This window comes from Burkholderia sp. BC1 (assembly GCF_052683555.1).
Genome location: NZ_JBQYLP010000045.1, coordinates 1 through 48,338, shown reverse-complemented (window position 1 = coordinate 48,338; position 48,338 = coordinate 1). Strand labels below are relative to the sequence as shown.

Below are 48,338 nucleotides of genomic sequence, written 5' to 3'. Positions count from 1 at the left end.
CCATGATCACGATCCGCCGAAATGCGTGATCACGTTCGCCGGAATACGCACCTCCATGCGCAACTCGTGCTTTCGGGCTTCGTCGACGAAGCCCGAAAGCACAACCAGCTGCAGTAGGACAGCCAGTCCGTGCGCCGAGCCGCGGCCCATGCGCAGCGCCTGGAATGCCGCGTGATACTGCAATGCGAGTTCCTCTGCTTTCTGCCGAGGCATCGGCAGCAACAAGGTACGGGCGAGTTTCGCATGCGCGGACGGCTGGTGTCGTCGTGATGAAGGTGCGCGTCGATTCGACATGGGGATCTCTCGTCAAGCCTCTCAATGGGCCTTACGGGCTGCTCCGAAGACACGGAGCGCGCGTAGACACCAGCGGAGCCACGTCGAGCGCTGGCCCCCCTGAGCGTTGAGATGCCGAGTGGGGATCTGCGTGCGACCTTTGTCTTCGACGATACGGTGTGGATGCATGGTGGTTTTCCTGGAGGGGAGCGAGCTCACTGTTCAGCCAGCTGCTCGAGCTCGTCTAGGTCGCCGAAGAAGTCTTGCTGCCCGGGTATCGGCGCCGGCGGCCGCCGCGCTGCGCGCGGTCGCGGGTGGCCGGCGCGCCTCAACGTTCGCGCGATCGCCTGCAGTTGCGACCACAGGTGGTCTGCCTCGGCAACCGACAACGTATCGGCCGCCAGCTCGAGTGCGCTGACGAGCGACTCGAGGTGCGCAGGCGCGGCGGCCAGTGTCGTGCGCGCATCCGTGCGCCGCTGGCCCTCTCGGTAGACCTCGAGCCAGCGCGCGAGCGCTTTGCGCTCGTCGCGGCTCAGCGCATCGAGCAGCTGGGCCGGTATCGGCCCGTCGGCGCGAAACGTGCCGAGCACGTGTTCGCGCCGACGTCCCCTGGTCGGGGGCTGTGTGGGAGGCGCGACGCGCAGCACCTTGATGAGGCGTCCCTGTTCTCGAATGAGCATCGACTCGTCTCTGATTTCACACGATCACGCCAAAGCATAGCGCAACCGCGTGTCGCGTTGATGCCGCGACACGCGGACCTGCCTATCCAGTCTCGCGGCCTTGGGGCCGCGAGAAGGGGCGCTCGCCGCGCGGCGAGCTCGTGCTGCCTCGCGTATCCGCATACCTCCAGCCCCCTGAGCTCGTCGTCCCAAACGCGACCGTAGCCCTTCTCCGTTCCCTTTCAAGGATCCGCTTCGCCGGCCGCGGCACCCGTTCGGTGCTCGCCCTACGGGCTGCGCTCCGCGTGCGGCTTTGCGTCCGTCCTTGAACGTGCCCGGCTTCGGGCTCCTTTTGTCGCGGGACGGCGAACTCAGGGGACTGGCGGCAGCAGTTCTGCCGACGTCCAGGCACCAAAGCCCGAACCCCTACGCGGGGACAGGGAATCTTGGGGCCCGGTCAGCCTGACAGCCAACCCGTTCCAGCCGCGTCAACCCTTATAGGAGAAAGCTCGTGAACAAGTTCCAGCAACGCCAGCACGACCGTCGCACGCGTCTCGAGGCGCGCGCCAACAAGGCACGCTCCGCGTCCCGGATCGCCTATACCGCTGCCAAAGAGATGGCCTCGGTCATCCCGGCAGGCCAGCCCGTTCTGGCCGGCCACTACTCCGAATCGCGAGACAGGAACTACCGCGACCGCATCCACAAGACGTTCGGGAAGTCGTTCGCGCTCGACGACCGCGCTGATGAGCTGGAACGTCGGGCGGCTGCGGTGGGTAAAGGCGGGGTCTCCAGCGATGACCCGGACGCGGTGGCAAAGCTGCGTGCGCAGCTGGTCGCACTGGAGGATCGGCACGATCGCATGAAGCGCACGAACCAACTGGTGCGTCGCGATGACCGCGCCGGTCTTGCACGCATGGGATACCAGCCCGACGCCATCGACAAGCTCTTTACGCCGGATTTCGCCGGTCGTGTCGGCTTCGCGCCGTACGAGATCACGAATAGCAGCGCGAATATCCGCCGCATTCGTGATCGGATCGCCCAGCTCGAGAAAATCGCGGCGCGCACCTCGGTCGAGCAGCAGGGCGAAGGCTATGTGTACCGCGAGGATATCGAAGACAACCGCGCCGCATTCATCTTCGACGCGAAGCCGGCGAAGAACGTCCGTGAGCTCCTGCGCCGCAACGCGTTCCTGTTCAGCCCCACCAGATCTCCCAATGGTACGTCGGCATACGTTCGCAAGCTGACCCCGGCTGCGATCAGCACGGCGGCTTGGCTGCGCCCGCAGATCGATCAACTTCTCGCTGCTTGCTAACCCACGCTCGGCCCGCGCGAGCGGGCCACGCTATCCGGAGAAAAACCATGGATATGACCCGAACCTACAACGTATTCACGATGTGCAGTGGCTTGGGCGGTGGAGCCAAGGGCTTCCAAAAAGCCCAGTCTCGAGTGGGGGAGCTGATCGCGAATTGGCGCTGTATCGGCGGCATCGACAACGATCCCGCTGCATGTCGCGACTTTCGTACGATTGCCGGCGTCCCGTGCACGCTCATGGACCTCTTCACGCGCGAGCAGTACACCGCGTTCCACGGCGTCGAGCCGCCTGCCGGCTGGCGCGAGGCCACGCCCGAAGACGTGCGCCGCGCGGCCGGCTACCAGCATCCGCACTGCGTGTTCATTTCGTCGCCGTGCAAGGGCGCGTCCGGCCTGTTGTCGGAAACGCTCAGCCGCACGCCGAAATACCAGGCGCTCAACGAACTCACGCTGCGCTGCGTTTGGCTGATGTGTGAAGCGTGGAAGGACGACCCGGTCGAACTCATCGTGTTCGAAAACGTCCCCCGGCTCGCAACGCGCGGCCGCCACTTGCTGGATCAGATCGGGCAGATTCTGCAGCACTTCGGCTATGCGAAGAACGAGACGAGTCACGACTGCGGCCGCATCGCGAAGCGCGGGATGGCGCAGAGCCGGAAGCGCTTCCTGCTCGTCGCGCGGCATACCGAAAAGGTACCGGCGTTCCTGTACGAGCCGCCCCAGAATCGCCTTCAGGGCGTCGGTACGTTGCTCGGCCGCATGCCGCTGCCGGGCGACGTCGAGGCCGCCGGCCCGATGCATCGCGTGCCCTCGCTGCAGTGGAAAACATGGGTGCGCCTCGCCTTCGTCGAAGCCGGCAGCGACTGGCGCAGCCTGAACAAGCTCGCGGTCGAGAACGGTCAGCTGCGCGACTACTTGATCGTGCCGGACATGCACAACGGCGTGCTCGGCGTGAACCGCTGGGAAGAACCGTGCGGCGTCGTGGCCGGCGCGAGCCGTCCGGGCAACGGGAGCTTTTCGGTCGCCGACCCGCGCGGGCCGGCCGACGCCGCGCAATACCAGCAGTACGGCGTGCTCGACTGGAACGACCACGCCGGCACGATCACCGGTCAGAAGTCGCCCGGGCAAGGCACTTTCAGCGTCGCGGACCCGCGCCACCAGGGCCCGGCGAAGCACAACAACGAATTCCGAATCGTGCCCTGGAGAGAAGCCGCCGGCGCGGTCACCAGCGCACACGGTACCGGCCAGTGCGTTCAAGATCCTCGGCCACCGGCCGGCCCCCTGTTCAGCAAGTACAAGGTGACCGAATGGACCGGCCACGCCGGCACTGTTATCGGTGGCGACGATCAGGGCGCGTATGCGGTTGCCGACCCGCGCTCGAGCACCGGCTTCGAAGGCGCCGGCAAGTACAAGGTGACAGCCTTCGACGAGCCGGCCGGCACGGTCATCGCGCGCAGCGACAGCGGACAAGGGGCGTTCGCCGTAGCTGACCCACGACCGGGCATGCGCCGCGAGCGGGGCGACGCCTACCTCACCGGCGGCCACTACGGCGTGGTCGGCTGGGATCAGCACAGCGGAGCCGTATCGGCCGCCGCCGGCCACGACAACGGCCGCTGGTCCGTCGCCGATCCTCGTATGCCAGCGGCGACCGAGAAGACCGTCGCGGTGATCCGCGCACTTGATGGCACGTGGCACCGCCCGTTCACCACCCTCGAGCTGGCGGTACTGCAGTCCCTAGTTGATCCCGAGCAGACCTGGATCGATGCCGAAGAACGCGACTGGCACCGCAAGCAGATTGCGGCGACCGGCAATGTGTTCGCTGGCCACTTCAAGCTGGATGGCGACAGCGATCAGGCATGGCGCGAGCGTATCGGCAACGCGGTGCCGCCTGATGCCGCGGAAGCGATCGCCGAGGTGATGGGCACCACACTGCTGCTCGCCGAATCCGGCGAGACGTTCCAGCTGTCGTCGACGCCGGTTTGGGTGCGTCCGGTTGCGATCGCGCTGACCCTGCCCGGCAGTCTGTAGCGGCCTGTGACCTACGAGCGGCCCGCCGCGGCGGGCCGCATTCTCCGAGGATTCGAGATGAAACAGCACTGCATTCTGTCCCGAGACGAAGTCGAAGCGGTCGCATGGTGGTCGAACAAGGAAGTCAAGGTCTGGGCGGTCGACATCGCGGCCGGGCGCGAACGGCGCCCGGCGTATCGACATACCTATTACGCTCGCGCCCGCACGGCCGACCAGGCGTTCGAGTGTGTGAAGCAAAACCTGCACATCCGGGTGCCTGGTGCGCGGTATCGCGCACGCCTTGCCGGCCCGCGCGAGCTCGGCTGTCACGAAGTGGCAGCCGGGCCCACGCCGCTGGTGCGACACACGATGGCAGTCGGGTTCGATCATGTTGGGTCGTGACGGGCGTTAGCCGGGCGAAGGATGTGCTATTCCAGTCACGCGGCCTTGAGACCGCGAGAGGGGCGCTTGCCGCTGATGAGCCCGCCCTGCTTCGCGTATCCACATGCCTTCGGCCGCTGTGCTCCTCCGTTCCACACGTTCGTGTGGGATTTGCGGCCGACCCTGGGCGCCTCCCTTCGCTTCGCTACGGGCCGGGCTTTCGCGCTGCGCGTCGAGCCTCGCTGCGCGAGTCTCGCCCCCTTCGGGCTTCAATCCCTGACGCAAACGCGACACCCCCTATACAGCCGGGGCTCCGCCCCGATTGGGCGCTCGCCGCGCGGCGAGCCGGTGCTGTCTCAACTTTCCGCATACCGCCAGTCCCCTGCGCTCGCCGTCCCAAACGCGACCGTAGCCCACCGTCGTTCGCATTCAAGGGTGCGCTTCGCCGGCCGCGGCACCCGTTCGGTGCTCGCCCCTCGGGCTGCGCTCCGCATGCGGCTTTGCGACCGCCCTTGAACGCGCCCGCCGGCAGGCTCCTTCAGTCGCGGGACGACGAACTCAGGGGACTGGCGGCAGCAGTTCTGCCGAAGTCCAGGCAGCACCGGCACAACCCCTACGTGGGGACTCGGAATCTTGGGTCCCGGTCGGCCTGAAATGCAACCCAACAGATGTCGGAGGTCACGATGGAAGCGAACCGACTGCACCATTGGATAGTAGTCCTGCAGTGTGCGTACATGGAATACACGTACACGCCATGGGATGGACGCAACTACTACCGACGCACGGTCGACTACCGCCACGTCGTCTGGTGTTGACGGACACCGTCGATTTCCATCTGCCTCGCATCTGAATTTTCAACGGAGAAAGCCATGAAACTCGCAACGACGTTCAGCCGCACTGCCCCAGTCCTTCGTTCGAACACGCCGCTGGATGACGATCAAATCCGGCAGGTCGCACCATCGATCTTCGCGGCCGACAAGCACGACTCCCGGTCGGAGCGTTACACGTACATCCCGACTATCGAGATCCTGACGAAGCTGCGTGAGGAAGGGTTTCAGCCCTTCATGGTCTGCCAAACGCGCGTGCGCGACAGCGGCAAGCGCGAGCACGCGAAGCACATGCTCCGCCTGCGTCATGCCACGCAGGTCACGCAAGCCGACTCACCGGAAATCATTCTCCTCAATTCTCACGATGGTTCGAGCAGCTATCAAATGCTGGGTGGGTACTTTCGCTTCGTCTGCGAAAACGGCCTCGTGCTCGGCGACACGACGCACGACGTGCGCGTCCCGCACAAGGGCAACGTAGTCGACGACGTCGTCGCGGGCGCTTACGACGTACTCGACGGCTTCGACTTGATCCGCGAGGTCAAGGAAGGGATGACTGAAGTGCAGCTCGATGAGCACGAGCAGCACGCTTTTGCCCGAGCCGCCCTCGCCTACCGCTACGACACCACGATTGCGCCGGCGCCGATCACGGAAGAACAGGTACTCCGTCCGCGCCGTACCGCGGATGCCGGTAACGACTTGTGGACGACCTTCAACCGCGTGCAGGAATCCTTGATTCGAGGTGGGCAACCCGGCCGGACCGCGACTGGCCGCCGCACTCGCACGCGGGCGGTCACCGGCATCGACCAGGACGTCAAGTTGAACCGTGCGCTTTGGGTTCTCGCCGACGCGCTGCGCACCCGTAAGAGCTAAGCCCCACGCGCCGGCGATTTCCGTCGGCGCCTCTCCGAACGTTGTCGTGTTCCATTTCTATCGAGGTCGATCATGATGCTTGCCACCGGAAACAACCTCTCCCGCTCTACCGAATCGGTGCGTGCCCGCACCAGCTTTGGCGACGCGACGCCGCCGAAGGTCATCGCCGATACGCTCAACCTCATCGAAACGGCTCAGCTGGTACAGACGATTCTTGGGGAGGCATTTCCCACGACGTCGTTTGCGATCGCCGTCACGAAGAAAGCGATCGGCTCGCACCTGACCGTCGATTGGACCGACGGCCCGCGTGACCTGCAGGTGGCTCGGCTCGTGTTGCCGCTGCAAGCCACACGCGTGGTCGACGGGGGGAAGGTCAAGCGGGTCGAGCACTTCATGCTGACGTCGGCCGGCCGGTTGACGGTTCACTTGGCTGCGGACCGCATCATCCTGTCGAGACAGTTCAGCGATCACGCAATTGCACATGCAATCGAGCGCCTCGCGGTGCGCTACGCAGACTTTTTGGCACCCGACGTCCGGGCGGCTATGACGGTTGAGGATTATCGCGCGGGCCGGCTGCAGCTGCTCGAGATCGTCGGCGTGCACCGGGCCGGCAGCCGTCGATCGGGAGCCAACGTACAGATGGACGTCGACGCGATGCTTGCGGAAACCACAGACGCGCACGGGTTTCCCCGGTCGGTCACGGGCGCACGGCTGTTTGTGCGGCGCGACACCCACTGACCACGGAAGCCGAGCGCTATGGAAACGGTCGAAATGTTCCTGCAGGCGGAACTGCGCCCCACCGTCGATCAGCGCGTCGAACGCGCGCTCGAGGCGCTCGGGGCGCTGTTTTCCGCGAATCGGATGGTGATTTGCCAGTTCAGCGCGGGCAAGGATAGTGGAGTCGTAACGAGCCTCGCGCTGGACGCAGCACGCCAGCATGTTGCCGGCGGTGGCCAGCCGCTTGTCTGCGTGATTACGGCCGACACCCTGGTCGAGTCGCCCGAGATGGTTGAGCACGCGCGTCGGGAGCTGGGGAAGATGGAGGCCTATGGCCGGTCGCACGGATTCGAGGTACGCGTGCTGGTTGTTGCACCGTCACTCGCGACGTCCTGGCAACTGTCGGTCCTCACGGGCCGGGCCCTGCCGAGCTACGCCGGCACGAATTCGGACTGCTCAGTCTCGTTGAAGATCGAGCCCAGCCGCGTCGGTCGCAATCAGTTATATCGCGAGGCACGGAAGGCCGGCTATGCAGAACCCGTGGTCCTGCTCGGCACCCGCTTCAACGAAAGTGAGCGCCGCAAGGCGAAGATGACCGCCCGTGGCGATCGCGCCGATACGCCGGTCCGCAACAGCGACGGCGAACTCACCCTCTGCCCCATCGCCGACTGGTCGACTGAAGATGTCTGGGAGTTTATCGGCGAAGTCTCGTCCGGGCTGCGCCTGACCTACACGGACTTCGAAGAGACGAAGCGGATCTACGCGCATGCCGGCAACAGCAGCTGCGCGATCGTGTCCGATCTCACGTTCGAGGAGGCGTCCGCCGGCAAGCGTGTGCGACGCGGAAACTGCGATGCGCGCACCGGCTGCTGGACCTGCCAGCAAGCCGATGATCGTTCGCTCGCCGAGATGATCCGCTTCGATGGAGATCGGTACGCCTACGCGCGCGGCCTGCAGCAGCTGAACCGCTTCATCCGCGCGATCCGTTACGACTGGTCGCGTCGAAATTGGGTCGGTCGCACAATCCGTGCAGGGTACATCTGCCTCGAACCGGATACGTTTGGTGCGGCTACCGTACGGGAGCTCGTCCGGTATATGCTGACAATCGATCGTGACGAGAGGATCCGCGCTCGACGCGCTGGAACGCAACCGAAATTCCAGACCTTGCCCCTGCCGATGATGATTGCCGTTGACGCAATGCAGTCGCTGCAGGGACTCGCGGCCCCCTTCGCGATCTGGGCCGACTACCGGGACATCTGCGAGCGTGGCGTGAGTAATCCCGTACCGGAAATCGCACCGGCCGCGCCGGCACCGTTGCCCGAGCCGCTTTTTCTGAAGGTCGGCACCGAGTGGGACGATACGGCGGATCAGTGGACCGGGTTTCGAGATCCGCTGATGGAGGCTTTGACGGAGCGCTCGCCGTGCGCGCCGACAGTGTTGGACCTGGGTGATGGAAAGAGCACTTGGCGCGTCCGCACCGGCGATCGCTTCGACGTCGACCTCGAGTCGGCCGAGATGATCCTGGAGTTCGAAGCGGATCGCCTCGCGGCTATGCACGACCGCGGCTTTCATCCCGGCGGGATCACGACCGGCTATCGGTGGTACCTGAACTACGGCGCGCTCACCCTCTCCCATAAGCAGCAACTGAAGCACGATGAAGTGGCCCGTCGCACCGACTTCAAGGATCGGCTCGGACTGAACCTCGGGCACGACGTCGAGCAGCTCCTTGCCTACGGTGTGCGCTTTAGCGAACTTCCCGAGGAAGCGCGGCGGGCTTGGGCGCATAAGGCCACGACGGATGGTGCACAGACTTCCTTGGCGTTCGAGCTCGAGGCGTAGTAGCTGACGCTGATTGGTGATCAACCAACTCGGTTCTCCCATTTCCACGATCCCAATTTTGCGCGGCGGCCGCTTCGCGGCCGCGACACGGAAATCGCGATCGCGCTCGGCGATCTGCGTCCGCCGTCGCGCTCATGTCCGTGACGCAACACCACTCCCGCGCCCGGCGCCTACGCGCTAGCCAAGCGCCTCGCATTCCTTCCGCAGTCGACCTTTGAACCCGGAGCCCACGTTCGCCCGCCGTAGCCTGGCGGCCGGACCATTGCGCCGCGCGCGACGAGTGTCGCACGGCGCCCTGCTCCTGCAAGGGGCTTTCGCGGCATATCCTCGCGCGCTTCGCGCACTCCGGTATTCCACGGTCCCCTTGCCCGCCATTCTCCCGCGGGCGCTCGCCAGCTCCGGGTAGCACGGTTTGCGAGCCGCATCGCTCCGGCTGCCCTTATCTCAACTCTATGGAGCTGACCGTGAGCTATTTGTACAACGGCGACTGCCTGGTCGCCATGCCCAAACTCGCCCCTGAATCCGTCGACTGTATCGTCACGGACCCGCCCTACCTCGTCAATTTCCGCGACCGGAGCGGCCGCTCGATCGCGAACGACGTAAACGGCGACTGGCTGGCGCCGGCGTTCGCCGAAATGTTCCGTGTGTTGAAGCGCGACGCCGTGTGCATTTCGTTCTACGGCTGGAACAAGGTCGACCTGTTTTTCGATGCCTGGAAGGCGGCCGGCTTTCGCGTGGCCGGCCACTTCGTCTTCACGAAGTCCTACGCGTCCAAGGCCGGCCTGGTGAAGTACCAGCACGAATCGGCCTACCTGCTCGCCAAGGGGCGGCCCGCGGCGCCGGCCGCGCCGATCGCCGACGTCATGCCGTTTCCGTACAGCGGCAACCGCCACCATCCGACCGAAAAGCCGGTCGCCGCGCTGCGCACACTCATTTCCGCTTTTACGCAGCCCGGCGACGTCGTACTGGATCCGTTCGCCGGCTCCGGCTCGACGTGCGTTGCCGCCCGCGAGCTCGGGCGCCGGTATATCGGCATCGAACTGGACGCGACCTACTTTGCGGCCGCCAAGGCGCGCCTGACGGCGCCTGTTGCCGGCGCCGCTTTGGCCGCCGCCTAAGACCCGAACAGAGGACTTTCACCATGCGACTGATCGTTTCAGCCTATTCCGGTCTCGAGCAGCTCGACCATCCCCGCACGAACGAGAACGGCGACCCCGTGGACGTGTTTTGTGTTCGCCTCGACGCCGCGGCGCGGTTCCCACACCGCGCCAGCGACCTGGACATGGCGCGTATCTACCGGTATCGCAATTCCTTCGAATTCAGCGCCGGCACCTACGTTATGCACGACATTTTCCGCGAGCGCCTGGCCGAGCTCGCCGATTACCCGGCGATCTCGATCGGCGCCACGCGAATCTGCCATACGAACGGCGCTATCGCAGCAAAGGACGGCCCGTTTAAGGAACTGATCGATTTCTCGATCACGTCGGGAACGATCGGGTCGCGGACTTCCGCGAAGCTGGCCGACGATTTCAGCCGGTTCATCGGAGCGATCGACGCTGACGTTGATCACCTGTTCGCCGAGCTGTACCGCAACTGGTATTTCGCATTCTGCCTAGCCGAAAACTGCGGCGCAGTGCAGCTTTCTTGACCACACGAGCGCCGGCCGCTCGCCGCGGCCGGCACACCAGGAGAACAGCATGCCCCGTTATTTGATTGACGCGATTTTGGCCGCGATCGCAGCAAACGCCTTCGGCCCGGAGATCTCGGACGTGTGGGAATCCAACACGGAAATTGAAGTGCTGCCGGCGTCGTTGCGTTACGCGATGCTGGAAGCGTTCCAGGCCGGCCAGTGCGCCCGGCGATAAATTCATCCGCCGACGCCGGCGCCGGCGTTGCCGGCAGCCGGCCGTTTGCGAGGCTCCCATGACGAAAAACGAAATCGAAATGTTGCTTTTCGCGATCGCACGCATGCATCTGCGCATCGACACACTCGAAACGCGCCACAGCGACCGGCTGGACTTTCACGATTGCGCGGTCTGGTGCATCCGCGACGCGCTCGCGGCGGCATTCGACGCCGGTGTTGTTCACGGCCGCGGTAATGCTGCGACCTGACGTGCGGCCGCCGGCGCGCGCCTGGTGCCGGCGGCGATCTCCAATCGATCATGTTCCACCTCCGGCCTGAACCCGCGGGCCCGGCCGGCGACTGGAACGCGGAAGGCCGTTTCCGTACCGCGAAATGTTCCACTGATACGGGGCGGCCCACCCCGTCCGCATCGAGCGGCCGGCGCGGGCGGGGGACCGCTCGCCCCAGCTGGCCGCGGCGGATCCGCGCCGTTCCGATTATCCAGCCGGCGCGCGGCACCTTGCGCGCCCGGCTTCGCCAGGCACGCAAGCCGCACGCACCCGCGCGCCAGAGATACGGGCTGTCCGCTCCTGGGGCTCGGCCGCCGCTGGCGTCCGGCCCCGGCGCTGGCCGCCCCGCCAGCCGCGCGGCGAGCCGCGCGGAGTTCGCGCTCGGGCCGCGCGTGCGGCCCGGCGCCGGCGACGTCCGGGCTTCGGCAGCCGTCCCCGCGTTCCAGTCTTCCACCGTCGGCGAATCAGCTGCCATCGGGCCGCCTCATCCCGACGCATAGTGCGGCCCGCCGTCACCGCAAGGGTTCGCGTTGCCGCGCGCGGCGCCCGGTCGCCCGGCCTGGCGGCCGAGGCGCTGCGGCCTTGCTCGCGCCCTTGCAGTGCCTGCGCGTCCGCACTCCCCATGCGTCGAGGCGGCTCCGAATGGCAGCTTTTTCCACCCCGACGTAAAGGAGGCTTGTATGAACGCAGTGACCACCGAGATCCCGGCCCTCGCCCACGACGCGGGCGTTCCCCCCGCACCCCCCGAGGCTCACCGAACGGCAGACGACCTGCGCGACATTCCGCTTAAACGGCTGGTCGCGTCCCCCTACAACGTGCGGCGCGTGCCCCCGACCGGCATCAAGGAACTCGCGCTCAATATCTGGAAAGTCGGCCTGCTTCAAAACCTGATCGTGCACCCGATGAAGGTCGGGGCGAGGAAGGCGCAGACGTTTGGCGTCGCTGCTGGCGGCCGCCGTCGCCTCGCGCTCGTCTACCTGCTCGAACACGACTACATCCCCGCCGACCACCCGGTGCGCTGCAAAGTGGTGCCGGTCGAGGATGCCGTGCTGCTGTCCGCGACCGAGAACGAAATGCGCGAGCCGATGCACCCCGCCGACGCGTGCGAGGCATACCGGATTCAGGTTGAAGCTGGCCGGTCGATCGAGGAAATCGCCGACCTGTACGGCGTGCACCCGAAAACCGTGCAGCGCCGCCTCAAGCTCGCGCGAGTGTCTCCGAAGCTGGTCGACCTGTTCCGCACCGGAGAGATCAAGCTCGACCAAATGCAGGCGGTTGCGCTGTCGGACAGTCACGACGAGCAAGAGGCCGCGTGGTTCGACGCCGAGCCGTACAACCGCGACGCGCACGCGATCCGCCGCCGCTTCGTGCGCGACGAACAGTCGTTCGTGAGCAACCGCGTCGCGAAATTCGTTGGCGTCGAGGCGTTCGAAGCGGCTGGCGGTGCAGTGCGACGCGACCTGTTCTCCGCAGCCGAGGATGCGTGGTATCGCGATCATGCGCTGATGCTGCGCCTCGCGACCGAGCAACTGGAAGCACTCGGCGCGTCGGTGCTGGCCGAAGGCTGGGCATGGGTGAAAGCCATGCCGGAACGGGACCATGCCGCGCGGTCGCAATTTCGCCCGGTGCTGCCGCGTCGAACGGAACCGACAGACGAGGTTGCGAAAGAACTGGCGGCGATCGATCAGCGGCTGGCCGAACTTGCTCAATTTTGGGATGCCGACGAGAGAGACGACGATGTCGCCGAGCGCGTCGAGGCGGAAGAAGAAGCGCTGACCGTGCGTCGCGACGAAATCGAAGAGTCACTGCTCGTCTACCATCCCGACGACATGGCGCAGGCTGGCGCGCTTCTCTCGCTCGATGCGAACGGCGAGCCCGTGATCGAGCGCGGACTCGTTGCGCGTGAGCCGGTTGCAGCCGCGACGACCGAAAGTGGCGAGAATGGTGACGACGATGACGACGACTCGTCAGATGGTCAGCCCGCGCGCGTCGGCGCGTCGGCTGTGAAGCCCGCGAAGGGGCCGCACTCCGAACGGCTGACGCTGCGCCTGAACGCGCATCGCACGGCGGCCGTTGCCGCCGCCCTCGAGCAGCAGCCGCACGTCGCGCTCGCCGCGCTCGTGCACCGGCTGCTGGCGGGCGAGTACGGCCACAGTACCGAAGGGAGCGCGCTGGACGTGACGTTCCGTGACCACTCCCACAACCTGACGAAGCATGCGCCGGAACTGGACGACGACCTTGCGTTCACGATGCGGCGAGAGCAACGCCGGGTTTGGGGAGGCGTCATCCCGAATGACAGTGACGCGCTGCTGCGCTGGCTGATCGAGCAGACCGACGAGCGCCTGCTGCTGATCCTCGCGCAGTACGTCGCGGCGAGCGTGGACAGCGTGCGCCCGGATGAGCGGCCGCACGCGATCAACGCACTGATCCCGGCGCTCGGGCTGAATCTCGCGGATGCGTGGCAACCGACGAAGGCGGGCTACTTCGACCACGTTTCGAAAGATCGGATCGTGGACGTCGTGAGCGCGGCCGCGTCACGTTCCGATGCGATGCGCGTGGCGAAGCTCAAGAAGGGGGACGCGGCGACCGAGGCCGAACGGCTGATCGCGGGGCGCGGTTGGTTGCCAGAGCATTTCGCGAAGACCGAAGTCGTGCGGATGAAGCTGTGGGACGTTCCGGCGAAGGCGTCGCATGCCGACGAAAGCGCCGAGGAAGCGGAGGCCGACGAGCCTGCGTTGGTTGCGTCGGCCGACGACGTGAGCGACGGCACGGTCGTAGCGGAAGGTGAAGGCATGCCGCCGCGTGATTGACCTAATCGACGCCAGCGGGTGCGCCGCGCCCGCTGGTGCGGTGTGCCGGTCAGTGTTCTTCGGCGGGCCGTCCGCAGCATGATGATCTACTCCCGAAAGTTCTCACTTTCCGATTCTCTGCCGCTCCCGTAAAGGATCACCTTTCCGATGCTGCGCATGCGCGCCCGTCGCTGTGGCGCATGCGCTGGCGGCACTTCCCTGACTTGCTGCTCGGGCGTCTCCCTCCGCTTCGCTCCGGGCCGGGCTTTCGCGCTGCGCGTCGAGCCTCGCTGCGCGAGTCTCGCCCCTACGGGCTTCAATCCCTGACGTCTGCGCGCCGTGCCGGCGCTGCGCGCTTCGCTTGCTCGTGGAGTACGTGCCCGCTACTCGCGGGCGGACAGCAGGTCTAGCGGCCGGCTACGCCGGCCGAGGGGGCGCGGGACCGGCTGCCCCGCGCCGTGTGCGCGATCCGGCCGGGGAAACCGCGTGGTTGCGCTCCATCCTTTTGCGCCGGGTTAAGCGCGTGGATCTGCCATTGGGAGCCGCCCCTTTTCGACGCATAGCGCGGGCAGGCACGGGCGCAAGGGTAAAGGCTGCGCTTCGCTCCGCCCACGTCCTCACCCGTTCGGTGCTCGGCTACGCCTGCGCTCCGCATGCGGCCTCCGGGCGCGCCCTTGCACCCGTGCCTGCCCGCGCTAAACCCGCGTCGAGGCGGCTCCCAATGGCAGATCCACAACCCGACACAAAAGGACGAAATCGTGAGCACAACCACCCCCGACCGAATCACGCACACACGCGCGGGCGTTCCCCCCGCACCCCCCGAGGCTCACCGCCAGGCAGGCATTCGACACACGAAAAATCGCCTGCGCGTGACCGCCGCGCACTGGCTCGGCTGCCCGGTTGATGCCCCGTTTCGAGTTTTGTACCGCTGGACCCGCCCTGATGACGACGCGCGCGCCGTGCGGCTCGAAACGAGCATCGACGGTCGCGCTCGGCGCATCACCCTGTTTCGCCTTTCGTCCGGCGCGTGGTCGCCGGTTTGGCAATGACCCGGAGATTCACGATGAGCTACGAGACTGACGAACTGATGATCGAAGGTATCACGGAAGGTTTTTTCGCGATTGCGCGCTGCGAAAGTGCTGCGCCCTCCATCGCGGTACATCATGGCGACGACGGCGAACTGGCATTTTCGCTGCCCACGATCGACTGGACCGCGTGGCAAATCAATGTCGCGATCAAGGTCTACGAAAAGGCGTACGCACGGGGCGAGCGCTACGGCGCTGCGAGCGCTCAACGCGTCATCCGTGAAGCACTCGGCATCTTCCATTGACCATTTTGCGGGCGCGCCGACGCTGGCGCGCCGATCGGAGCGAACCGTGAAATTTGATCGCACTCCCGTCGACAGTTTCGATTTTGCCCTCGAAGCGCGCGCGCAACTTACGCTGTTTCGCATCGCTGCAACTGCCGGCAACGAAGATAAGGCCGAGCAATACCTCTGGGATGCTGAAATCTGCGCCCGCGCGAGCGGAGCACGTGCATGCCTCGAAGGGGCCGACATGTCGCTCTTGCTGGCGGGCGAGCCCAGTCTGATTCCGCATTGGGATGACGGTTTCGAAGCCGAGGAACGCGGTCGAGTCGTTTGGTTCGGGGAATGGCTCAACGACATGGACGGGTTGAACGAAACGCGCCCGAGCGTAAGCCTTACCCGGGACGGCTATGTCCCTGCCCTCGAAGTCTCTCATCGGGGCGGCGATTGCGAGCCGAACGCCGGCCATCCGCGCGCGACACTTCAGGAGGCAATCGGTGCCGCCAAGGAAATGGAATCGCGCTGGCACTTCGACGAATGCATCGACTAACCTGCGTGCGTCGCGAACACGGCGCACGTCACGGAGCGAAAGCGATGAACATCACCACTGTTTTGCATATCGAGCAGATCCAGCGCGCGATCAACATTTGGCGCGCCCGCAAACCGAGCGTCGAAGGCGATCCGATCCTGTGTCGCGAAGCGCGGATTCTTGCCGAACCCTACGCGCTGATGATCGTGAACGGCGCTACACAGATCGACGCGACGCACCTGTCCGACACGCAACGCGCCGTGTTCGACGGCGCGTTTTCGCAATAACGCGTCATCGACGCAACCCGCGTCCGTTATAGCGGGACTTCACGAAGGAGATTTGACATGCGCGCTCAGTGGGCGATCACCTACAAGACAGCGACTGGATTCGACGTCGAGATCATCGACGCATGCAGTTACGAAGAGGCTTGGACCCGTGCGGAATCGCTCTTTGGCTCGCAGTTTGTAGAGGTCGAGCGCGTCGCGTGAAAACCGCGCCCGCTTCGACGCGCACTGATCGCGTCGCCGGCCGTCCGGCCGGTAGCCAGAATGCACCTTGAACTTTTGTATCCTATGGGATACTATATAGGCTATGAGAATCGAGCAGACAGACGACTTCGCGAAATGGCTGCGCGGCCTACGTGACCACATCGCGCGCGCGCAGATCGCCAAGCGGATTCAACGGCTCGCGCGCGGCCAGTACGGGGACGTGAAGTCGGTGGGTGACGGGGTGAGCGAAATGCGCGTGCACGTCGGCCCCGGCTATCGCGTCTACTTTGTCCAACGAGGCTCAACGCTCGTCATCCTGCTATGCGGTGGCGACAAGTCAACGCAGCAGCGCGACATTGAGCGCGCTATCGCGCTTTCGGCGCAATTGGGAGATTGACATGGGTATCAAGACAACGCCGTTTGACGCGGCCGAATACCTCGACACGCCCGAGGCGCAGGCCGAATATCTGCGGGTTTCGTTCGAGACTGGCGATTCTGCCGACATTCAGGAAGCCATCGGCACTGTGGCGCGTGCGCGCGGCATGACGCAGATTGCGCGCGACGCGGGCGTTGGCCGCGAAAGCCTCTACAAGGCGCTGGACGAGCACGGCAACCCGGAATTCGCGACGATCCTGCGTGTGGTGCGCGCGCTCGGCCTCACTTTGACGGTGACGACGCCTGTACACGAGCACGCCTGAGCCGGGATTTTTGCGCGGCGTCGCGGGCTGGCGGGCGCTCGCCGCTACGCCGCGACCACCCGCCAGCCCGCGACCAATGCGTTAGCCAGTTTGCGCGCTGCGCAAACGAATCGGGGCAATCCCGCTCCGCGCACACTTCGTGCGTCGCCGGATTGCCCCAACGATCACACCGACGCGCCGTCGGTGACAGCGGCGGGCGGCACGCCCTGGGCGGGTTTCGCCGGCACCGGGGTCTCGCCCGGTTTCGCGAGTGCGACTTTTACCGCCTCGAGCCGCTCTTTCCACTGTTCCGCCGGGATCTCGTCCAGCCCTTCCGCGCGCAGCAGCTCGAGCACCGCCTTATGATTCCGCTCGCGATCCTTGCGGATCATCTCGCGCTGTTGGTCCTGCAGCTTTTTCAGCTTCGCCGCCGCCCTCGCGATCTCGTCTTCGATCGATCGCGGCTTGCGCGCTGTCTTCCCTGCATCTGCCGTCATGGCCTCTATCACTCCATCTTGCCCCTCCCCCTTGCCGCGAAGTGTAACGGAATTCGGCCGCGCAACGTAAAGCACTGAGACCTGATACCCCGCTATCGCACCGCTGCCCCGCGCATCATCCGTCGCGGCGCAATTGCTCGGTGCGCAATTCGCGCGCAGCGGCCGGCACCGTCGCGGCGGCCGACGCAACCGCTCCGAGCGCTGATCCGGCGCCCCCGCATTTTTCCTGCTGTCGCCGCGCGGGGCGTCACCCGCGGTTTTGCGCGGCCGCCGCCCCGCGCGGACCACCTAGCCAGAGCGCAATGCTCGCATTGCGCAGCTCCAGCACGGCGGCCGCCACCGTCGCGGCCGCCGGCCCGAAGGACCGTGCACCGTGCCGGCGCTCCCGTGTTTTTCCTGCTGTCGCCGCGCCGGGCGTCGCCCGCGCCATTCCGCGGCCGCCGCCCGGCGCGGACCATCCACCCAGACGCAATGCACGCATTGCGTAGCTCGAGCACGGCGGCCGCGACCGTCGCGGCCGCCGACCCGACCAAGCCAGCGCGCCGAGCGCCCGCCCCGCGCTTTTTTCGCACAGTCGCCGCGCGGGGCGTCGCCCGCGCCGCTGCGCAGCCGCCGCCCCGCGCGGACCACCCATCCAGTGCGCAATCCTGAATTGCGCAGACCGTGATCGGCGGCCGCCAAGTCGCGCCCGCCGAATACCGCCAAACCGAACGTGATCACAGCGTTTTCTCTCTGGCTGTTGCTCGACACCCCATCGATCCACGACCTAAATCCGCGCACGCCGGCAGGTTTCCCACATATCCACCGGTCCCCGCGCTTCTCCCGTTTCCCACAACCAACACCGTTGTGGAAAACGGCGCGCGGCCGACGCTCTTGCGATGTTGATGCATCGCGACGTCGGTCCGGACCCGTGGATATGTGGAAAACCTGCGTGGCATAACCACCCTCGTCGCTCCGAATTTCTCCCTGTCCGCTCCCCGCCTCCGTTCGACCTCCCTTTTCCGTTTTTTCCCTGTGAGGAACGGATCGACGCTCGCCTCGCTTTTCTCTCTTTCGTGTCGATACTTCAATCTCCCGCTTTCTCCGAAATTTTCACTGTCCTCCACCCAGGCGAACGCCTCAAAGGAACGAAATCCTCGCTCTTGCTGGCTGCGATGCCGATCGCTACGCCTGCTGAAAAACCGGTGATACCCGGACCCGTCCGGGCATCACCATCCAGATACCGTCCGTCCGGGGGGCGACCCGTGGGGCAAGCCCCACCCCCCGACCAGACGGTCACACACCACTCAACTCCGTTGCGGGTGCTTAAAGCCTTGCTGCGCAAGCCTTTAAGCGGTAGGACGCCTAAATTAGAGCTATCGCTAATCGAGAGCCAAAACTCGAAGCCTGATAGAGCGTATGCCGGTATGACGCCCGTAAAACCCTTTTGTTACCGTTCGAACGTCGATCGGAAGCCACCCTGACAACAGATATAGGCGTAATACGCCATTGGCGTCACGGTAGTACACCTAAATTCAATGGAGATCAGTCTGTCCAGAAAACGACAATTAAATCAGTTATTTAAAGACGCGAGGCAGCTGCTGATGGAGAAAACAACGCGAGCAGCAGAGATCGTCGCTAGTATCGGAAAAACTCGTAGCCGTATGACGAAAAAGCGTAACCATGTGCTAACATCTTCACACGACGGAAGCGCGTATCTGCAGCGCAATCCGCACATAACCACGGCCACAAAAAGGTAAGGATCTCTCGCAACGAGGTCTTCATGCCGCGTCTCAAAACGCCGGGAAAAGGTGCGTCCAAACCCATCTCCTTCAAACTCGATCCCGAGTCGGAGCGCTTCTATCGACGCAAGGCTCAAGAGAACGGTGTTTCGCTGTCCGACTACATTCGCAAGCAACTTGCGCTCGGCGTCGTCACCGAAAATGTCTCGCTCATTGACCAGCGTCTCAAGGCGCTCATTCAGCAACTGAGTGGGCACACGCCGTCCGATGACGGGCCCCGAAAATCCGTCCAGGCGCTACCGTCCGAACTGGTTCAAGCGGTGTTCTTCAGCCGCGAAGTCCTGACCAGCATCATCAGCGACAGGAACATCCAGTTCTTCCACCAAGCACAGGATCGCGCCGAGGCCGCCACCAAGAAACTGCTGGGAGAGAGCAATGGCTGATCAACGCTCGCCCAACGGTCTTGCGACTTTTTCTCGGGGAACCGCCCTCTGGTGGCAGCAGGCAAAACTCCTCACCAGCGCGGTCGTGGCGGTGGTCATCGCGGGCATTCTCGTCGGCGCGCTGGCCGGCGGCGCATACCTGTATTTCGTCACGTCGACCGAAACACGCTATTTGGCGGCCAAGCACGTCGAGGCCGAAATCCTCACCGTCGTGCCCATGGCCAACCCGAACGTCTCATTCCACTTCGGCAGCAACGACACGGAATTGCCGCCAGCCGCCGCGCTGTCATTTACCGACGATGCCGCCGAAGAGTTTTTCGTCTATGCGCGAAATGCCGCCCTGTACGCTGTTCTTACCGCTATAGCCGTGACGTTTCTTTCAGTCCTGTTCTGGATGGAGTACGGTCGCGGAAAACTCGCCGAGAAGCAGGTTCGCGGTGCAAGGCTCGTTAAACCGAAAGCACTGGTCAAGGAACTGGAAAGCCGAGACGACGCCAGCCCGTATCGCATCGCCGGCGTGCCGATGCGCAAGAAGGCCGAAGTGCTCGGTACGCTCTTCGCCGGTGCCCAGGGTAGCGGCAAGTCTCAGCAGTTTTTCGCGCTGATGGAGCAGGTCCGCGCCAACAAAAAGCGAGCGATCGTCTATGACCCGTCCGGCGAGTTCACGGCTACCTTTTTTCGGGAAGGCAAGGACATCATCCTGAATCCGCTCGATGCGCGCAGTCCCAACTGGAACGTGTGGCGCGAAATCCAGGGTGAAATCCATTACGATGGGCTGGCAGAGGGGCTTATCCCGATTCCGCCGAACGTTCCGGATCCGTTCTTCGCCATCGCCGGGCGCATGGTCTTCAAGGGCGCGGTCCGTGCGCTCGGTGACGACAATAAGCGAACCAACGCCGCGCTGTACAAGGCCATCGCTCACAGCAATCTGGACGAATTACACGCCATCCTCGCGAACGAGTCTGCTGCCACTTACGTTGATCCGATCACTGAGCGTACGGGCATGAGCCTCAAGATGACCGTGCAGAACCAGCTTGATTGCTTCCGCTACCTGCATGACGAAGGTGAACCGTTTTCGATCCGCGAGTGGATCCAGAATGAGGACGAAGACGACGATTCCTGGCTGTTCATTACCGTCAACGAAGAGCAGAAAACCGCCCTGCTTCCGCTAATCAGCCTCTGGTGTGACATCGCAATCCGCTCGCTTCTTGCGCTCAAGCCGATTCATCGCGAACGCCTCTGGTATTTCTACGACGAGCTCCCTACGCTGCAGAAACTGGAGATCATGAAGCTCGCCGTGACGAACATTCGCAAGTTTGGCGGTTGCTTTGTGATCGGCATCCAGGATTTCTCGCTACTCTTCTTGATCTATGGCGAGCACCTTGCGCGCACGATCATCTCCGGATGTCAGACCAAGCTCCTGTTGCGCGTGACCGACGGTGACGCCGCCAAGGCGTTGGCCAACGCGATCGGGCAGGCTGATCTGGACGAGAAAGAGGAAAGTCTCAATCTCGGGATCGATGAGCGTCGCGACGGTATGAGTGTTTTCGCGCGCCGTAACCTTCGGGATCTTGTCCTCTCTTCCGAGATCTTACGTCTGCCCGACATGGAGGGCTATCTGGTCACACCCAGCGATTACCCCGTCGCACGGGTGAGATACAAATATACGCATCGGCCCGAAATTGCCACACCGTTCATTCCCCGTCGGACTTTTGACACGTGGCTTACTGCACACGCCGCACCCGGTGGCCACGCGGCGCTGTCGCCGCCCGCACCCGGTTCCGCGGCGCCGGCAGAAACTGCACCATCGCCGTCACCCGCGCCAACCGACGCGACTGCGACGTCTTCGTCCGCGGAGCAATCGGTGCCATCCGCAGGCTCGTCTGCCGCGAACAAAATGCCGGCAGCTGCGGCGTCCCGTGCGGATGACGTTGCGGCCACGCCGACCGGCGCTGAATCGGACCCGGCCACTTCGAATCTGGTTGTGCTGGCGACGGGTGAAGTCGTGGACGGCGACACCGGCGAGGTTCACGGTGCGTCGACTCCCCGCGAACCAGGTGCCGGCCAACGGCCGACCGGCCGCGCCGGTCTCGGTGACTTGTTGGGGTGACGCGCGATGATGAGCATGCACAATGTCGGCAGCGCCGGCCAGGCACTCCACTATTTTTCGAAGGATAACTACTACACCACCGATCAGGGGCTCGAGCATTCCGCTTGGTTCGGCAAGGGTGCGGCCACCCTCGGTCTGAACGGGCAAGTCGATCGCAATGTGTTTTTCAAGCTGCTGTCTGGACAGGTCGGAGACCAGCAGCTTGGTCGAGTCGTCCTGGACGAGAATGGCGAGCCCGAGGTTGTACATCGGCCTGGGATCGACTTGACCTTTTCGGCACCGAAGAGCGTCAGTATCGCTGCCGAAGTTTTCGAAGATCGCGACGTCCGCCTCGCCCATGAAGAAGCCGTCAAGGAGGCGCTCGAGTACGTCGAGGCGTATGTCGCGCAGGCCCGCAAAACGGTCGATGGCGAGACGCTTGTCGAACCGACCGGCAACGTTGTAGCCGCCCTCTTTCGCCACAATACGAGCCGCGACCTCGACCCCGACACCCATACTCATGCGCTGGTCATGAACGCCACCCAGCGCTCAGACGGCGAATGGCGATCGCTGACCAATGACGAGCTGTACGTGCAGCAGAAGGTGATCGGCGCCGTCTATACTTCTTCGCTCGCACGCGGATTGCAGAAGCGTGGCTATGCCATTACTGCGCCGGACAAGAACGGAAACTTTGAGTTGGTCGGCATCACCCGAGAGCAGATCGAGCACTTCAGCCAGCGTTCGGCCGCGCGCGACCGATGGCTGCGTGCAAATGGGATCGATCCGACGAGCGCGACGCCGGCGGAGAAGGAGCGCGCGGTGTTGGCCACCCGTGAACGGAAGGTTGGTGTCGACCATGACGCCTTGTCAGTTCAATGGCGTGAGCGCGCACAGACAGTCGACCTCGACTACAGCGTCATCCAGCAGAAAGCACGCGAGGCGCGGGAAGCGGGAACGGATGCACGGGTCGTCAAGTTGTCCGGTATCGAGGCCTTGCGGTTTGCAGCGTCTCACCTTGGTGAGCGCGAAATCGTGCTGAACCAATATGACCTGGTCAAAACCGCGCTGGAGCACGCGGTCGGGCGAACGTCTCCAAATCAGATTCTCGATGCGTACAAGAAGCTGGTCGATCAGGGCAAGATTGTCGACCTTCCGGACGGCAACATCACCACCGAGAAGATGCTCAACACGGAGCGCTGGACGGTCGAAAATGCGCTCGCGCAGCGAGACGCGACGCCGGCGATAGCGCCAGCCGAACTGGTCCGGTCCAGGATCGAACAGGCCATCGCCGCCGCGCGCGTGGAGCGGAACGATCCCACCTTCGACTACACCCCCGGCCAGCGAGGTGCGATCGAGCATGCACTGACTAGCAAAGACCGGATCGTCACGGTTCAGGGTCTCGCCGGCGTGGGAAAAACCACGATGGTCAAGGGAACCGTCCAGGTTGCGCACGAGCAGGGCTGGCTCGTCCGAGGGATGGCGGCTACCGGCCAGGCTGCCAAGCAGCTCGAGAACGATTCGGGTATCAAGGCCGATACGGTGACGATGTTCGAGATCCATGAGCAGCGGCGCCAGGATGATCTGAAGCTGCTGCGCGAGTATGTACCGGACTTGTCGCGGGAGCGCGAGCTCTGGCTTGTCGACGAGTCGTCATTCCTCGCCCAACGGCAAATGGCGCGCCTATTTAAGATGGCGGAACGAGCAGATGCGAAGGTCATTCTCCTCGGAGACCGCCTCCAGCTGCAGGCCATCGAAGCAGGTAAACCGTTTGAGATCCTGCAGGACGAGGGCGTGGCCACCGCTCAGATGACCCAGATCCAGCGCCAGAAGAATCCCGAGCTGCAGCAGGCAGTCGCGATCACCGTGGGCACAGCCGACCTTGCGGTAGATGAGCCCCTCACCGACCTGAACCTCGCTCGCAACGCTCGCGCCTTTGACTTCCTCGAGCAAGCTGGGCGCGTGACAGAACACGACAATCCGCAAGACCTGATCGACCTGATGGCGCGCCAGTACGTCGACCGGGGACCGCGAAGAAATCAAACCATCATCATCACACCGTTTAACGAGGATCGCGTCGAGATCAACAATGCGGTTCGGGCTGAACTGCAAGCGCACGGCGAGCTGGATGTCAACGACTCGGAGCACACCATCCTCCGGTCCGACGGAGACATGACCCGGGCGAAGCAGAAGGAGGCGCAGTATTACACCAGGGATATGACCGTCCGGTTTGGTCGGGACTATCAGAAAATTCTCGCGTCCCGCGGCGAATACATGCGCGTTGAGGGTACTCGACCCGACGAGGGTATCGTCGTTCTCCGGAAGTCCGACGGCTCTCTAATGGAGTGGGAGCCGAAGAAGTACAACCGGGTGGAGGTGTATCTCTCGGAAACGAGGAGTCTTGCCGCGCGTGACGTCATTCGCTTTACCCGCGGCGACGAGCTCGTCAAGAATGGCCACGAGGCGACCGTCGTTTCTGTCCACGAGAACCAGGCGGTCCTACGGCTGGCGGATGGCAAGGAAATTCCCTGGGATCTAGACGCGCAGCGCCATTGGGATCATGCCTATGCGGCGACGGTCCACGCGGGCCAGGGCGCGACCCGCGAGCAAGCCATGCTGCATATCCCCGCACACAAAATGGAGCGTGATCCGGAAGATGCTCGGCGCCAGTCTGACGTCGCGATGACGGTGCGTCGTATTTTCGGTGACCGCAGCTTCTATGTCGGCCTCACGCGGGCCGTTGACGACCTCCAGATTTTTACGACCGACGCAATTCTTGCTCGGGCGGCCGTATCACGCCACCAAGATAAGTCGAGCGCCATCGAAACGCTGCGTGAGCATGAGTTGGCAGAGCAGACGAATGACCGGCCGCAGCGCCAGCGACGCCAGCAAGCTGCCCAGCAGATACAGATCGAGCCGGACTGACGTTGCAGCGCGCCCTGCAGGAACCCGGTTACTTTGCTGGGCTGAACCAGGTCGAGAGACGCCGATCAGTCGCCGGCTAGTTCTCAAACCGCAATAAATCGAATCGAAAGAACGCAGTGGGAGTCTCCAATACCCCTTTCGATCTGCTGACGGCTGATCGATGCAGAGATCGTCGAAAGACCAAGCGGTAAAGGATCCAAAATCGAGGCCGATATCATCGTGTAGGATCAGCAGCGGTACTATGGCCCTGGCGCCCGCGGTCTCACGATGTTGTATAAATTTCAACTAACACCACATCGTATGTTTGCAAAAAAGAATAAATTTATTAGTAGAGGGTCGGTGGCAGTGGTCGCACGAGTCACTGTCGTTTCGGTTTTTGTAACTTGCTTCATGATACCTGCAGGAAACGTAATGTCGAAGACGAAAAGCATCAGCAATCAGCAGTCTAGCGAATTCTGGAAGGAGAAGCTGGGTCTCGAACCTCACCCCGAAGGGGGGTATTTTCGATACGTTTTTGGCTCGGATATTTTTCGAAAAACGGCAAGTGGTACTGAGAGGAAAAATTACAGCGGAATATATTTCATGGTGACGCATGACAGCCCGTCACACTTTCACCAAATGGTATCCGATGAAATTTGGTACTACCACGCTGGCGATCCGCTGACGATGCACTTCATCGATGAGAAGGGTGCATATGGGACAGTTCGTCTCGGCCCTAACGTCGAACATGGCGAGGTACTCTCGACTGTAATGCATGGAGGATGGATTTTCGGGGCGTCGGTTGATTCAGGTGATTACACCCTCGTCAGTTGCGCTGTTGTGCCGGGCTTTGATGATGCTGACTATAGAATTCTTACTCAGGCCGAGTTGCTGGAAAAATATCCGAAATATCGAGATATTATCTTGAAGATGGCGTACCAGAACCTCCCAAAGTGACGCGAGCGCTCGTGTTTCGAGCGCGGCCGGCGGTTCTTTCGTTTGTTTGGCGGATCGATTTGGAAAGGCTTAGTTATGGTAATGGCAAATAGTATCCCGAGATGCCAAGTTGAGGCGATTCTCCCGAAGGATGGCGAAAAGCGATTTTCGGTCGCAAGAGTGCGAGTGAATGATACGGGCATTTCAATGAAACTCCCCGTTGGGAAACTTCTAGAGGCAGACTGGATCGGCAAATTCTCTGCCAATGATGTCGCATTGCTCGCTACCGTAAATGCTAGCGATGTCAATATCCAGAACATCACCGAGCGAGTGCCACACTTTCCATACGGGATTGTTTATCTTACGGCGCTTTTCAGCGTCATGTTGGTCACCACCAATTTAATCGGGGATAGTATTACCACCATCAACCTACCTTTCCTCCACGGGTACAGCGTTCTTTTTCCTACGGCGCTTGTCGTTTTTCCGTTGACATATTGTTTTGGGGCCTGCATCACGGAAACGTATGGCTTCGTCGTAAGCAGGCACGTGATCTGGGGTGCGTTTTTAGTGAACATACCGGTCATTTTGATTATTCTCTCGCTTGAGAAGGCCGGATGGCTAGGCGGCAGCGTTCTTGGGGTGTCCCATCAAATGATGCGAGCGCTTGGCGCGTCGGCAGTTGGATACTTCGCGGGCGAATTGTCTAATTCCCTGGTTGTATCTCGGTTGAAGATCGCACTAAAAGGTCGCGCCTTGATCCTTCGGTTCCTTGCTGCGAACGCCGTCGGAGCAGTTGTCGATAGCGTTTTGTTTGGAACACTCTTGTTTTACGGTGTAGTGCCGCTGATTGTGCTACTCAAGATAGTGCTTGCTCAAATTACGATAAAGATGCTGTACGAAATGGCGTTCTCTGTCTTGTTTTCAAGGATCGTGCTCTGGATAAAGTCGCGTGACGGTGTCGATTACTATGACTATAAAATCAATTTCGCTCGCGGCTAGCGGCCCATTATAATCTCCAGAACCTTTCCGATGATCGCTTGCTCATTTATCAATATCGGGCGGCGCTTAGACGTCGATTCAATGTCGTATCCGATGAGCCTTTCGCCATCTGTCAATTTGACGAAGGTATAAGTTTGTTCATCCACTTCAACAAGTGCCAAGTCGCCGGAATCTAGAGAAGCGTAATCTCCTATAACAAGGGTGGCGTTGGGCGGCAGCGGTTCAGTGCGGCTCTTGGGGGCGAGTGCAATCGCAAACCGGCTCGAATTTGCGTTCGATACCTTGATCCAGAGCTGATCGTGGCGGGGGGCTGCGGATGCTTTTCGAGCGTCGCGTAGACTCCGCTGCTCATAGACGGGCACGAACCCCCTGCTCTCCTCGCCGAAGAGGGACGACATCGGAACGGCGAAAAACCTGGCGATCGCCGAGATCGTGCTCAGTCGCGGATCGATAGTTTCACCAGATAAAAGGCGGCTTAGGGTCCCCCGGTCAAGTTCGATCGCACGCGACAGTTCCGAGTCGTTGACTCCGGCCTCCTGCTGCAGGTGCTTGACGGTTGCCACAAAAGTGGCCGCTAAGCTTGTAAGTTCTTCCTTTTTCTTCACGCGCTATACCCGACCCTATTTTTTGTTCAACGAAGGAGTTGAAAATTTTCAACATCCTGTTACAGTTCGTAACGTCATTTGCTGGTCGACTGATCGGCGCGGGTCTCGGTAGGAGGACAAGATCAAAGGCCTCCCAATGCGCCTTGCAAAATATGTTGTTTTGCAATGCAAGTCATGTTCTAATGCAATGCAATAAAGCGAATGTTGGTGGAAATTGACCCGAACCATCCGAATCGGTAGCTATCGCTTTACTATCCTCCAGTTGAGCACATTGGAGGGTGGGTTGAGCAAGATTACTGAGGCCGAATTTCGGGATGCGGCGAAGAACAACGCTATCAAGCACGCGTCGGTGTTGCGCACGGATAAAGGCTATCTCTTCGTCGTCGAACTGTCGTGGAAGGAGGGGCTGCACACGTTGTACACGTTCCGCAATGAACCGAGGACGTGGGCAAGCCTGGATAGCATGATGAAGTACTTTGAGAAGCACGAGTTGAACGTAAATGTGATCACCCTGCAGTGGAATCCGAAGGGGTGAGCGGTACGAACGAGACGGATCGGGATAAGGGTATTCGGCGTCGGTCTTACCAACACGAGCCAGACACGGCCACTGGGTCACTCGTTCGGAAGCGTAGTGAGTTCTTAGCGCTGCCCGCGTATGACTAGCCGTTTTGTAGTACGCGATCTTGGTCATTGACCGCCGTGGGTTTTGATGTAGACAACAAAGGATGTGCGGCGTTGCGGATCTCCTTACGTCGCAAATTCGGAAATGATCCGAACATTCATGTCTCTGTCGTGCAGTTGTAGTTAATTAAGACGGACATACAGGGTGCGCCAACACCCTATATGCCCTGACCACAAGCAAATAGCTGGGAAAGCTGAGAGAGACCACTCGTGGCTACAGATATTGTACGTCAATCCTTCGGGCTTGACGCGTTCGATGCGTCCCTTTTTCTTGGGACGACGATGCGCTTCTTACCCCTCGCCGGAATGCCACCGGTGAAGAGGGCTTTCCTTCGCTGCGCATGCTCAGACTTCGTTCGCAGCCACGTATTTCGCCCTGCGGGTCCGGTGCCACGCTTCTATTCAGAAGCGCATGCCTTTTGCTCAATGTTGCTCTTTCGGTACGAGTCGCCTTGGCTCGTATCCCGCCTGTCGCTTCCTTCTCTCAGTGCCTCGACTGCAGGCGGTCTCGTAGCGTCTCGGGCCAACCCGGTTCGCTACGTTTTTTATTCCATGCGTCGCCGCCCACTGCGTGCGATGCGCACCTTCTGCGGGGCGCTTGCCGCCGCGATTGCCCTGCTCGCCGCGCCGTCGGCGACCGCGGACGTTTGCAAGGGCAATATCTTCAATGAGGCCGCAGCCCTCTATCACCTGGATCCCGATCTCCTGCGGGCGATAACCTGGGTCGAATCTCGTGGCATGCCCGGCGCGGTTGGGCCGCGCTTGCCCGACGGCCACAGGGCTTGGGGGGCAGCGCAAATCAACGATGTTCATCTTCCCGAGCTCGTGAGCTACGGCGTTACCCAACGCGACCTCCTGAATCCATGTGTGAACCTCAAGCTCAGCGCATGGGTGCTCGCCAACTGCATTCAGGCCAAGGGCGCGACTTGGGCCGCCGTCGGTTGCTACAACACCGGGCCAGGTTCCACGAACACCGCCGCTCAGGCGCGCTATGTCCGGCTGGTGCAGCATGCCTATGCCGGCTACCGCGCCCAGTCGACGCTCGGCAAGGTCTCCGCGGGGGGCACGCGATGATGCGCCTTGTCCCTCTTCTTGGCCTCATTGTCGGGACGCTTGCGCAGGCCTGCTTTGCGTCTTCCCGTCTTCCGGACTACGACGTCACGCAGATCGGTGAACCCGGCTCCGGCCGCTACGTGTTCTGTTCGGGCGACACGTGCCCTGAACCGACGATCAAGCACCGCGCGGCGCCGACGTCTGTCGTTCAAGAGAATCTATCGCTCCCTTCATTGGCGGCGGAAAACCAGCCCATTCGAGCGCTTCCCACGCCGATCGCCACCCACCACCGATCCCGGCACGCGCGAATCCGACATGTCCACCGAGTCGCGAAGGTGGCGAATCGGACGCTTTGCACGGCTGGCGACACCGTCGGCGCGGTGCCGAAGAATTTAGCGGACCGTTAGTCCGCGCAGCTGACCGATTCACCACTCGACCAAGGAGGATGTTAGATAGTAAGTAGTCCGTAATAAATGATTGATTGTCCGTTTAACTACTCTCTCCCTGAATCGTGCTCGCGCTGCCCATAGTGGCGCGAGCACTACACCCGGCCCGCGCTGCTGGCTACCCACCACATGAGGACTAGATGAATACCGCTCAATTCAACCAGCTCGAGATGCTCGAATATCGAGCCGCGAGCGCCCTCGTTGCATTCGAGGATCGCGTGAAGGCGCTGCTGCAGAACCCCGAAGTGCGTGAAACGCTGAACTTCATCGCTGGCGTGATGCTCGCCGTCACGCTGATGATGGTCGCACGCTACGCGTTCGGAACGGACGGCGCAGAGTTCCAGCAAGGGTCGACAACTGTAGAAGGTTGGGCAAAAGGCAACCCCGGTAAGACATGTGCCCTTGCCGGCGTGTTGTGGGGAAGCGTTCGAGCGATGTTCGTGAAGGACTACGGTGCGTTTGTTATTCCGTCCGGTATCGGCATCGCGGTCGGCGTGATCGTCGGCATCATCGACGCAAGCTACACCGCGACGATTTGAGCGGGGGCGGCGATGTCGGATGATCTCAGTCACTACGTGCCCAGTCGCCTTGACGACCCGGAGAAGTTTCTGTTCTTTCGCAAGGATGTAGCAGCGATCGGCCTTACTGGCACGATCGGCGGTGTGTTGCTCAACCACACCTTGCTTGGCCTTGTCGTGGGCGTTGCGCTCGCGGCGGTTTGGCAGAAGTTCAGCTCCGGCCAGCATCCCGGTATGTCGGCTCACGTCATGTACTGGGTATTGGGTCAGCCGGCGCCGAAGAAGTTTCCGCCGTCCGATCTTCGCGAACTGAACGGGTGACGCGATGACCCCCGGTAAAGCCGCCCAATCACGCGAAGCGCTGCAGGCCGAGAACCGCTTTCTGAAGAAAGTACTGCTCGGAAACGGTACCACCAGCGTAGTCATCGCACTCGTCTGCGCATGGCTGGTCGTCACGCAGCGCGTCATCATCATGCCGCCAGCCGTTCGCGGCACCTACGTCATCGGGGCCCGCTACGCGAACGACCAGTACCTCGCCGATCAGGCCGCGTACGTGCTTTCTCTTTCCAAAAATGTCACGCCGACCACCGTCGACAACAACGTACGGATTCTCCTGTCCATGGTCGACGACGATCGGCGCGCCGCGCTCAAGACCGAATGGGAGGCCGACGCGCTGCAGATCAAGCACGACGGCGTGACGAACGTCTTCGAGCCGATGGGGGTTGGTGAGGTGGACTTCCGCAACAAGGCCGTGAAGGTCACCGGCACCTTGACGACCTACATCTCCGGCAAACGCACGAGCTCGGAACAAAAGACCTATGAGGTCTATTTCGGAATCACCGTCTTCGGCCGCTTGGTCCTCCTCGACATCCGAGAAGCCACGCGCGGCAAACAAGGCGTCGAGCCGCTGGTCACAACGGAGACCCCCGCATCATGAAATTTGCCTTCAATCGACTGCCGCTGAAAAAGCGCACGGCCTTCAGGCCGCGTCTCGTGTTTGCCACCGTGATGTTGCTGACTACCGCTAGTGCGCACGCGATCCAGGTCGTCAAGGGAGCGGATCGGCAGCCGCAGCAGGTCTCGATCTCCGCGGCGGAATACAACGTTCTGTCAATGTCCGGGGGGCGCGGCTTTTCGAAGATCGTGCCTGCCGTACCTAACTCGATCTCGTGGACGCAAGACGGCGGGAAGCTGTGGCTCATGCCCGCAAATCCCACCGCGCTGAACGAGTCGATCACGGTATTCGTGATCGATGACGCGGGCACCACCTACCGTTTGTTGCTCGTACCTGGTCCGCGACCGGCCGAAGATATCCGTATCGAACCGCCTGCAGCGCGCTCGACCCAAGCGCTCCACGCATCGGCCTTTCAACGACGGGTGAAACTCATGATGCTGGCGATGGCCGGTGGTCGGGGGGCACCGCAGCTGTCGTACACGTCGGTCGACACTGTCGTGCCGCTCTGGAAGGAGGCTGTGTTGACGCTGGTCCGTCAGTACAGCGACGGCGATTTCATTGGCGAGACCTACACGCTCTCGAATACCTCGCACACCGACATGGCCATCGACGAGCGCGAACTCTACGCGCCGGGCGTGCTCGCCATCGCAATCGAAAGCGCAAACCTGCCGGCCGGCGCCAGCACGATCGTCTATGTCGTTCGTGAGCGGGGCGACCATGAGTGATGTCAATCAAGCAACCAAGCGCCGCCAGCGGATCCTGACGGTGGCCGGCTTCGCCGTCCTGGCTGGCCTTTTTGCCGTTGGCATGCTCTTTACCCAGAGCGGGCCGGCCAATCGTCAATTCACCACGAAGGTTCCGTTCACGAGCCTCGGCGATCAGAACGATCGTAACGCCTGGCGGGCTCACTCGGAGGCACAACTCGCTGAGCTTACTCGCAGGATGTCGAGTATCGATTCGCGCGCCGACGATGCCGTGTCTCAGATGAAAGCCTTGTCGAAAGCGCAGGAAGAGCTCGGAAAGCGAATCGACGCGATGAAGAGCACGCCAGCAAGCACGCCGGCTACCGCGTCAGGAACAACGGCGGACCGCGCGGCGCTGGACAAGCCGATTCCCCTCAACGGAGCCCCGGCCAAGACGGGGGCGCTCCTGAACCCGCCGTTCGGCAAACCCGGCAAGCTCGGTGTCGGTATGGATGGAGGCCCTCCGAAACTCGACATCATTCAATTCAATACACCGACCGGCAAAGGGGCCGACTGCGTCGACCCCCGCTACTCGTCGTTGCCTTTGGATCAGGCGACACGCGCACAGCAGGACTGCCTGAAGGCCAACGGCAAGAAGAAAGTCACTTTCATCCCTGCGACCTCCTTCGTGCGCGTATTCATGATGAACGGCGTAGACGCTCCGACGGGCGGCGAGGCCCAGCACGATCCGCTTCCGGTGTTCCTCCAGGTATTGGATGCGGCCAATCTGCCGAACAGTCGCAAGCTCGACATCACGGAGTGCCGGATTTTGACGCAGGCATATGGCGATGTGTCTAGCGAGCGCACTCACATGCGGGGCGAAACGCTCGACTGCATCTTGAAGAACGGCCGAACCGTGGAAATGCCGATCAAGGGCAACGTGATGGGCGAGGACGGCAAGGAGGGTGTGCGAGGTCGGCTCGTCTCGAAGGCGGGATCGGCATTGGCCATGTCGGTGTTCGCCGGTATCTCGTCCGGGATTGGGCAAGCGTTCAATCAGTCCGCCAACACCCTCAGTAATACCGCCCTTGGGTCGACCTCCATTATCAATCCGAGCCAGGTCGGCCGTGCTGCTATCGGCAGTGGCGTCTCTGGGGGCGCCGACGCTCTTAAGCAGTACTACATCCGCACGGCTGAGAAGCTTTTCCCCGTGATCGAAACGGACGGTGGTCGCATTGTCGAGTTCGCCGTGACAAAGGGAGCCGAATACGACGGCGCCCTCTCCGATATCAGCAACATCAACGATGGCCTGGCCAACGATGGCCGTGCTAACGATGGGGGCTACACCGATGACTGATGAAACGAAGAGCGTGACCGTCGCAGCGTTCGAGGCCGCAATGCAGCGGTGTGCGGACGAAGCGGAGCACGAAGCGTCGTTCACGCAGGATGTAGACGGCAACTACCACCAACCGGAAATGCGTCGGGCGCTTGCCGGTTGGCTCGGCGCGGCTTCGCTCATTGCCGAGCACGTGCGCGGATTCGCCGATATCGCTGTCGATCGATTTCAAGGTGATCCCGCGTTTCAATCGGGCTTCCTGGAATTTCTTAAGCAAGCTGCCGATCTGCTGGACCTCTCCAGCAACGAATTCGGTTCGTTAGCCGTAACCGACGCGAATCCGCTGACATGTGCGGCAGCGTTCGACGACGCGGCACTCGACGGGTTCAACAGTGCGTTGAAGGCAAAGATGGCGGTGGGCAGAGCCCAGGGGCGTGCCGGCTGGTGGAGCGCGCAACGGGATGACCTGTCGACGATGTTGCGCTCGCACGTCGACAAGGGCGACCCCATCGATATCGGCCTGCTCGCCATGATGCACTGGTACAAAGGCGAGGCCGTGGCGCCTGCCCCGGCGCCGCCCGAGATCGTTGCCGCCGGTGAGCTGACGAAGATTTCCAGCAGTCCGGTCATGGGTGGCCAACTCGACATCAGAACATCGGCCGGTGCCATTGGCATTACCGGCTTTCCGAACGAACTTGCTCGCGAGTGCAAGCCCTTGCTCTGGGAACAGGTGGAGATTGTGATCCGTTCCACGGCAGCAGAGCGACCCGCTGCAGCCGTCAAGGTGGGCGCAGGCGCGGATCGCGAGGCCGTCTGTCACGATTCTGCCGCTCCTTCATTGGAGCAGAAAGCGTGAGCCGACTGACGAAAGCCCAGCGCGATCGGCTCCAGCGCAAATACGACGGACGCTGCGCGTACTGCGGAATGCCATTGCCCGATCGGTGGCATGGCGACCATGTAGACCCGGTCGTGCGCGCGGTCGAGACCAAGCGTACCGCGGATGGCCAATGGAAGCTTGTGAGCGGGCCGTCCAGGCATCCGGAGCGTGACGTCGAGTCGAATTACATGCCGTCCTGTCCGCCTTGCAACATCAGCAAGGGGCAGATGTCGCTCGAGCAGTGGCGCCAGTCGCTCATGAAGCATGTCGCCTCCCTCAATGCGTATCACCCGATCTATCGCCTGGCGAAGTGCTACGGGTTGATCGAGGAAACCGGGGCGCCCGTCGTCTTCTATTTCGAGCGTGTAGCCGCGCGTGCGGTGGCTTCCGGAGAACGTCAGTGAACTCTCCACGCCAATATCAACTGATTCCTTGTCCATTCTGCGACCGCGAAGCCGCCATGCGCGTGTCGGAAGGAATGTTCGGTGGGAGCTGCGTCGACCTCGCGTGCCTCGGCTATCAGATGGTGCTGCTCTTTAACGACGCCGCTGCCGCTGCGGCCGCGTGGAACCGACGCGCCGGCTCAGTGCATCCGGACGATGTCGCCGTCGACCTCTTCGCTGCACGGATGAAACGCAAGCTCGCCAAGAAGCGCGAAGAAGGCCGTGGCGGATGGAGCGACCCCGCGACCGTCTCAGCGATGACGCTCGCGCGCGAGCTTATCGAGCTCGTCGCGAAGGGCGATCCCGTGGATCTTGGCAACGTAGCGATGATGCTCGACCAGCGAGGTGCAGACGCGCGGTTCTTGCAGGCCGCGCTGTGGGACTTCGTGCAACGCCGCAAGCCCGCCGAGGACTGACCATGCCGCGCGCCAAATATATGCCGACTGCCAACGATGTACTTGCTGCGATGCGCCCACGTGTCGCCTATGCAGCCTACGCGTTGGCAAGCGAGTTCCACCTGAGCGCGGCACGAATCCGCCCGTTGCTCGAGGCGATGGTCGCGCAGGGCACGCTGTCAATCGCGCATGTTCCGAATTCGCGGGGCTACAACGTCTGCATTGCCGGAGATAGGCGGACTCCGGATTCCCCTGTTGAAAAGTATGTCGGCGTGCCCGCCGCACCGCGCACGCATGTTGTGTTGACCGGCGACTTGACCGTATACGCGGATGAGATCAAGCGCCGCGCCGACCTTTGCATGATGGTGCGGCGATGACCGAGTCCAGCAAGATCAAGTGTCGCGACCGCACGTGGTTGACCCCTCTTCCCTCGTCGGCACCCACGTTCGTCGGCGGCACCTTTTCCTCAACATGCTCAACGATCCAATGAAACAGGCCAAATTCACTTTCGCTCTTCTGATGACGACGTGCATCGCGTGGGGTTGCACCACCCAAGGTACGTCCACCGTGCCGGCGCACGTCGCCGGGCCAAGCTCTGAAGTCGGTGTCACGGCGTCCGCCGCTCAAGGTGCCACGCCGCAGATAAACCCGGCCGATCCGAACGTTGATCCGGGGGTTGCTGCGCTCAAGGCAGCGCTCCATGCACGCTACCCGGCGACCCAGTTTCGCGAGGTCGCCGCCACGCCGTCGGCCGGCATCTATGAGGTCGTGATGGGTAACAAGGTTGCCTACACGGACGTCACCGGGCGGTACTTCCTGTTTGGCCACCTCTTCGACATGGTGACGCAACAGGATCTGACCGTGCCGCTCGAGCAAGCACTGCAGAAGGTGCGGTTCCCGGCCGACCGGCTTCAGGACGCGTTCGTCGAGGTTCATGGTACCGGCCGCCGCAAGCTCGCGATCTTCGACGATCCTGATTGTCCCTACTGCCTCGCCTTGGAGGACGACCTCTCCAAGCTCAAGGACGTCACGATCTACCGATTCATGTATCCGCTCGAATCGATCCATCCGCGGGCCCGCGCGCATTCCATAGCGATCTGGTGCGCCGAGGACAGGCTTGCCACTTGGCACGCGTGGATGCCCCTCGCATTGTCGCGCTGGATGCGCGATCAGGGATCGGCTGCGACTGGCGGCGCTGGCAAGAAACCTGCACCGCCGCGCGTCGAGCCGAAGCTCGTGTCGTGCGCAAATCCCATTGACGCGAACGAAGCGCTGGCCGCAAGCATGGGCATTTCTGGCACGCCGGCACTTGTGAGCGAGGATGGGCGGGTGCTGCCTGGCGCAGCCAGCGCCGAAGCAATCGATCAATGGCTCGGAGCGAAGTGACCATGAACAGCAAGATCAATCTCGTCACGCTTTACGCGGTTCTCGGTCTGACCGGTTGCAGCTTCAGCGGATACGACGCGAGTTCGCAATTCGCCTGCAAGGCGCCCGAAGGCGTGCTTTGCAGCAGCATGTCTGGCATCTATGCCAATGCGATGGCGCATAACCTGCCCGATCAGCGCGTTCATACACGCGCCGGCGCGACGACGAATATCGCACTCGGCAACTATGCCGGAGATCCCGGCACGACATCGAGCGCATCGGGTGCTCCGGTCAGTGCCAGTTCACGCCCCTTCGTTGGCGCCGCCGGGATTCTCCCGAAAGCGCTCGATAGCGGGGCTCCGGTTCACACGGCTTCGCGCGAGATGCGCATCTGGTTCGCGCCGTGGCAAGACGCGGACTCCGACTTGCACGATCAGGAGTACGTCTATCTGATCATCGATCCTGGCCACTGGTCTATCGCGCACAACCAGCAGCGCATCCAGGCCGCGTTCCGGCCGGTGATGCCGCCGACACCTGCGCCGGATGTTGGCAGCAGCGGCAGCAAGGCAGCTATCCCTAGCTCCAACACCGATTCGACGTCGGGTTCGATCTCGAGTGCCGATCGGGTCATGCAGGGAATTCTCACGCCCGCCGGCGCAGTCGACCGTGCAGCGGCTGCGATGCCTGCAGCGACGGACCACTGATTCGGGAGCCATCGATGAGCACCTTGCAGGCCTGGATCGATGACGCGAAATCGCTCGCGCGAACAGCGATCAGCGAAGCAATTCTCGGCACCGAGGATGATCTTGGACCGCCCGCCCCCGTTGCCGCGGACCAGCGGCGCATCGAGACCGTCGGACTTCATAACCTGCTGCCGTATGACCAGTACGACCCCGCCACCGAGCTCTACTACAACACGGATTCGGTTGGCTTCGTGCTCGCGGTTGCACCGCAGACCGGCGCCGACGCGGAGTTGACCCGCAGTCTCCACGGCCTATATGACTCAGTTCCTGCTGGCTATGGGCTCCAATGGATGCTGCTGGGCGACCCCATCATCGAGGAGTCGTTGAACGCCTACGTCGATCTTCGGCGCGAGTACGCCGAAGCGGGACGTGCACCGTCGTTCTATCTGGAACAGGCGGAGCGCCGCGCCGCGTTCATCCGCGGCAAACTCGGCCAGCCGCTGTTTCTTGGCCAAAACTACTCGATCACGGACAAGCGGCTGTTGCTGTCGATCGTGCGCAAGGGTTCGCTCGACGATCTGAAGCTGATCGAAGAAATCCAGAATGTTCGGGACGTCGTCGCTGCGACGTTGAGCTCCGCAAGCCTGGCAAGCCGTACCGCCGAGCCCAACGATCTGCTGCGCTTTCTCTGGCCGATCCTCAACCCCGGTGCGTTCTTTGGCGATGGGGCTGAAACGATCGATCAGACGTACAGCGACGACAAGCCCATACGTGACCAACTGACGGCTTTCGGTCACCACATGCGTGTGAAGGCGAAGCATTTGCTTTATGGAGTGCCGCCCGAGGATGCCGACGAGCCCGACGCACGCATCGCCGTGCGCAGCTTCGGCGTCCATCAGTATCCGAGTAGCAAAGAGCTGTGGGAGATGAACAACATCGTCGGCTCGCTCTTCAACGATGTCCATCAATACCCCTGCCCGTACCTGATCACGCTCGGCGTCCTTCTTCTCGATCAGACTGCCGTCGAGACACGGGCCGCTTTGCGTAGCGCTCGCGCGACACAGAACGCCGAGTCTAAGATCGCGAAGCTGCAGCCGGAACTTGCCCTGCAGAACAGGGACTGGAAGGCCGTCTCGATGCAGCTCACGCAAGGCGGCTCGATGTGTGAGCTCTATCACACGCTGACGCTCTTCGCCCCGCGCAAGAAAATCGAGCAGTGTGTGGCGGCCGCGAAGGGGATCTGGCGCTCGGAGCGCTTCAAGCTGTTCCCGATGCTGACCCAGCAGCTCACAACATTCCTGTCGGCGCTGCCCATGATGCTGACAAGCGACATGCGGGACGACCTCAAGAAGTTTCGGTTGATCACTACCAAGACCACCGTGAACGCGACCGATATGGCGCCAGTGCTCGGCGAGTGGTCGGGTACCAATGGACGAGCCAACCTGCTCTTTTTTGGGCGCCGCGGTACGCCCGCGCTCGTAGACATCTATTCGAGCGGGACGAATTACAACGGCTTCGTTGATGGTACTTCTGGGGCCGGTAAATCGGTGCTCTTGAACGAGATCATCGCAGCGTTTCGCTCGGTCGGTGGAATCGTGCGGATCTGCGACGTGGGCTACTCGTATGAAAAGCAGATCGACATGGGTGACGGGCAGTACATCGACTTCAAGCCTGGGTCGCGAATCGTCATCAATGCGTTTTCCACTGCTGGCATCGATACCGAAAATGGCCTCGATAGCGAGGTGAAATTCATCCGGCCGATTATCGCGCGCATGGTATCGCCGACCGCTCCTATCACCCCGTTCGAGGGCGCGTTGCTCGATGTCGCAGTGCGCATCGTATGGAAGGACTACGGCCAGGAAGGTAGTCCCACGTTAGTGCGAGACGCCCTGCTGAGCCTGAAGGACCAGAACGGGCAACCCGAGCGCATCGCGTACGAGCTTGCCGTGCGTCTCGAACCGTTCTGCAAGGGGGGTGTCTACGGCGACTACGTCAACGGGCGCACCAACGTGCGACTCGACAACGAAGTGGTCGGACTTGAACTCGAGCACCTCAACAGCGATCCCCAGCTGCGCACGGTGATCATGCTCGGCCTGACCAATCAGGTCACCAACGAAATGTACCGCTTTGACCGGTCGCGGCCGAAGCTGTTCCTGCAGGACGAGGGCTGGCAGATCGTCGGTGACGATCAAGAATCGGCCGACTTCATGGAAGAAGGGTATCGGCGTGCGCGCAAGTACGAAGGCAGCTTCTTTTTCGCGACGCAGGGGATCACCGATGCAGGGATGAACAAGGCAACGCAGGCCGCCTTCGACAACTCCGCATGGAAGTTCCACCTCAAGCAAAGCGACGACACGCTCAAGAAGATCGAGAAGGGTGATGTGATGGATCTTTCACCGGGGTTGAAGCGCATGTTGAAGTCGCTGCGTCCGGTGCCGGGTCGCTATAGCGAGTTCGTCCTTGTCGACCCGAACGGGGGCACGCACCTGCTGCGCCATATCCCCGACGAATTCACGTTGGCCATGGCAACCACCAAGGGGCCCGACTACGAATTCATGGAGCAGTTGCGTACCACCGGGACCTCCACCGAGGACGCTATCCGCGCCCTGATCCAAGCCAAACGGAAATGAACATGCGACACGACCTCGTACTCACCGGCCTTATCTCGATCGGCGCCTCGTTGTTGCTAGGCTCCCCGCTCGTCTACTTCTGGACGCAACGCGAAAAAGTTGCGCCGGTCGTCGTGGTCGACGTGCAGAAGCTCATCAGCGATGAGCAAGAAGCGTTGCTGAAAACCTTCAACAACGGCGATCCCGTCCATATGACGGACGACGCGAAGAACAAGGCGACCCAACACGCCGGCGATTACGCAAAGCGCCTGTCGGCCGCACTGGACCAGCTCGGTGCGCAGTGTGGCTGCGTGGTGATCAACAAAGCTGCCGTGCTCGCAGGTGATGCGCCCGATCTCACGGACCTGATCGCCAAGAGGATCGCCAAATGACTCGTCTCCGGTTGATGGTGCCGCCCCGGCTTTCGGCGCGCACGCGTGGAATAGGAACGGCGGGAGAGCGATTCGCGCCGACCGACGTTGGCGATTATCTGGCCGCCTCGACCAGTACTGGTGCGGCGGTACTTGCAAACGTAACGACGCATGTCGTCTTTTGCCGATCGGCGTGCGGGATGGCTGCAAAGGCCGACCTGCGCGGAGATGAACAGTGATCGCGCTCGTCGCCTACTCCAGCGGCCTGGCTCGCTATCGACGGTTTGTTCGTACCGTCGTCGCCCTGACGATCGTGGCGGCCGTCGCATGGGGCCTCACGCCCTGGTATGGGCTGACGTTCAACATGTCGACCAGTCTGCCGGGGACGCTCTACTTTATCCGCAAGGGCCCCTGTCGGCCGCGCCTCGGCGACACCATCGCATTTCGATGGCACGGGGGGGCGACCTACCCCGCAGGACTGACCTTCATCAAACACGTGGCTGGTCTGCCTGGCGATGTCGTGCGCGTGATTGGCCGGAATGTCTGGGTCAATGAGACCTATATCGGCTATGCGAAGCCACTCTCACTTGCAGGGATGGCGCTGTTTCCGACCGAGGACGGTGTGATTCCACCCAGACACTACTTTGTTGCCACGCCGAGCCCTGACAGCCTCGATTCGCGGTACTCGATCGTCGGCACCGTTCCCCAGTACGCAATTGTCGGGGAGGCCTATGAAATTTTTTGACCAATGCCGTGTCCTCAGCACCTCGGCCGGCGCTTCGACTGGAGGCTCAGATGGTTCTGATGATGGCGTTCGGCTTGTTGATATTGGCCGTGTGGATGAGCGTGGCTCTGCTCTTTCTAGGAGTGGGGCTCCTGGCGGCCTACTTTATCGGCATGTTGTTGGAACGCCTCTTGTATTTGTCTTCGAAATGCTGGGCCCGGAGATAAGGCGAGCTGGCTCCCTTGGTGTCGGCCCGCAACTACGGCCGCGTGTGCGACGCACAGCAGTCGCATGGACCTCGGCATTGCTGCTGGCGGTATGTCCACTTTCCGCTATCGCTGAGGACTTGGGTGTCGTTGGCCCGACGTATCCGATTGCAGAGCACGACGCGATTGCGATGCTGAAGCATCGTCTGGTTGAACTGCAAGCCAATGGCGGGCTGGCGGCCATCGAGCGCCGCGCACGTCAGCGCGCGCTGCATGACATCACGTCCCTGCCACCAGTGCCGGGAATTTCGACCGTTAGCGAGTACTCGAGTCGGCTGATTGATCCGACGGTGACCTACGCAAAACCCGTCACCAATGATGAGGGTGCCGTGATCGTCGCAGCCGGCACGCGTATCAATCCGCTTGACATTGTGACGCTGCACGAGCGCCTGGTGTTCTTCGACGGCCGTGATGCGTCGCAGGTAAAGGCGGTCCAGGCCCTCGCGGCCCGCTCCGGCGATTCAATCAAACCGATCCTGACCGCTGGCTCGTGGCTTGAGCTGACGAAGTCGTGGAAACGGCAAGTGTATTTCGATCAGCAGGGGCGACTTAGCCAGCGTTTCGGGATCACCCGCGTGCCGGCCGTGATCAGCCAGCGCGGTAACCAGCTACTTCTTGAGGAAGAGCCCGCGGCTCAGCTGCGTTGACGCTTCGACGAAACCACCTGTTACCTCCCAATCTACCGGAATCGCGATGAACAACTATGACCGTCTGGACTTCTCTGTCGCCCCGGCCGTTATCGACGGCGTTGAGAAAAACTCGGCCGACGACCGCGCTGCTGCTCTTCAGCACTTCACTGTGACAGGCGAGCCGACGCGGTATGTCGTCGACGTCACGAATGATCAGGTCGTGGTTTCAGGAAAGGGTGTGCTCGCAACTTACTACTGGCGCGCGAGCCCCTACGACAGCAGGGTCGCTCGGCTTTCCATTCAACCTGTCCGCCAGATCGTAGGAGACAGCAGCGGGGAAAGCTTTCGTGTTGTGGCGGGTGCTGTAGACGATGTACATCGTCCTCCTGCTGTCCTCGCCGACCATCTGAGCGAGGTCGAAGCTGTCGAGCTGATCGGTCTCATCGAGACGGGTGTGAAGGCGGCCCTCGGTATCGGCGTTGTGCCGACCCATGCCGTCCAGCTGGATGTGCCCGTTCCCCTCTCTGGCACCGTCGAGCAGGCTCGTCGTTCGATCAGTTCGAAGTTGCTCGACATCCTGGCCACGGCGACGTCACGCGTGGTCTGGGTAATCGCTTGGGGCGTAGCCGGTGCTGCGACCGGCGGTGTTGCGGTGGTCCTCCTGCCAATCGTCTACCGCCTTGGCCATCACGTCGGCGCACACCTGGTCGATTTTGCCTTCGATGTGTATCCGGCATTGCGGGAGCTGCTTTCGTGAACATACGCCATCTCCCTCGCCGCTGGATTTTCGCGATCGCGCTGGTTGCCAGCTGCGTCTCGTTCTCGGCGCCGGCCGATGCGGGTCAGTGTGTCGGTCGATTCGCCAATCCGATCACGGATATCTGCTGGGAATGCGCATTCCCGATGGCCATCGGTAGCGTCACGTTCCTCAATATGGGGCAGGACGACACTCCGAACCCGGGCGGATTCCTTTGCTTCTGCAACGGCACGTTCGGCGTCAAGTTCAGCTTCTGGGAGCCGATCCGGCGCGTCGACGTCACGCGCTCGCCATACTGCTTCGTGTCGCTCGGCGGGATCTCGCTGAACCCAGGCATCCACGCGCCGGAGGGCGAGGTGCGCGAGCAGAAGGACGATACCAAACAGAGCTTCTATCAGGTCCACTGGTACACCGATCCGGTCATGTACTACACCGAGATCCTGCTCGACGATCCATGCATGGAGACGGGCAGTTTCGACATGGCGTACATGACCGAAGTCGATCCGACCTGGAGCGACGACGATCTCACCATGCTCCTCGAGCCGGAGACTTACCTGTTCGGCAGTCCGATTGCCCAGGCCGCGTGCGCAGGTGACTGTGTGCTATCGAGCCTCGGTTTCGGGAGCAACCTACTCTTCTGGTGCGCGGGCTGCAACGGCTCGATCTATCCCTTCAACGGTCACGTCCAGGCGCATGTGTCCGCCATCCAGGCGTCGTCGCTGCTGGTCGAGCGGATGACCGCAAAGTTGCATCGCGAAGGCTTGATGTGGGGCACGACAGGTGACGGCGCGATGTGTGGCTACTACCTGCAGCCCGTGATGGACAAGACCCAATACAAGTACACGATGCTCTACCCCGTTGCGCAAACCGACCAGATAAATGGTCAGTGCTGTCAGCCGTATGGCCGCACGTCGGCGCTCTGGGGTGCCGGAAAAATGATCCCGTACACGGGAGAGGACTTCGCGTACGAGATCTTCCGCAAGCGCAACTGCTGCATGGGCGCCAACCTGGGAGATCTCCCGCAATGACACGTCTCCTTCCCTCCTTGGCGGCCGCGGGCACGATCGGGCTAGCTACCATGTCGGTGTCGGCCCAGACCGTCTCGAACGACGCGCTTGCGCGCGAGCAGCAACAGATCGATACGACGCGCCGAGCGACCTTCGATGCGGCAGCCAGCGGCACCGCGCGCTATCGCGGCGCGATGCCATCGTCGGATGCGATTGACGCCGAGATGCGCCGTATCCAGGGCAATCGCGAACGGCAAATGGATCAGGCGGCAGCAAAGGCGGCTCACGATGGCAACGCGTTCCCGAACCTGCCTACGCCGGCGGCGGCCGCCGCCGGTGCAGATCCTCTCGCCGTTGCGAAAAGGTATGAAAGCCGTACGCAGCGCCGTGTAACGGACACCTTCGTCGCGTTTGCGAGCTTCTCCATGCCCGCTGCCTCGCTCGTACGCCTGGTGAAGACAATGAATCAGGCCGGCGGCACTGTGGTGTTCCGGGGCTTCAAGAACGACTCGCTGAAGGCGACGGCCGCTGAGATGCAGCGGCTGGGGATTGCGTCCGGCGGCATCGTCGTCAACCCGAAGGCGTTCACGCAGTATCGCATCGCCCGCGTGCCCGCCTATGTCGTCACACGCGGTGGAGATGCCAACAGTCAGGTCGACAGCAGCGGATGTGCGCTGCCGGCGTCGTACGTCTCCTTGTCGGGCGACGTGACGCCCGCGTACGCCCTCCGCCAGATCGTCGATCACAGCCCTACCTACGCGGGGATCGCCGAGCGATATCTCCGTGCACTGGGGGATGTCGAATGAACGGAATGCGGGCAACCCTGCGCCGAAGCGCACCACTGGCCATCGCGGCCGTCCTGGCTGCGGTCGCCGTGTGCGCTGCTGCGGACGCCCCATCTACCGGGTCTGCGTTTACTGAAGGCCAGTCGTTCGGTAAGTCAGGAATGAACGCGGCTCACGGAAGCATCAGTGGCGGTGGCTCGAACGTGCCGAACTACACGAACCAGGACGGCGAGCTGACGCCGCTGTATGGCGGTGGGCAGGGCAGTCTCGGGCCCGCCGGATCCGGCAAGGAAGCGGATTGCTCGACGCAGCCAGCCAATCCAAGCGCCTACTGGCGTCAGGAATGCGATGCCGTGAATTACCTCGCGAAGAAGCCGCCCAATCGCATGCCGATCACCGCGAGCGATCCGATTGTGACCGGGAGCAAGGGGACCATCAATAACCCCGGCTCTACGACTAGTTCGCAGGACTGCCACAACGTGACGTCGACCGTGCCAGCAACCTACCGGAAGGAAACCTGCGAGCAGGCGGTGGGTACACAAACATATACGTGCAACCGCATCAACGATCCGGTCTGCACCGAACCCTACCAGGGCTGCGCTGCCGGCGGAGTCGTCGAGGGAAGTTTCAACGGCGGGTTTGCCTCGCGCCTGGCATCGAACTCTGCTCTCTGGAACTTCGGCGCGGACACGGGTTATCACGACAACTCGGGCTACAACGGACTTACCGTGTCCGGCTCGATGAGCTTCAGCGTACAGAACCTTGGTCAGATCGGTACCGCAGTCATCAGCCAGATCACGGCAAACAATACGCTGCGCAGCGTCGACATCAACGGCGTAACGGTCTACACCGATGCGCCGGACGGCGGTCGCATTCTCCAATGTGGGGAGGCGACGCTGCCGGCGTCGGCCGGCGGGATTGATGGACGGCAGACTACTGGCTATCTTGCCGCCGCTTCGCCTGGTGTGACCTTCGCTCACAATTTGGTTTACAACGGCATTCGGAGCGTGTGCTCGGATAAAACTGCGTTCACGGCAGACGGCGGCCTCACGGAGTATCGACCGTTCTTCACATTCGGTAGCGAGTACGAGGGGAACCCCTCGACCATTGCGCCCAACACCGATATCCGCTCGTATCTGCATGAGGGCGTCAATACCGTCGAAATTCAAGCGGCGATAGGTGGGTACGGTTTCCAAGGCGGTGGGCAGGCTCGAGTTCAGCTGACGCTGAACCAGATCTGCACCGCGACTTGCACGCCGAACTGGATCAACCAGTGCAGCTCGTTCGAACAGCGGGCGGCACAATGAAGATCCGCGCTCTCACGTTCGCCACGCGTGCGTTCAGCTTCGTCGGCAGTGTAATGACGGCCACCCTGCTCGCCGCGCCGGTAGCGTATGCCGCGCCAACCTGCCAGCGTACAGGTTCAACCTGCATCGAGCCGGCCGGCACACGTGTCATCAACGGGATTCCGCTCTACCAGGATTGCTGGAATTACCAGGATACCTACGAATGCCAAGCCGCTTCCACCGTTAACGACTGCACGCCATTGCAGCAGCAAGGCTGCGGCCTAGTGAACCAGCAGTGTGTGTCGTACAACGACGCGGTGCCGGGAAGCTGCGACACGATGCAGTACACGTACCAGTGTCTCGATACCCCGGCGCACACAACGACCGTCACCCAATGCACGAACACGATGTGCGCACCGGGTGCCGGATGCTTCTCGTCGAGTAGTGGTGCGGACGGCGCGCTCGGCAAGGTCGTAGCAGGGCTGGAAACCGGGCGCGAAGCCGGCGCCTACGGTGTCGGTGGCGGGAACGTGAACATTTTCAAAGGCTACGACAGCAGCTGCTCGATCAAGGTGCTGGGCGGCCTCGAAATCAAGAGCTGCTGCACCAGCAACGGCGGCGGTGCAGCTTACTCGAACAACGCGATTGGAAGCGCCGCAGTTAGCGCTGGATTGTCGGTTGCCGGAACAGCGGCCAAGCAAGGCATCGCGTTAGGCTCGAAATATGTCTTTGACCAACTGTACGAAACGGTCGATAGCTCCATCGTGAACTCCGGTCTCCTGCAGATGGGTGCATGGGCCGATAGGGCGCTGTCTACCTCCGGCACCTTTGGTGCCTACGGCTTCCAGTTCTCGTTCTCCCTGACCAACGGCGTTCAACTGGCCGACTTCAATCCGTACGTATTCGCGGCCGAGATCGCTGCGCAGCTGATCCAGATGTGGCTCGCCTGTTCCCCCGACGAGCAGGTGCTCAGTCTGAAGCGTGGCCAGAATCTCTGTGTCCAGTACAACCAGGGCTGCTCCAAGCGCGTGCTCGGCGTGTGCGTCGAGGAAAAGAAGAGCTACTGCTGTTTCAACTCGCTGATCGCGAAGCTTGTCAACCAGCAAGGCAAGGCGCAACTCGGCATCCCGTTTGCCGGTTGCGGTGGCTTCACGGCCGACCAACTCCAGCGTATCGACTTTTCGAATATCGACTTTACCGAGTTCGTCAATTCGATCCAGTCCAAGGCCGTCGACGAGGATGCGATTCTGCAGCGCGTGCGGCAATCGATCGGAAGCGGAAAAGGGGTATCCCAATGAAGCGCCTTGTCTCCGCAGCGTTTGCTACTGCGATTTTTGCGCTGCCGGTCGCGGCTTTCGCCGGCAGCTACGACGACTTCAGTGCAGTTCTCATCGATGCGATTGATCACGGGTCAGCGTTTGGCGCGCTGCGTGGACCCGTTGCGGGTTCCCTCATCACCAAGTTGCACGCCAACGGCCCGGTCTACGTCACGGCTCGCCCGGTCGGCGACTTGCCGCGGCCTGGCTGCAAGCGTCTGGACGTTCTGTTCGACGTACGCGGCGTCCAGACCGAGGCGGGCGAAACCAGCGGGCGCCTGGACGTGAAGATGAACTACTGCCGCGATCGAATCCCGCCGATCGGCTTGACGCCGGCGGCGCCGTCGCAACCCGCGGGAGATACACCGTGACGCAGCACCGCCCACTGGTTGCAGATTTCAAAACCCTCACGACGCAGGAGCGTTGAAATGTCCATCGAAAGCATGTTTCCCCCTTCGCGTTCCCGCTCGGACTGGGTCCAGGCGCTGCGGGACAGCCTTCCCTGCTACGTGCGGCGCCTCTTCGTGGCCTTCGTCATTGTGCCGGCGGCCTTCCCAGTTGCTGGGCTCGCAGTGCTCAATCTCGGGTCGTTCACTGGTATGGCAAAGACCGTGCTCGAACAGGCTGCTGGAAGCGGCACGAATCCGGACACGATCCGACTGCGGACATGCACCGATACGGCCGCTCGCCACGCGCCGTCGGCCGCCATTTGTATGCACTGGCGCACTGATGACGTGCCCATCGCGACGCTTGCCCCTCAGGTTGGTCACGGCTTGTTCGTCACTTGGCTCGTTGCTGCCGCCATTACGCTTGCTGCGGACCTCGTCTGGTCTGCGCCCTCGCCTCTCGCACTGCGCAGACAACTCGACTCGATCGGACGGCAGCGTGCCGAACGTAGCAACGCAAGCCGCGAAGGAGAGGCGAAGTGAGACTGCAGATCACGATCACCAGCATGAGCGCCGCGCCGGCGCCCGACTTGCCGAGCCATCTTTTTGCTGGCGCCGGCAGTGACCGGGCGACCTTCCGGGTAACGCGCGGCGCCGCACCGTCGCGCGAAGCCATTTCCGTGTTGCTCGAGGACGCCATCGCAGATGTTTGCGTGACGAACTACGATCAGGCGACGGGGCAAGGCAGCTTCGTAGTTGTCGACGGACCGGCGCCGGCGGCCGGTACGACGATCGAGCTCGATGACGACGCGGTCGCGGATACGGTCGACTTGTCTGATCGGACGACCCCCAGCTCGGGGGTGCCAATCCAACGACCCACGATCGAACAGTTTTACGACATGCTCGATCGGCACGACTGGTTTTTCGGTTACTCGGACGATTCCCGGGTATATCGGTACGGAAGCGACAACCTCGAACGGCTGAAGGAAATTGCAGGTTCCCTCGGCGGCGACCATGCCGCGCTTCTCGCAGCTTTCGAAAGGCATCACTTCTCCGGTGCGCCATGGTCGACCCCTAAGTGGGACAAGCCGGCTCGGCCCGCGAGCGGTGTCGTCAATATCCCGACGGCACCCTCGCCGGCGTCGACAGAACCGAGCCAGCAGCAAGATGGCCGATTTTCTGCCGAACTGCGTCACGTGCAGCACGACCACGACTTGCGCGAGTTTGCTGCATATCAGCGACATTGCATTTCGAACGTAGTTGACGCGGCTTTCGCCTGGCGGAACGCACGTCGTGCGTTTATGGGCGCTGCGGCGGTGTTGCACAAGCCCAGGGTTCGAAGTCAATTCCTTTGGATTCTCGGAGGGAGGCGGCGTCAATCCGATGCAGCCGAACAGGTCAAAGCCGCGCAGTCTTTGGGTTTCGCGGAAGTGCAACTCGAGCAGGCACTCGGGCAATTGATGGACGCCGGCTATCACGTCGACGCGCAGCGGAGCCAGCCATGAGCGCATCCCGAGGCTTCCGGCTCGCGGTAGCGATCCTGCTTCCCGCAGCGCTACTGGCGTCGCCGATCGTGGACGCTGACGGGTTGGACTACAAGTCCGCCTGGAGCTGCGACGGGCAGGAAAAATTCAACTGGTACTGCGATGACGACAAGCCTGCGGCGCCGGCGGGTGCGAGCGCGGCCAAACCGGCCGATTCCGACGACTTCGACCAGATCAAGTGCGTATTCCGGCGAACGTGATCACGCATTTCGGCGGATCGTGATCATGG

General features: G+C 62.2%; 54 protein-coding genes. 50 read left to right on the top strand and 4 right to left on the bottom strand.

Annotated elements, in window-relative coordinates:
- Positions 1-6: 6 nt before the first annotated feature.
- Together ACSHSS_RS20730 and ACSHSS_RS20725 are read right to left on the bottom strand one after the other, a co-directional pair.
- Positions 7-294, bottom strand: coding sequence for a hypothetical protein (locus tag ACSHSS_RS20730; RefSeq protein ID WP_445545469.1), 288 nt, complete (start codon positions 292-294; stop codon positions 7-9).
- A gap of 194 nt (positions 295-488) precedes the next feature.
- The gene (locus ACSHSS_RS20725; RefSeq protein WP_175924529.1) at positions 489-953 is read right to left on the bottom strand and encodes a hypothetical protein; all 465 of its coding nucleotides are present in this window, start codon (positions 951-953) and stop codon (positions 489-491) included.
- Positions 954-1,443: 490 nt separating this feature from the next.
- Here ACSHSS_RS20725 and ACSHSS_RS20720 point away from each other — a divergent pair, with 490 nt between their 5' ends.
- The 19 genes from ACSHSS_RS20720 (at position 1,444) to ACSHSS_RS20630 (ending at position 16,824) form a co-directional block, all read left to right on the top strand.
- On the top strand, positions 1,444-2,244 hold the full coding sequence (locus tag ACSHSS_RS20720; RefSeq protein ID WP_132028955.1) for a DUF3560 domain-containing protein: 801 nt from the start codon (positions 1,444-1,446) through the stop codon (positions 2,242-2,244).
- Between the two features lie 53 nt (positions 2,245-2,297).
- Positions 2,298-4,268, top strand: a complete 1,971-nt coding sequence (locus tag ACSHSS_RS20715; RefSeq protein WP_226237377.1) for a DNA cytosine methyltransferase — start codon at positions 2,298-2,300, stop codon at positions 4,266-4,268.
- Positions 4,269-4,274: 6 nt separating this feature from the next.
- Positions 4,275-4,649, top strand: a complete 375-nt coding sequence (locus tag ACSHSS_RS20710; protein ID WP_077242302.1) for a hypothetical protein — start codon at positions 4,275-4,277, stop codon at positions 4,647-4,649.
- Positions 4,650-5,311: 662 nt separating this feature from the next.
- Positions 5,312-5,443 carry a hypothetical protein gene (locus ACSHSS_RS20705; protein WP_256857378.1) on the top strand — a complete coding sequence of 44 codons (132 nt, stop codon included), beginning with the start codon at positions 5,312-5,314 and terminating at the stop codon, positions 5,441-5,443.
- Between the two features lie 54 nt (positions 5,444-5,497).
- Positions 5,498-6,325: a DUF932 domain-containing protein gene (locus ACSHSS_RS20700; RefSeq protein ID WP_058904092.1), complete on the top strand. Its 828-nt coding sequence runs from the start codon at positions 5,498-5,500 to the stop codon at positions 6,323-6,325.
- A 72-nt stretch (positions 6,326-6,397) separates the two neighbouring features.
- Positions 6,398-7,063 carry an LPD29 domain-containing protein gene (locus tag ACSHSS_RS20695; protein WP_058904091.1) on the top strand — a complete coding sequence of 222 codons (666 nt, stop codon included), beginning with the start codon at positions 6,398-6,400 and terminating at the stop codon, positions 7,061-7,063.
- Between the two features lie 18 nt (positions 7,064-7,081).
- Complete coding sequence (locus tag ACSHSS_RS20690) at positions 7,082-8,881, top strand: phosphoadenosine phosphosulfate reductase domain-containing protein (protein ID WP_058904090.1); 1,800 nt, start codon at positions 7,082-7,084, stop codon at positions 8,879-8,881.
- A 464-nt stretch (positions 8,882-9,345) separates the two neighbouring features.
- Positions 9,346-9,999 (top strand): DNA methyltransferase, encoded by a 654-nt coding sequence (locus ACSHSS_RS20685; RefSeq protein WP_038740883.1) that lies wholly within the window; start codon positions 9,346-9,348, stop codon positions 9,997-9,999.
- A gap of 23 nt (positions 10,000-10,022) precedes the next feature.
- Positions 10,023-10,529, top strand: coding sequence for a hypothetical protein (locus ACSHSS_RS20680; RefSeq protein WP_058904089.1), 507 nt, complete (start codon positions 10,023-10,025; stop codon positions 10,527-10,529).
- Between the two features lie 49 nt (positions 10,530-10,578).
- Positions 10,579-10,746 carry a hypothetical protein gene (locus ACSHSS_RS20675; protein WP_171984200.1) on the top strand — a complete coding sequence of 56 codons (168 nt, stop codon included), beginning with the start codon at positions 10,579-10,581 and terminating at the stop codon, positions 10,744-10,746.
- Positions 10,747-10,849: 103 nt separating this feature from the next.
- Positions 10,850-10,993: a DUF6900 domain-containing protein gene (locus ACSHSS_RS20670; protein WP_437254620.1), complete on the top strand. Its 144-nt coding sequence runs from the start codon at positions 10,850-10,852 to the stop codon at positions 10,991-10,993.
- A gap of 701 nt (positions 10,994-11,694) precedes the next feature.
- Complete coding sequence (locus tag ACSHSS_RS20665) at positions 11,695-13,824, top strand: ParB/RepB/Spo0J family partition protein (RefSeq protein ID WP_058904087.1); 2,130 nt, start codon at positions 11,695-11,697, stop codon at positions 13,822-13,824.
- 737 nt (positions 13,825-14,561) lie between these two features.
- Entirely contained in the window at positions 14,562-14,852 is a 291-nt protein-coding gene (locus ACSHSS_RS20660) for a hypothetical protein (protein ID WP_226237366.1), read from the top strand.
- 14 nt (positions 14,853-14,866) lie between these two features.
- Positions 14,867-15,133: a hypothetical protein gene (locus ACSHSS_RS20655; RefSeq protein ID WP_011695194.1), complete on the top strand. Its 267-nt coding sequence runs from the start codon at positions 14,867-14,869 to the stop codon at positions 15,131-15,133.
- A 46-nt stretch (positions 15,134-15,179) separates the two neighbouring features.
- Entirely contained in the window at positions 15,180-15,659 is a 480-nt protein-coding gene (locus tag ACSHSS_RS20650) for a hypothetical protein (protein ID WP_058904086.1), read from the top strand.
- Between the two features lie 44 nt (positions 15,660-15,703).
- Positions 15,704-15,925 carry a DUF3717 domain-containing protein gene (locus tag ACSHSS_RS20645; protein WP_058904085.1) on the top strand — a complete coding sequence of 74 codons (222 nt, stop codon included), beginning with the start codon at positions 15,704-15,706 and terminating at the stop codon, positions 15,923-15,925.
- A gap of 57 nt (positions 15,926-15,982) precedes the next feature.
- Entirely contained in the window at positions 15,983-16,126 is a 144-nt protein-coding gene (locus ACSHSS_RS20640) for a hypothetical protein (protein WP_154641514.1), read from the top strand.
- Between the two features lie 103 nt (positions 16,127-16,229).
- Positions 16,230-16,523, top strand: coding sequence for a type II toxin-antitoxin system RelE/ParE family toxin (locus ACSHSS_RS20635; protein WP_058904084.1), 294 nt, complete (start codon positions 16,230-16,232; stop codon positions 16,521-16,523).
- A gap of 1 nt (position 16,524) precedes the next feature.
- The gene (locus ACSHSS_RS20630) at positions 16,525-16,824 is read left to right on the top strand and encodes an addiction module antidote protein (RefSeq protein ID WP_011695198.1); all 300 of its coding nucleotides are present in this window, start codon (positions 16,525-16,527) and stop codon (positions 16,822-16,824) included.
- Positions 16,825-16,988: 164 nt separating this feature from the next.
- Here ACSHSS_RS20630 and ACSHSS_RS20625 read toward each other — a convergent pair whose 3' ends face one another.
- Positions 16,989-17,300: a hypothetical protein gene (locus ACSHSS_RS20625; RefSeq protein ID WP_058904083.1), complete on the bottom strand. Its 312-nt coding sequence runs from the start codon at positions 17,298-17,300 to the stop codon at positions 16,989-16,991.
- A gap of 1,762 nt (positions 17,301-19,062) precedes the next feature.
- On the opposite strand from ACSHSS_RS20625, the gene ACSHSS_RS20620 reads away from it, so the two are divergent.
- The 5 genes from ACSHSS_RS20620 to ACSHSS_RS20600 all read left to right on the top strand — a co-directional run bounded on the left by ACSHSS_RS20620 (position 19,063) and on the right by ACSHSS_RS20600 (position 26,389).
- A complete protein-coding gene (locus ACSHSS_RS20620) occupies positions 19,063-19,464 on the top strand; it encodes a hypothetical protein (protein ID WP_058904082.1) in 402 nt (133 codons plus the stop codon).
- A complete protein-coding gene (locus ACSHSS_RS20615) occupies positions 19,457-21,574 on the top strand; it encodes a type IV secretion system DNA-binding domain-containing protein (RefSeq protein WP_058904081.1) in 2,118 nt (705 codons plus the stop codon). Before ACSHSS_RS20620 ends, ACSHSS_RS20615 begins: the two co-directional genes overlap by 8 nt.
- 6 nt (positions 21,575-21,580) lie before the next feature.
- Positions 21,581-24,475: a MobF family relaxase gene (gene mobF / locus ACSHSS_RS20610; protein ID WP_058904080.1), complete on the top strand. Its 2,895-nt coding sequence runs from the start codon at positions 21,581-21,583 to the stop codon at positions 24,473-24,475.
- A gap of 411 nt (positions 24,476-24,886) precedes the next feature.
- Complete coding sequence (locus ACSHSS_RS20605) at positions 24,887-25,411, top strand: cupin domain-containing protein (RefSeq protein WP_058904079.1); 525 nt, start codon at positions 24,887-24,889, stop codon at positions 25,409-25,411.
- Between the two features lie 186 nt (positions 25,412-25,597).
- Positions 25,598-26,389: a VUT family protein gene (locus tag ACSHSS_RS20600; RefSeq protein ID WP_058904078.1), complete on the top strand. Its 792-nt coding sequence runs from the start codon at positions 25,598-25,600 to the stop codon at positions 26,387-26,389.
- On the opposite strand, the gene ACSHSS_RS20595 is transcribed toward ACSHSS_RS20600, so the two are convergent.
- Positions 26,386-26,994, bottom strand: a complete 609-nt coding sequence (locus ACSHSS_RS20595) for a helix-turn-helix domain-containing protein (protein WP_077175804.1) — start codon at positions 26,992-26,994, stop codon at positions 26,386-26,388. The genes ACSHSS_RS20600 and ACSHSS_RS20595 overlap by 4 nt on opposite strands.
- Positions 26,995-27,277: 283 nt before the next feature.
- Here ACSHSS_RS20595 and ACSHSS_RS20590 point away from each other — a divergent pair, with 283 nt between their 5' ends.
- From ACSHSS_RS20590 to ACSHSS_RS20465, 26 genes are all read left to right on the top strand, one after another.
- Complete coding sequence (locus tag ACSHSS_RS20590) at positions 27,278-27,529, top strand: hypothetical protein (RefSeq protein ID WP_137910251.1); 252 nt, start codon at positions 27,278-27,280, stop codon at positions 27,527-27,529.
- A gap of 722 nt (positions 27,530-28,251) precedes the next feature.
- Positions 28,252-28,749, top strand: coding sequence for a lytic transglycosylase domain-containing protein (locus ACSHSS_RS20585; protein ID WP_058904075.1), 498 nt, complete (start codon positions 28,252-28,254; stop codon positions 28,747-28,749).
- 565 nt (positions 28,750-29,314) lie between these two features.
- Entirely contained in the window at positions 29,315-29,713 is a 399-nt protein-coding gene (locus tag ACSHSS_RS20580) for a hypothetical protein (protein WP_058904074.1), read from the top strand.
- A 12-nt stretch (positions 29,714-29,725) separates the two neighbouring features.
- Complete coding sequence (traL, locus tag ACSHSS_RS20575; RefSeq protein WP_058904073.1) at positions 29,726-30,013, top strand: type IV conjugative transfer system protein TraL; 288 nt, start codon at positions 29,726-29,728, stop codon at positions 30,011-30,013.
- 4 nt (positions 30,014-30,017) lie between these two features.
- The gene (locus tag ACSHSS_RS20570; protein WP_058904072.1) at positions 30,018-30,629 is read left to right on the top strand and encodes a type IV conjugative transfer system protein TraE; all 612 of its coding nucleotides are present in this window, start codon (positions 30,018-30,020) and stop codon (positions 30,627-30,629) included.
- Positions 30,626-31,372: a type-F conjugative transfer system secretin TraK gene (locus tag ACSHSS_RS20565; RefSeq protein ID WP_077175805.1), complete on the top strand. Its 747-nt coding sequence runs from the start codon at positions 30,626-30,628 to the stop codon at positions 31,370-31,372. The genes ACSHSS_RS20570 and ACSHSS_RS20565 overlap by 4 nt, the downstream gene beginning before the upstream one ends.
- Complete coding sequence (locus ACSHSS_RS20560; RefSeq protein WP_256859538.1) at positions 31,341-32,687, top strand: TraB/VirB10 family protein; 1,347 nt, start codon at positions 31,341-31,343, stop codon at positions 32,685-32,687. Before ACSHSS_RS20565 ends, ACSHSS_RS20560 begins: the two co-directional genes overlap by 32 nt.
- On the top strand, positions 32,680-33,522 hold the full coding sequence (locus ACSHSS_RS20555; protein ID WP_058904071.1) for a hypothetical protein: 843 nt from the start codon (positions 32,680-32,682) through the stop codon (positions 33,520-33,522). Before ACSHSS_RS20560 ends, ACSHSS_RS20555 begins: the two co-directional genes overlap by 8 nt.
- A complete protein-coding gene (locus ACSHSS_RS20550; protein WP_058904070.1) occupies positions 33,519-33,947 on the top strand; it encodes an HNH endonuclease in 429 nt (142 codons plus the stop codon). The genes ACSHSS_RS20555 and ACSHSS_RS20550 overlap by 4 nt, the downstream gene beginning before the upstream one ends.
- Positions 33,944-34,402 carry a hypothetical protein gene (locus tag ACSHSS_RS20545; RefSeq protein WP_058904069.1) on the top strand — a complete coding sequence of 153 codons (459 nt, stop codon included), beginning with the start codon at positions 33,944-33,946 and terminating at the stop codon, positions 34,400-34,402. The genes ACSHSS_RS20550 and ACSHSS_RS20545 overlap by 4 nt, the downstream gene beginning before the upstream one ends.
- Positions 34,403-34,404: 2 nt before the next feature.
- Entirely contained in the window at positions 34,405-34,758 is a 354-nt protein-coding gene (locus ACSHSS_RS20540; RefSeq protein ID WP_053526538.1) for a hypothetical protein, read from the top strand.
- A gap of 34 nt (positions 34,759-34,792) precedes the next feature.
- Positions 34,793-35,767 carry a DsbC family protein gene (locus tag ACSHSS_RS20535; protein WP_226237368.1) on the top strand — a complete coding sequence of 325 codons (975 nt, stop codon included), beginning with the start codon at positions 34,793-34,795 and terminating at the stop codon, positions 35,765-35,767.
- 2 nt (positions 35,768-35,769) lie between these two features.
- Positions 35,770-36,450: a type IV conjugative transfer system lipoprotein TraV gene (traV, locus tag ACSHSS_RS20530; protein ID WP_058904068.1), complete on the top strand. Its 681-nt coding sequence runs from the start codon at positions 35,770-35,772 to the stop codon at positions 36,448-36,450.
- A 14-nt stretch (positions 36,451-36,464) separates the two neighbouring features.
- Entirely contained in the window at positions 36,465-39,059 is a 2,595-nt protein-coding gene (gene traC, locus ACSHSS_RS20525) for a type IV secretion system protein TraC (protein ID WP_058904067.1), read from the top strand.
- A gap of 2 nt (positions 39,060-39,061) precedes the next feature.
- Positions 39,062-39,430, top strand: a complete 369-nt coding sequence (locus ACSHSS_RS20520) for a TrbI F-type domain-containing protein (protein ID WP_226194324.1) — start codon at positions 39,062-39,064, stop codon at positions 39,428-39,430.
- 214 nt (positions 39,431-39,644) lie between these two features.
- Positions 39,645-40,154 (top strand): S26 family signal peptidase, encoded by a 510-nt coding sequence (locus ACSHSS_RS20515; protein WP_077175806.1) that lies wholly within the window; start codon positions 39,645-39,647, stop codon positions 40,152-40,154.
- Between the two features lie 283 nt (positions 40,155-40,437).
- Positions 40,438-41,046: a type-F conjugative transfer system protein TraW gene (gene traW, locus ACSHSS_RS20510; RefSeq protein ID WP_244122799.1), complete on the top strand. Its 609-nt coding sequence runs from the start codon at positions 40,438-40,440 to the stop codon at positions 41,044-41,046.
- A gap of 46 nt (positions 41,047-41,092) precedes the next feature.
- Positions 41,093-41,785: a hypothetical protein gene (locus ACSHSS_RS20505; RefSeq protein ID WP_058904064.1), complete on the top strand. Its 693-nt coding sequence runs from the start codon at positions 41,093-41,095 to the stop codon at positions 41,783-41,785.
- 35 nt (positions 41,786-41,820) lie between these two features.
- A complete protein-coding gene (gene traU, locus ACSHSS_RS20500; protein WP_230205789.1) occupies positions 41,821-42,813 on the top strand; it encodes a conjugal transfer pilus assembly protein TraU in 993 nt (330 codons plus the stop codon).
- The gene (trbC, locus tag ACSHSS_RS20495) at positions 42,810-43,598 is read left to right on the top strand and encodes a type-F conjugative transfer system pilin assembly protein TrbC (protein WP_058904062.1); all 789 of its coding nucleotides are present in this window, start codon (positions 42,810-42,812) and stop codon (positions 43,596-43,598) included. Before traU ends, trbC begins: the two co-directional genes overlap by 4 nt.
- A 140-nt stretch (positions 43,599-43,738) precedes the next feature.
- Positions 43,739-44,884 carry a hypothetical protein gene (locus ACSHSS_RS20490; protein ID WP_258181284.1) on the top strand — a complete coding sequence of 382 codons (1,146 nt, stop codon included), beginning with the start codon at positions 43,739-43,741 and terminating at the stop codon, positions 44,882-44,884.
- Positions 44,881-46,161, top strand: coding sequence for a conjugal transfer protein TraN (locus tag ACSHSS_RS20485; RefSeq protein ID WP_058904060.1), 1,281 nt, complete (start codon positions 44,881-44,883; stop codon positions 46,159-46,161). The genes ACSHSS_RS20490 and ACSHSS_RS20485 overlap by 4 nt, the downstream gene beginning before the upstream one ends.
- Positions 46,158-46,550, top strand: coding sequence for a hypothetical protein (locus tag ACSHSS_RS20480; RefSeq protein WP_058904059.1), 393 nt, complete (start codon positions 46,158-46,160; stop codon positions 46,548-46,550). The genes ACSHSS_RS20485 and ACSHSS_RS20480 overlap by 4 nt, the downstream gene beginning before the upstream one ends.
- Positions 46,551-46,607: 57 nt before the next feature.
- Positions 46,608-47,108, top strand: coding sequence for a hypothetical protein (locus tag ACSHSS_RS20475; protein ID WP_058904058.1), 501 nt, complete (start codon positions 46,608-46,610; stop codon positions 47,106-47,108).
- Positions 47,105-48,070, top strand: coding sequence for a hypothetical protein (locus ACSHSS_RS20470; RefSeq protein WP_058904057.1), 966 nt, complete (start codon positions 47,105-47,107; stop codon positions 48,068-48,070). Before ACSHSS_RS20475 ends, ACSHSS_RS20470 begins: the two co-directional genes overlap by 4 nt.
- A complete protein-coding gene (locus tag ACSHSS_RS20465) occupies positions 48,067-48,309 on the top strand; it encodes a hypothetical protein (protein ID WP_445545468.1) in 243 nt (80 codons plus the stop codon). Before ACSHSS_RS20470 ends, ACSHSS_RS20465 begins: the two co-directional genes overlap by 4 nt.
- Positions 48,310-48,338 lie beyond the last annotated feature (29 nt).

Excerpts from the sequence above, each read along its gene's own strand:
- ACSHSS_RS20730 (WP_445545469.1), bottom strand. The coding sequence starts at position 294 with ATGTCGAATCGACGCGCACCTTCATCACGACGACACCAGCCGTCCGCG.
- ACSHSS_RS20725 (WP_175924529.1), bottom strand. The coding sequence starts at position 953 with ATGCTCATTCGAGAACAGGGACGCCTCATCAAGGTGCTGCGCGTCGCG.
- ACSHSS_RS20715 (WP_226237377.1), top strand. The coding sequence starts at position 2,298 with ATGACCCGAACCTACAACGTATTCACGATGTGCAGTGGCTTGGGCGGT.
- ACSHSS_RS20705 (WP_256857378.1), top strand. The coding sequence starts at position 5,312 with ATGGAAGCGAACCGACTGCACCATTGGATAGTAGTCCTGCAGTGTGCG.
- ACSHSS_RS20700 (WP_058904092.1), top strand. The coding sequence starts at position 5,498 with ATGAAACTCGCAACGACGTTCAGCCGCACTGCCCCAGTCCTTCGTTCG.
- ACSHSS_RS20695 (WP_058904091.1), top strand. The coding sequence starts at position 6,398 with ATGATGCTTGCCACCGGAAACAACCTCTCCCGCTCTACCGAATCGGTG.
- ACSHSS_RS20690 (WP_058904090.1), top strand. The coding sequence starts at position 7,082 with ATGGAAACGGTCGAAATGTTCCTGCAGGCGGAACTGCGCCCCACCGTC.
- ACSHSS_RS20680 (WP_058904089.1), top strand. The coding sequence starts at position 10,023 with ATGCGACTGATCGTTTCAGCCTATTCCGGTCTCGAGCAGCTCGACCAT.
- ACSHSS_RS20675 (WP_171984200.1), top strand. The coding sequence starts at position 10,579 with ATGCCCCGTTATTTGATTGACGCGATTTTGGCCGCGATCGCAGCAAAC.
- ACSHSS_RS20670 (WP_437254620.1), top strand. The coding sequence starts at position 10,850 with ATGCATCTGCGCATCGACACACTCGAAACGCGCCACAGCGACCGGCTG.
- ACSHSS_RS20665 (WP_058904087.1), top strand. The coding sequence starts at position 11,695 with ATGAACGCAGTGACCACCGAGATCCCGGCCCTCGCCCACGACGCGGGC.
- ACSHSS_RS20655 (WP_011695194.1), top strand. The coding sequence starts at position 14,867 with ATGAGCTACGAGACTGACGAACTGATGATCGAAGGTATCACGGAAGGT.
- ACSHSS_RS20645 (WP_058904085.1), top strand. The coding sequence starts at position 15,704 with ATGAACATCACCACTGTTTTGCATATCGAGCAGATCCAGCGCGCGATC.
- ACSHSS_RS20640 (WP_154641514.1), top strand. The coding sequence starts at position 15,983 with ATGCGCGCTCAGTGGGCGATCACCTACAAGACAGCGACTGGATTCGAC.
- ACSHSS_RS20635 (WP_058904084.1), top strand. The coding sequence starts at position 16,230 with ATGAGAATCGAGCAGACAGACGACTTCGCGAAATGGCTGCGCGGCCTA.
- ACSHSS_RS20630 (WP_011695198.1), top strand. The coding sequence starts at position 16,525 with ATGGGTATCAAGACAACGCCGTTTGACGCGGCCGAATACCTCGACACG.
- ACSHSS_RS20625 (WP_058904083.1), bottom strand. The coding sequence starts at position 17,300 with ATGACGGCAGATGCAGGGAAGACAGCGCGCAAGCCGCGATCGATCGAA.
- ACSHSS_RS20620 (WP_058904082.1), top strand. The coding sequence starts at position 19,063 with ATGCCGCGTCTCAAAACGCCGGGAAAAGGTGCGTCCAAACCCATCTCC.
- ACSHSS_RS20615 (WP_058904081.1), top strand. The coding sequence starts at position 19,457 with ATGGCTGATCAACGCTCGCCCAACGGTCTTGCGACTTTTTCTCGGGGA.
- mobF (WP_058904080.1), top strand. The coding sequence starts at position 21,581 with ATGATGAGCATGCACAATGTCGGCAGCGCCGGCCAGGCACTCCACTAT.
- ACSHSS_RS20605 (WP_058904079.1), top strand. The coding sequence starts at position 24,887 with ATGTCGAAGACGAAAAGCATCAGCAATCAGCAGTCTAGCGAATTCTGG.
- ACSHSS_RS20600 (WP_058904078.1), top strand. The coding sequence starts at position 25,598 with ATGAAACTCCCCGTTGGGAAACTTCTAGAGGCAGACTGGATCGGCAAA.
- ACSHSS_RS20585 (WP_058904075.1), top strand. The coding sequence starts at position 28,252 with ATGCGCACCTTCTGCGGGGCGCTTGCCGCCGCGATTGCCCTGCTCGCC.
- ACSHSS_RS20580 (WP_058904074.1), top strand. The coding sequence starts at position 29,315 with ATGAATACCGCTCAATTCAACCAGCTCGAGATGCTCGAATATCGAGCC.
- traL (WP_058904073.1), top strand. The coding sequence starts at position 29,726 with ATGTCGGATGATCTCAGTCACTACGTGCCCAGTCGCCTTGACGACCCG.
- ACSHSS_RS20570 (WP_058904072.1), top strand. The coding sequence starts at position 30,018 with ATGACCCCCGGTAAAGCCGCCCAATCACGCGAAGCGCTGCAGGCCGAG.
- ACSHSS_RS20565 (WP_077175805.1), top strand. The coding sequence starts at position 30,626 with ATGAAATTTGCCTTCAATCGACTGCCGCTGAAAAAGCGCACGGCCTTC.
- ACSHSS_RS20560 (WP_256859538.1), top strand. The coding sequence starts at position 31,341 with ATGTCGTTCGTGAGCGGGGCGACCATGAGTGATGTCAATCAAGCAACC.
- ACSHSS_RS20555 (WP_058904071.1), top strand. The coding sequence starts at position 32,680 with ATGACTGATGAAACGAAGAGCGTGACCGTCGCAGCGTTCGAGGCCGCA.
- ACSHSS_RS20540 (WP_053526538.1), top strand. The coding sequence starts at position 34,405 with ATGCCGCGCGCCAAATATATGCCGACTGCCAACGATGTACTTGCTGCG.
- traV (WP_058904068.1), top strand. The coding sequence starts at position 35,770 with ATGAACAGCAAGATCAATCTCGTCACGCTTTACGCGGTTCTCGGTCTG.
- traC (WP_058904067.1), top strand. The coding sequence starts at position 36,465 with ATGAGCACCTTGCAGGCCTGGATCGATGACGCGAAATCGCTCGCGCGA.
- ACSHSS_RS20520 (WP_226194324.1), top strand. The coding sequence starts at position 39,062 with ATGCGACACGACCTCGTACTCACCGGCCTTATCTCGATCGGCGCCTCG.
- ACSHSS_RS20505 (WP_058904064.1), top strand. The coding sequence starts at position 41,093 with ATGAACAACTATGACCGTCTGGACTTCTCTGTCGCCCCGGCCGTTATC.
- trbC (WP_058904062.1), top strand. The coding sequence starts at position 42,810 with ATGACACGTCTCCTTCCCTCCTTGGCGGCCGCGGGCACGATCGGGCTA.
- ACSHSS_RS20490 (WP_258181284.1), top strand. The coding sequence starts at position 43,739 with ATGAACGCGGCTCACGGAAGCATCAGTGGCGGTGGCTCGAACGTGCCG.
- ACSHSS_RS20485 (WP_058904060.1), top strand. The coding sequence starts at position 44,881 with ATGAAGATCCGCGCTCTCACGTTCGCCACGCGTGCGTTCAGCTTCGTC.
- ACSHSS_RS20480 (WP_058904059.1), top strand. The coding sequence starts at position 46,158 with ATGAAGCGCCTTGTCTCCGCAGCGTTTGCTACTGCGATTTTTGCGCTG.
- ACSHSS_RS20475 (WP_058904058.1), top strand. The coding sequence starts at position 46,608 with ATGTCCATCGAAAGCATGTTTCCCCCTTCGCGTTCCCGCTCGGACTGG.
- ACSHSS_RS20465 (WP_445545468.1), top strand. The coding sequence starts at position 48,067 with ATGAGCGCATCCCGAGGCTTCCGGCTCGCGGTAGCGATCCTGCTTCCC.